The organism is Streptomyces sp. WAC05374 (assembly GCF_004353505.1).
Classification (GTDB): Bacteria; Actinomycetota; Actinomycetes; order Streptomycetales; family Streptomycetaceae; genus Streptomyces.
Genome location: NZ_SMNQ01000018.1, coordinates 56,148 through 113,818 on the forward strand (window position 1 = coordinate 56,148; position 57,671 = coordinate 113,818).

Annotated in this window: 26 protein-coding genes and 2 pseudogenes (2 of these 28 cut by a window edge); 17 read left to right on the top strand and 11 right to left on the bottom strand. The window is 74.4% G+C overall.

Annotation, left to right across the window (positions count from 1 at the left end; all coding sequences use genetic code 11):
- The 4 genes in view from E2B92_RS26685 to E2B92_RS26700 are tightly spaced (at most 49 nt apart) and all read left to right on the top strand, a layout consistent with a single transcriptional unit that may run on beyond the window.
- Positions 1-62, top strand: the 3' portion of a protein-coding gene (locus E2B92_RS26685) for a TauD/TfdA family dioxygenase (protein WP_126883857.1). 937 nt of this gene lie to the left of the window's left edge; 62 of the gene's 999 nt are visible here — the last part of the coding sequence; its start codon lies beyond the left edge, outside the window; its stop codon occupies positions 60-62.
- Entirely contained in the window at positions 59-1,054 is a 996-nt protein-coding gene (locus tag E2B92_RS26690) for a GNAT family N-acetyltransferase (protein ID WP_312846035.1), read from the top strand. Before E2B92_RS26685 ends, E2B92_RS26690 begins: the two co-directional genes overlap by 4 nt.
- Positions 1,055-1,103: 49 nt before the next feature.
- Entirely contained in the window at positions 1,104-2,129 is a 1,026-nt protein-coding gene (locus E2B92_RS26695; RefSeq protein ID WP_126883858.1) for a fatty acid desaturase, read from the top strand.
- 7 nt (positions 2,130-2,136) lie between these two features.
- A complete protein-coding gene (locus E2B92_RS26700; RefSeq protein ID WP_126883859.1) occupies positions 2,137-3,429 on the top strand; it encodes a diaminopimelate decarboxylase in 1,293 nt (430 codons plus the stop codon).
- Between the two features lie 71 nt (positions 3,430-3,500).
- Here E2B92_RS26700 and E2B92_RS26705 read toward each other — a convergent pair whose 3' ends face one another.
- Complete coding sequence (locus E2B92_RS26705; RefSeq protein WP_126883860.1) at positions 3,501-4,283, bottom strand: SDR family NAD(P)-dependent oxidoreductase; 783 nt, start codon at positions 4,281-4,283, stop codon at positions 3,501-3,503.
- A 142-nt stretch (positions 4,284-4,425) separates the two neighbouring features.
- On the opposite strand from E2B92_RS26705, the gene E2B92_RS26710 reads away from it, so the two are divergent.
- Positions 4,426-5,037, top strand: coding sequence for a TetR/AcrR family transcriptional regulator (locus tag E2B92_RS26710; protein WP_126883861.1), 612 nt, complete (start codon positions 4,426-4,428; stop codon positions 5,035-5,037).
- Here the strand turns inward: E2B92_RS26710 and E2B92_RS33875 are convergent.
- Genes E2B92_RS33875 through E2B92_RS26725 form a run of 3 tightly spaced genes read right to left on the bottom strand, consistent with a single transcriptional unit; the run spans position 5,006 to position 12,931 of the window.
- Positions 5,006-8,737: an MFS transporter gene (locus tag E2B92_RS33875; RefSeq protein WP_133087719.1), complete on the bottom strand. Its 3,732-nt coding sequence runs from the start codon at positions 8,735-8,737 to the stop codon at positions 5,006-5,008. The two genes, E2B92_RS26710 and E2B92_RS33875, sit on opposite strands and share 32 nt — an antisense overlap.
- 4 nt (positions 8,738-8,741) lie before the next feature.
- On the bottom strand, positions 8,742-12,173 hold the full coding sequence (locus E2B92_RS26720; protein ID WP_126883863.1) for a non-ribosomal peptide synthetase: 3,432 nt from the start codon (positions 12,171-12,173) through the stop codon (positions 8,742-8,744).
- Positions 12,173-12,931, bottom strand: a complete 759-nt coding sequence (locus E2B92_RS26725) for a 2OG-Fe dioxygenase family protein (protein WP_126883864.1) — start codon at positions 12,929-12,931, stop codon at positions 12,173-12,175. Before E2B92_RS26725 ends, E2B92_RS26720 begins: the two co-directional genes overlap by 1 nt.
- Positions 12,932-13,083: 152 nt before the next feature.
- On the opposite strand from E2B92_RS26725, the gene E2B92_RS26730 reads away from it, so the two are divergent.
- The 11 genes from E2B92_RS26730 (at position 13,084) to E2B92_RS26780 (ending at position 32,232) form a co-directional block, all read left to right on the top strand.
- Positions 13,084-14,820 carry a condensation domain-containing protein gene (locus E2B92_RS26730; RefSeq protein ID WP_133087720.1) on the top strand — a complete coding sequence of 579 codons (1,737 nt, stop codon included), beginning with the start codon at positions 13,084-13,086 and terminating at the stop codon, positions 14,818-14,820.
- Positions 14,821-14,854: 34 nt separating this feature from the next.
- The gene (locus E2B92_RS26735) at positions 14,855-15,565 is read left to right on the top strand and encodes a thioesterase II family protein (protein WP_126883866.1); all 711 of its coding nucleotides are present in this window, start codon (positions 14,855-14,857) and stop codon (positions 15,563-15,565) included.
- Entirely contained in the window at positions 15,562-16,392 is an 831-nt protein-coding gene (locus tag E2B92_RS26740; protein ID WP_126883867.1) for an SDR family oxidoreductase, read from the top strand. The genes E2B92_RS26735 and E2B92_RS26740 overlap by 4 nt, the downstream gene beginning before the upstream one ends.
- 22 nt (positions 16,393-16,414) lie before the next feature.
- Positions 16,415-19,246: a non-ribosomal peptide synthetase gene (locus tag E2B92_RS26745; protein WP_235023995.1), complete on the top strand. Its 2,832-nt coding sequence runs from the start codon at positions 16,415-16,417 to the stop codon at positions 19,244-19,246.
- A gap of 100 nt (positions 19,247-19,346) precedes the next feature.
- Positions 19,347-19,934, top strand: a complete 588-nt coding sequence (locus E2B92_RS26750) for a cysteine hydrolase family protein (protein WP_126883868.1) — start codon at positions 19,347-19,349, stop codon at positions 19,932-19,934.
- Positions 19,935-19,988: 54 nt separating this feature from the next.
- Positions 19,989-21,023, top strand: a complete 1,035-nt coding sequence (hypE, locus tag E2B92_RS26755) for a hydrogenase expression/formation protein HypE (RefSeq protein WP_185923518.1) — start codon at positions 19,989-19,991, stop codon at positions 21,021-21,023.
- 14 nt (positions 21,024-21,037) lie between these two features.
- A complete protein-coding gene (gene hypF, locus E2B92_RS26760) occupies positions 21,038-23,392 on the top strand; it encodes a carbamoyltransferase HypF (protein WP_126883869.1) in 2,355 nt (784 codons plus the stop codon).
- The gene (locus E2B92_RS26765; RefSeq protein ID WP_126883870.1) at positions 23,392-24,756 is read left to right on the top strand and encodes a hypothetical protein; all 1,365 of its coding nucleotides are present in this window, start codon (positions 23,392-23,394) and stop codon (positions 24,754-24,756) included. Before hypF ends, E2B92_RS26765 begins: the two co-directional genes overlap by 1 nt.
- Complete coding sequence (locus tag E2B92_RS26770; protein WP_126883871.1) at positions 24,753-25,478, top strand: gamma-glutamyl-gamma-aminobutyrate hydrolase family protein; 726 nt, start codon at positions 24,753-24,755, stop codon at positions 25,476-25,478. Before E2B92_RS26765 ends, E2B92_RS26770 begins: the two co-directional genes overlap by 4 nt.
- Before the next feature lie 48 nt (positions 25,479-25,526).
- The gene (locus tag E2B92_RS26775) at positions 25,527-30,806 is read left to right on the top strand and encodes a non-ribosomal peptide synthetase (RefSeq protein WP_126883872.1); all 5,280 of its coding nucleotides are present in this window, start codon (positions 25,527-25,529) and stop codon (positions 30,804-30,806) included.
- Between the two features lie 28 nt (positions 30,807-30,834).
- Positions 30,835-32,232: a condensation domain-containing protein gene (locus E2B92_RS26780; protein ID WP_126883873.1), complete on the top strand. Its 1,398-nt coding sequence runs from the start codon at positions 30,835-30,837 to the stop codon at positions 32,230-32,232.
- A 57-nt stretch (positions 32,233-32,289) separates the two neighbouring features.
- Here the strand turns inward: E2B92_RS26780 and E2B92_RS26785 are convergent, their stop codons facing one another.
- Positions 32,290-33,546 (bottom strand): serine hydrolase domain-containing protein, encoded by a 1,257-nt coding sequence (locus tag E2B92_RS26785; RefSeq protein ID WP_126883874.1) that lies wholly within the window; start codon positions 33,544-33,546, stop codon positions 32,290-32,292.
- A gap of 216 nt (positions 33,547-33,762) precedes the next feature.
- Between E2B92_RS26785 and E2B92_RS26790 the strand changes: the two are divergent.
- Positions 33,763-34,869, top strand: a pseudogene (locus E2B92_RS26790) (pectate lyase family protein); the annotation flags it as partial.
- 25 nt (positions 34,870-34,894) lie between these two features.
- On the opposite strand, the gene E2B92_RS26795 reads toward E2B92_RS26790, so the two are convergent.
- The 6 genes and pseudogenes from E2B92_RS26795 to E2B92_RS26820 all read right to left on the bottom strand — a co-directional run.
- The gene (locus tag E2B92_RS26795) at positions 34,895-35,731 is read right to left on the bottom strand and encodes a 4'-phosphopantetheinyl transferase family protein (protein ID WP_235023996.1); all 837 of its coding nucleotides are present in this window, start codon (positions 35,729-35,731) and stop codon (positions 34,895-34,897) included.
- A gap of 20 nt (positions 35,732-35,751) precedes the next feature.
- Positions 35,752-37,527, bottom strand: a complete 1,776-nt coding sequence (locus E2B92_RS26800) for an acyl-CoA dehydrogenase (protein ID WP_126883876.1) — start codon at positions 37,525-37,527, stop codon at positions 35,752-35,754.
- Between the two features lie 208 nt (positions 37,528-37,735).
- Positions 37,736-37,915 carry a DUF5302 domain-containing protein gene (locus E2B92_RS26805; RefSeq protein ID WP_126883877.1) on the bottom strand — a complete coding sequence of 60 codons (180 nt, stop codon included), beginning with the start codon at positions 37,913-37,915 and terminating at the stop codon, positions 37,736-37,738.
- 45 nt (positions 37,916-37,960) lie between these two features.
- Entirely contained in the window at positions 37,961-39,511 is a 1,551-nt protein-coding gene (locus tag E2B92_RS26810) for an MFS transporter (RefSeq protein ID WP_160159791.1), read from the bottom strand.
- A gap of 8 nt (positions 39,512-39,519) precedes the next feature.
- A pseudogene (locus tag E2B92_RS26815) lies at positions 39,520-51,339 on the bottom strand (SDR family NAD(P)-dependent oxidoreductase); the annotation flags it as partial.
- 101 nt (positions 51,340-51,440) lie between these two features.
- Positions 51,441-57,671, bottom strand: the 3' portion of a protein-coding gene (locus tag E2B92_RS26820) for a type I polyketide synthase (protein ID WP_160159792.1). It continues 4,623 nt past the right edge of the window; 6,231 of the gene's 10,854 nt are visible here — the last part of the coding sequence; its start codon lies off the right edge, out of view; its stop codon occupies positions 51,441-51,443.

Sequence of the window (57,671 nt, forward strand, 5' to 3'; positions counted from 1 at the left end):
GCGACCGCCGCATCCTCGTGGCCATGTCGGACCTGCACACCGACGGCGTGCCCGGCCGGTGACCGTTCCACCCTCCACCCCCCACCCCTACCGCACCACCGGAGAGCCCATGCTGCTGCGCCCCGCCCACGACGCCGACCTCGACCGGGTCGCGGCCGTCACCGTCGACGAGCCGGTGAGCTGGATTCCCGCCGACCGGTACCGGGCCGAGCTGGCCGAGGCCATGTACCGGCCGGAGTGGACGTGGATCGCCGAGCGGGACGGCCGTGTGGTGGCGCGCGCCCTGTGGTGGGGCCAGTCGGCGGGCGAGCACCCGCTGGCGCTGGACTGCCTGCACGTCGACGGCTCGGTCGCCGACCGCGCGGCGCTCGCCACCGACCTGCTGCGGGCCGGCCACACGGCGTTCCGCGAGCAGGGCGCGCCCCGCCCGCCGCTGTACAACGTGACGCTGCCCAACGGCTGGCGCGACGACCCGGCGGTGGCGGCCGCGATGGCGTGGCGGCGCGAGGCGGCGCTGGCCGCCGGGCTGACCGTCGAGGTGGAGCGGTTGCGCCTGGAGTGGACGCCGAAGGACGGGGTGCCGGAGCCGGCCGCGCCGAGGCTCACCTTCCACGAGGCGTCCGACGAGGAGTTCCTCGTCGTGTTCCGGCGGATCGCCCAGGGCAGCCTGGACGCCGAGACCCGCAAGAACCTGGCCGCCAAGGGGGCCGAGGCCACGGCCCGGCACGAGCTGGAGTACTACCGCGACTGCCCCGGCGAGCGCGCGTGGTGGCGGATCGCGCGGACGGCCGACGGCACCGTCGCCGGCCTCGCCATCCCCTCCGCGACCCCGTACAACCCCAACGTCGGCTACCTGGGCGTGGTCCCCGAGCTGCGCGGCCGGGGGTACGTGGACGAGCTGCTGGCCGAGATCACCCGCAGCCACGCCGGGCGCGGCGCGGAGCTGATCACGGCGACGACCGACACCGGCAACGCGCCGATGGCGGCGGCCTTCGCCCGTGCGGGCTACCGCAACACCGAGATCCGGATGATCTTCTCCGCCCCGACCGACTGACCGTCCTTCCGTGCCGGGCTCGTGCCGGCACGCCCTTCCTGGAGTCCGCATGACGCACACCCTCGCCGTCCCGGCGCCGCAGGACCGGGTGGTCCGGCCACCGGAGCGGCGCCCGTACGCACGGGGGTACCGGGCACCGGCCGCGCTGCGCGGTGTCCTGCGCGACGCCCACCGCACACGGCTCGGCGTCTCGGTGCTGATGGCGGGCTGGGACCACGTCAGCGTCCCGCTGGCCGCGCTGGCGGCCGCCTGGCCGGGCTGGTGGTCCGGCGGCGGCGGCCGCGCGGCGGCGGGGGTGCTGGTGGTGCTGGCCGCGGCCTTGCTGGTGGGGCGTCAGCTCCGGGCGCTGGAGTGCCTGGTGCACGAGGCGAGCCACTTCAACTGGTGCCGTCACCACCGCCGGGCCAACGACCTGTGCGCCGGGCTCCTGGCGGGGCTGCCCACCGGGATACGCATCGCCCGCTACCGCGCCGACCACCTGCTGCACCACAGCCGGCTGGGCACCGACGACGACCCGGACCTGCGGCGCTACGCCGAACTCGACCTGGCCGGGCTGGACCGGGGCAGCCGCCTCGCCTACACCCGCTCGATGCTGGTGCGGCTCGCCGCCCACCAGCGGAGCTGGTACCGGACCACCTCCACCGACCTGCCCGGACTGCTGCTGCCGCCGCTGTGGGCGCTGGCCGTGGTGGCCGTGCCGGGGTGGCTGCTGTGGGGGGCGGGCCCGGCCGCGACCGCCGGAGCCGTGTGGCTGGCGGGCCACGCGGCGGCCCTGCCGGTGCTGCGGTTCATCGGCGAGAGCAGCGAGCACAGCTACCACGACGCCGACACCGTCTTCGACTCCACCGTCACCAACCTGGGTGCGGTGCAGCGCTGGCTGATCCATCCGCACAGCGACGGCTACCACACCGTCCACCACCTGTGGCCGGGCACGCCCCACCACCGGCTGCGGCTGCTGCACGAGGAGCTCAGCGCGGCGGACCCGGACGGGTACCGCCGCAGGCTCCGGGCCCGCCACCGGGTCCTGGACGCCCCCACCCCCGTACACGTACGCACTACCGACACCGAGGAATGAGCCCGAAATGAGCGAGGTCGCAATGGAGCAGTTGAAGTTTCTGAGCCAGGACGACGTCCGTACGGTCGCCGAGCGGTTCGGCACGCCCGTCTTCGTCTACGACGAGGCCACCGTGCGGCGTTCCTCCGAGACGATGGCGACGCTGCCCAACGCCTTCGGCCTGACGGTGCGTTACTCCCTGAAGGCGTGCCCCAGCCAGGCGATCATCCGGCTCTTCGACCGGCAGGGCTTCTCCTTCGACGCCAGCTCGGTGTGGGAGGCCCGCCGTGCGGTGATCGCCGGGGCCGACCCGGCGAAGATCTCGATGACCGCCCAGGAGGCCGTCTTCGACGACAACCTGCGCGAGCTGATCGACGCGGGCCTCCAGTTCGACGCGGGCTCGCTGCACCAGCTCGACGAGTACGGCCGCAACTACCCCGGCGGCGAGGTCGCCATCCGCATCAACCCCGGTTTCGGTTCGGGCCTGGTGGGCCGGCTCAACAGCGGTGGCCCCCAGTCCAGCTTCGGCATCTGGCACGAGCAGCTCCCGGAGGTCAAGCGGATCGTCGACGAGCACGGCCTGAAGCTGGTCCGCCTCCAGTCGCACATCGGCTCGGGCCACCACTGGGACATCCTGATCGACGCCGTCCGCACCATGCTGTCGTTCGCCCGCGACTTCCAGGACGTCCACACCCTGGACCTGGGCGGCGGTTACCGCGTCAGCGCGCTGCACACCGACCCGGTCTACGACCACACCGAGTGGGCCCGTGTGGTCGCCGACGAGCTGACCGCCTTCGCCGAGGAGACCGGCCGGCGCCTGCACACCGAGGTCGAGCCGGGCACCTACCTCACCGCCCTGTCCGGCGCGCTGGTCACCAAGGTCATCGACAAGGCGGACACCGGCGAGGACGGCAACTCCTTCCTGAAGATCAACAGTGGTCTCACCGAGATCGCCCGTCCCTCCTACTACGGCGTCCAGCACCCCATCGTGTCGGTCCCCGCCACCGGCACGCGCGCCGCGGACGACGCCGAGGAGTACAACGTCGTCGGCCACTGCTGCATCGCCGGTGACGTCCTGACCGCCTCCTACAAGCCGGTCGAGCAGCTCGCGCCGGTCCCCCTCGGCCGCACCGAGATCGGCGACTTCATCGTCATCGAGCGGGCGGGCAGCTACTGCTCCAGCATGTCGATGAAGAACTTCAACTCCTACCCGGAGGCCGCCGAGGTGCTGCGCCGCGCGGACGGCAGCTTCGACCTCATCCGCGCCCGCCAGACCATCGAGCAGGTCGTGGTCAACGAGCGCATCCCCGAGGGCCTGTAACCCTCCGGCACACCCCGGCGCCCCGCTCCCTCTCGTGAGGGGCGGGGCGCCGGTGTGTCCCGGCCGCGCGGTCAGGCGGTCTTGACCGCCCCGCCGTCGATGAGGTGGTCGGCGCCGGTCGTCGCGGCGGCGAGGGGCGAGGCGAGGTACGCGACGAGCGCCGCGACCTCGTCCGGTTCGACCAGCCGGTCGATCAGCATGCCCGTCGCGGCCGGCACTCCGGCCAGCAGGTCGGCGTGCGGGACGCCCATCGACGCCGCCAGCTCCGCGCCGTAGCCGGTCGGGCTCTCCCACATCGCGGTGCGGACCGGGCCGGGCGAGACCGTGTTCACCCGCACGCCCCGCGGGCCGAACTCGTGCGCCAGCGCCTTGCCGAGCGCGGTGAGCGCGGCCTTGGCCGTCGTGTAGGCGACGGGCCCGCCGTGCGGGACGCGGGCGCCGATCGAGGACACGTTGACGATCGCGCCCCGGCGGGCGAGCAGGGCGGGCAGGGCGGCGCGGGTGACCCGGACGGTGGCGAAGAAGTTCAGGTCGGTCACCTCGGCCCACTGCGCGTCGGTCATCTCGAGGAACCCGCCGGTCAGACCGCCGTCACCACCGCCGACGTTGTTGACCAGGATGTCGATGCCGCCGAGGGCGGCCATGGCTTCGCCCACCAGCCGTTCGGCCCCGGCGGGGTCGGACAGGTCCACCGCCACGGTCACGGCGCCGGTCGCCTCGAGTTCGGGGGTGGGGGTACGGGCCGCCGCGACGACGCGGACGCCCTCGGCGGTCAGCGCCCGTACCACGGCGAGCCCGATGCCCCGGCTCGCTCCCGTGACCAGGGCGGTGCGGCCGTTCAGGTGCAGCTCCATGGTGATCCTCCACTCGCACAACACATCTCCGATGACGCGACTAACGTACGAGATGCGTCATGCGTGTTGCAACTAGGAAATGAATGGCCACAAGGATGTATCCTGACGGGATCGTTCACGGACAGGGAAGGAGCCGCACCCCATGGCGCTATCCGATTCGCCGAAGCCGCTGCGCGCCGATGCCGAGCGGACGGTTCGCGCCATCCTCGAGGCCGCCGAGCGGGTGCTGTCCGCGAACCCCGCGGCCACGGTGGAGCAGATCGCCGAGGCCGCCGGGGTCGCCCGCACCACCGTCCACCGGCGGTTCGCCTCACGCGAGGCGCTGATCACGGCGCTGGCCGCGTGGGCGACGCAGCGGTTCCGGGAAGCCGTGGAGGCCGCCTGCCCGGACACCGCGCCACCGGCCGTCGCCCTCTACCAGGTCACCGCCAACGTGCTGCGCGTCAAGACCGGCTGGGGCTTCGCGATGGGCGCCCTGCCCACCGACGCCCCCGAGGTCGCCCGTGTGCACGCGGGTGTACTGGCCCAGTGCGAGCGGCTGTTCGCCCGCGCGCGGGACGCCGGCCTGCTCCGGGCCGACACCGATGTGGACTGGGCCCGGCGCGTGTACTACCTCCTCATCCACGAGGCGGCGGCCGAGGCGCCGGACACCGACGCGGCCGTCGACGCCCTCGCCACGCGCGTCGTCGACACGCTGCTGCACGGCTTCGGCGGACCGGCACTCACCAGCGGTACGACCGGGACACCAGGCTGACGCCCGCGTCCTGGGCGGACCAGGTGACGTCGCGGGGGCGCGGGACGGTCAGGGAGCCGGCCGGGAGGCCCGGGGTGAGGGCGACGGCGCGCAGCAGGAGCGGGCGGTCGCCGCGGACGTCCAGGACGACCTCGGTGCCCGTGGCGGGCGGGGCGGTGAGCAGCAGGCCCCACGTCCAGCGGTCGGCGTCGCGATTGGCGCCGCCGGGGACGGTGTGACCGGCGGCCGTCGCCCGGACCACGGGGGCGCCCTGGGCGTCGGCGTACAGGGCGAGTTCGGCGGCACGGCCGTGGACGGTGGCCACGTGGAGGCGGACGCGCCGGACGTCGCCGTGCCGGGTGATGCCCTTCACCGTGAGCCGGGGCTCCGGGGACGGGACGGCCGGGGCCGGCCCGGTGCGCCAGGCGGCCGGTTCGTCGAGCGACGGGAAGCGGTCCTCCAGCGCGGTGGTGCCCGCCCCCACGTACCGCTCCAGCCAGGCCGAACGGCCGGTGCCGTTGGAGGCCCACAGGGCGCGGCCGGTGTCGGCGTCCCGGGTGTGGACCAGGCTGACCTGGGCCGGGTGCGCGGCGTCGGGACGGTTCAGCGGCAGGGCGGTGCCCGCGGCGGCCACCGCGGCCAGCGTGCCGAGCGCGGTGAGCGAGCGGGCGGTGCGGCGGGACACCGCCTTCGCCGCCGCCGGCAGTGCGGCCGCCAGGCACAGCACGACCAGCGGCAGCGGTACGGCGACGAGGGCGAGCGGGACGGTGTCGAAGAGCAGCACCACGATCGGCGCCATCAGCGCGGCCGCCGGGAGGACGGCCGCCGTCGTCGCGGCGGCGCGCCACGGCGAGGCCGCCGGGAGCCGTGCCGCCACGGCGAGTCCGCCCGCTCCCGCCAGCGCGGGCCACAGGAACAGGTACGACGCGCCGGGCAGCACCACGGCCGTCAGCACCGCGCACAGCGCCAGCCACACCGTGACGGCCGCGCTCACCTCCGGGCCGGTGGCCCGCCGGCGCACCCGTACCGCCCACACCCAGGTGACCACGGCCGCCGACAGCACGGCGGCGAGGGCCACCGGCCCGGGCCGGTAGGGACTGCCGAGGGCGAACCCGGTCCACTCCGGGCGCAGCCATGTCAGGGCGGGCCACAGCGCGCTGCCCGCCGCGGCGGCCACGAGCAGGGCGAGCGGCAGGGTGGCCGCCACGGCGGCGGTCGCCCGCAGCCGCAGGGCGCCCCGCCGCCGGGCGGCCACGAGCGCGGCCACCGCACCGGCGACGGCGAGCAGCGCGCCCGGCAGCACCAGGGACGCCGGGTAGCGCACCAGCAGGCCGGCGAGCGAGAAGTACGTACTGTCGCCGCCGTCCGCGACGCCGCCGAGGTCGGCGCGGGCGAGGTGCCGGGTCGCGGCCAGGGTGGTCTCCCCCATGTCCTGGAGGCTGTCGCGGCTGAGGGTGTCCAGACTGTCGCGCGGGGTGTGGTAGTTGGCGGAGCCCGCGATCACCGCGAAGTTCAGGCCGGTCGTCCCGGCGTCCCGCAGCACCGTGAAGTCGGTGTCGTTGGGGAGCATGCCGTAGATCTCGTCGGAGAGCGACGTGGCCACCGGGACCCGGTCGCCGAGCGCCGCCAGCAGCTCGCTGTCGCCGGAACCGGTCTGGAACATCACCGCCCGCCCCGAGGTGCCCCGGGCCTCCAGGTTGAGCACCACCGTGGACTCCGCCGCGCCCCGGTCGGCGGCGACGAAGGCGCGGGCGCCCAGCATGCCGGGTTCCTCCCCGTCGGTGAGGAGGAAGGTGATGTCGTTGCGGGGCGCGGGCCCCGCCGTGACGGCCCGCGCGATCTCCAGCGCGGTGGCGACGCCGAGCCCGTCGTCGGAGGCGCCGTGGCTGGTCTCGGCCGAGTCGTAGTGGGCGACGACCAGGACGCGCCCGGTCGGCGCGGTGCCGGGCACGGTGGCGGCGATGTTCCGCGTCCACCCGACCATGGCCGCGCCCGACTCCGTGTCGGCCCCGGTGCCGGGCAGCACCCGGGGGGTGAGCCCCAGCGCGGTGAAGCGGGCGACGAGTTCGTCGCGTACGGCGTCGTTGGCGGCCGTGCCGACGTGGTGCGGGCGGCCCGCGACGGCGGCGACGTGCTCGTGGGCGCGGTCCGCCGAGAAGGTGCCGGCCGGGGCGGAGGCGGGCAGCGGGTCGGGCGTGGTCACGGCGCCGAGCGCGGTGACGGTGGCGGCGACGGCGGCGAGCAGCGGCACCAGCAGCCGGGGCAGCGGCCCGGTCCGCCACCACCCGCGGGGTGCGGGAGGCGGCGGGGCGGCGGGGTCCGCCACGGCCGCGGCGGCGGCTGAGCCCCCGTCACCGGCGGTGGCAGGGGCGGCCGTGGACGGGTCTTCGGTACGGGCGGGGGCGGGGGGCCGCGTGGACGTTGTCGTGTCTCCCATGGGGCGGGGGCTCCTCGGTTCCTGGGGGGCGGCGGGGGCGTCGAAGGCTCCGGGCGGCAGCCGCAGCATCGCGACGGCGGCCACGGCGAGCACCGCCGCGGCCAGGAAGAACGGGGCACGCAGCCCCCACGCGGAGGCCGTCACCCCGCCGGCCAGGCTGCCCAGCGGGGACAGCCCGTTGACGACGAGCCGGTAGCCGCCGTTCACGCGGCCGAACAGCGCGGTGGGGACCAGCGACTGGCGCACCGAGACGGTCACCACGGTGACCAGGGACATGCTCGCGCCCACGACGGCCAGCGCCACGGCGGCCACCGGGCCGTCGGAGGTGCACCCGGCGACCACGAACGGCACCGGGCACAGGGCGAACGCCACCCGCAGCGCCCGCCCCCGGCCCAGTTGGGCGGTGACGCGCGGCGCGGCCAGCACCCCCGCGAGGCCGCCCGCCGCGACGACGACGAGCAGCACGCCGTACCCGCGCTCGCCGGTGCCCAGCACCTCCAGGGCGTACAGCACGGCGATGCCCATCACGGCCACCACGCTGAAGTTGAGCAGCCCGACCAGGAGGCAGACCGTGCGCAGCTCCCGCCGGTGCCACAGCCAGCGGACGCCCTCGGCGGTGTCGCGCAGGACGGACCTCGCGGTCAGGTCGCCGGCCCGGGGCGGGCCGCCCGGGTCCCGGGGGACGCGGACACCGCACACCAGCACCGCCGAGACGGCGAAGGTGAGCGTGTCGAGGGCGAACGGCAGGGGCCTGCCGAGGACGAACAGCGCGGTGCCGAGCGGCGCCCCGAGGAACTCGCTGAAGAGCAACTGCCCGCCCATCAGACGGCTGTTGGCCGTCTCGAGCGAGGTGGGCCCGGCCACGTCGGGCACGACGGCCTGCGAGAGGCTCTCGGCGAGCGTCGCGATCGACGTGAGCAGGAACGACACCACCGCCAGGACGGCGATGCCGACGTGCCCGGTCACGATGAGCACGACCAGGCACGCCATGACCACGGCGCGGGCCACGTCGCAGATCCACAGGGTCCGCCACCGGTCGACCCGGTCGGCCAGCGCGCCGGTGAACAGGCCGACGCAGGTCCAGGGCAGCTTGCCCGCCAGGGCGACCAGGGCGACGTGGAGCGGGTCTCCGGAGAGGGCGGCGGCGTACACGGCCATCGCCGCGATCCGGGTGCCGTCGCCCAGCCCGGAGGCCGTGGTGGCGGCCCACAGCCGCCAGAATCCGCCCGGGGCGGGGGCCTTGGCGCGCTCGGCGACCGGTGGGGCCGTGTCCGTGGACCGCACGGTGTCAGGTCCCGAGCTTCCGGGCGACCTCGTCCGGTGTCATGCGCTGGACCTGGCGGACGAGGGCGGCCACCCGGTCGACGTCCGTGCCCGCCTCCGCGCCCTCGGCGCGCATGAGCGTGGCCAGCGACGCGATGGTGGGGGCGTCGACGAAGAAGTGCAGCGGCAGTTCGAGCCGGAACAGCTCGCGGATGCGGGAGACCACGAGTGTCGCGAGGACGGAGTGGCCGCCCAGTTCGAAGAAGTCGTCGTCGATTCCGGGGTCGTCCACCGAGAGCGTCTCGCGCCAGATCCCGGCCAGGACCTCCTGGAGCGCGTCGGCGGGCGGTCTCCTCACCGCGGCGGCCACCGGCCCGGGCTCCGGCAGGGCCGCCCGGTCGATCTTGCCGTAGAGGGTGACCGGGAAGGCGTCGAGCACGACGAACAGGTCCGGCACCATGGGCGAGGGCAGCACGCCCCGCAGGTGGGCGCGGAGCGCGGCGGTGTCGGGCGCCGGCCGGCCCGGTGCCGGGGTGGCGTAGCCGACCAGGCGCGGGGCGCCCGAGGGGCCCTTCCTGGCGAGCACCACGGCGTCGGCGACGTCCGGGTGGGTGCGCAGGGCGCTCTCCACCTCGGCCGGTTCCACCCGGAAGCCGCGGATCTTGACCTGGTGGTCGGTGCGGCCGAGGAACTCCAGCAGCCCGTCGGGGCGCCAGCGCGCCCGGTCGCCGGTCCGGTACAGCCGGGCCCCGGGGACGAACGGGTGGGGGACGTAGACGTCGGCGGTCTGCCCGGGGCGGCCCAGGTAGCCGCGGGCCACCTGGGCGCCGCCCGCGTGGAGTTCGCCGGGTACGCCGACGGGCTGGACGCCGCCGTGCTCGCCGAGCACGTACAGCTCGGTGCCCGGGACGGGCCGGCCGATGGGTACGGGCTCGGAGGCGGGGGCGGTGACGGTGTGCTCGGCGATGTTGATGGTGGTCTCGGTGGGCCCGTAGGAGTTGACGAGCCGGATGTGCGGCGCCTGGGCCAGCAACTGGTCCGCCAGCCCGGCCGGGAGCTCCTCGCCGGCGGCGATGACCAGCCTGAGCGCGGGCGCCGCGGCGGCGAAGCCGCCCCGTTCCAGCGCGGGGCGCAGCACCGAGGGGACGAAGAAGCAGGTGGTGACGGTGTGCCGGGTGAGGACGCCGTACAGGTAGTCCGCGTCGGTGTGCCGGCCGGGTTCGGCGAGGACGACGGTTCCGCCGCAGTGCAGGGCGACGAGCAGCTCCCACATGCACGTGTCGGCGCTCAGCGGCGTCTTGTGCAGGACGGCCTCGTCGGCGCCGAGGGCGAACTGAGCGCACATGCCGGCGAGGCGCTCGGCCAGATTGCCCCGGGTGACCACGACGCCCTTGGGGCGGCCGGTGGAGCCCGAGGTGTACAGGACGTAGGCGCCGCCGTCGGGGTGGTGGGGGACGGCCGGCCGGGCGGCCGGGCAGTCGGCGGTCAGGGCGTCCAGGTCCTCGGCGTGGAGGGTGTCCACGCCGTCGGGCAGCCGGGCGGCGAGCGCCCCGCTGGTGAGGGCGAGCACCGGTGAGGCGTCGGTGACGATCCGCGCGAGGCGGTCGCTCGGGTGCTCGGACTCCAGGGGCAGCAGGACGGCGCCCGCCTTGAGCACCGCGAGGACGGCGGTGAGCAGGGGCAGGCCGCGCGGCAGCAGGACCGCCACCCGGTCCTCGGGCCGGACGCCCCGGCGCAGCAGCAGGTGGGCCAGCCGGTTGGCGCGCTCGTCGAGTTCGCGGTACGTGAGGGAGGCCGGGGCGGCCGTGTCGGCGACGGCGGCGACGGCACCGGGGGTGGCGGCGGCGCGGGCGTGGAAGGCGTCGAGCAGGTCCCCCTCGGCGGCGCCGGGGGTGCCCCGGCCCGACCACTCGGCGACCAGCCGGTGGCGTTCGCCGGCGGTCGTCAGCGGCAGGTCGCACACGGCGGCGGCGCCCTCGGTGGCCACCGCGGCGGCCAGCACCTCGTGCACGGCGGTGGCGATCCGCCGCGCGGTTTCGGGGTCGAACAGGTCGGCCGCGTACGACAGCCAGCCCGTCAGCCCGCCGTCCTGGCCGGCGGCGGGCGCGAACTCCAGGGAGAGGTCGAGGTCCGAGCCGCGCTTGGGCAGTTCGAGCGTCTCGGTGCGCACCCCGGGCAGCCGCAGCTCCCGCGCGGGGACGTTGCGCAGGGCGAGGAGCACCCGCAGCAGGGCGGACCTGCCGCTGCGGCGTTCCCCGCCCGCCTCGCGCACGATCGTCGGGTAGGGCACGTCCTGGTGGGCGAAGCCGTCCAGGGCGCTGTCCCGGGCGGTGCGCAGCAGGTCGCGGAACGAGCCGGTGGGGTCGACGGCCAGGCGCAGCGGGAGGGTGTTCACGAAGAAGCCGATGAGCGGCTCCCATTCGGGGCCGGACCGGCCGGCGACGGCGGTGCCGACGACGAGGTCGCGCTCGGCGGACCAGCGGTGCAGCACGGCGGCGTAGGCGGCGAGCAGCACCATGAAGGGGGTGGCGTTCTCGGAGCGGCCCAGCCGGCCGATGCCCTCGACGAGCGCGGGCTCCAGGTCGAGGCGCACGGCGGCGCCCTCGTAGGTGGGCTTCGCGGGGCGCGGGCGGTCGCCGGGCAGTTCGAGCGGCGGGGCGCCGTCGAGGCGCTCGCGCCAGTGGGCGAGCTGCCGTGCGGCGTCCGGGCCGGACAGCCACGTCTGCTGGCGGTCGGCGAACTCGGCGTACTGGACGGGCAGGTCGGGAAGGTCCGCCGGGCGCCCGTCGACGGCGGCGGCGTACGCCTCGGCGATCTCGTCGACCAGGACGCCGAGCGACCAGCCGTCGACGACGATGTGGTGGACGCACAGGACGAGCAGCCACGACCGCTCGCCGGGCACCGCCCCGCCGTGTTCCGCCCCGCCGGGGCGGGCCTCCTGGAGCTCCCACAGGGCGGCGCGCAGCAGCGGCGGCTCGGTGAGGTCGAAGGGGACGGTGGTGACGTCCTCGATGAGGCGCGGCACGTCGTCGGCGTGGGCGGTGCCGCGCACCAGCTCCACGGACACCTCGTGCGCGGCCCGTACGACCTGTGTGATCCCGCGCCCGGGGTCGGGCGCGAAGCCGGTGCGCAGCGACTCGTGGCGGGCCACGACGGAGGCGAGGGCGGCGGCGAGGGCGTCGGGGTCCAGGTCGCCGTGCAGTCGTACGGCGATCGGCAGCAGGTAGTTGAGCGCCCCGGGGTCGAGCTCGTACTGGTAGTGGAGCTGCTGCTGGCCCGGGGAGGGGACGAAGCGTTCGGTGCCGCCGCCGCGCGGCAGGGCGGGGACGGGCGGCGGGGCCGCGGCCGAGGGGGTACGGGCGGCCAGGCGCCGGGCGAGCAGGGCGCGGCGCTCGGGCGACAGCTCCTGGAGGGTGCGCAGGAGGTCGTCGGTGGTGCGGGAGGTGACGTCCGCCATCACAGCCCCCGTCCGGTCTCGTCCGCGACGTGGTCGAAGTCGATGATGAGGACGTCGCGGTACGCGGGGCGCGCGGGGTCGACGGGTGTCAGGGGCGTCACGTCGTGCAGCAGCCTCCGGTCGTCCGCGAGGAGCTGGTCGCCGGGGCGGACCAGCGTGGTGGTGAGCAGCCGGGTGCCGTCCTGCGCGTACAGGGAGCTCTCGCCGCCCGTGACGTTGGTGCGCCCCACCAGCAGCGAGGTGACGAAGGCGGTGCCGTCCCGGTGCACGCCCTGCGGGGCGGGCCTGCCCTGCTGGTCGGGCGTGGTGACGATGCGGAAGGGGTGCAGCTTGACGTCCCAGCGGTGCACGCCCTCCACCCGGGAGAAGACGTCGCCGAGGGTGAGGACGAGGGCCCGGGTGAGCGGGTCGTCGCGGAAGGCGTCGGTGAGCGGGGCGAAGTGCCGCCGTACACCGCCGTTGAGCGGGTTGACCATCCTGGGCTGGTAGTACGGCCCGTGCGGCTGGGCGGTGAGGTCACCGGTCGCGGCGTCCAGTACGTAGTGGCCGTAGCGGCGGTGGCGGTAGGTCCCCCCGTCCTGCATGTACTCGTCGAGGAGGAGGTCGTCCCAGTGGCGGGCGTAGGCGTCCCAGTCCGGCGCGGTCGCCCCCGTCAGGAGCGACACGTCGGCCGCGGACAGCAGGTGACCGCCCCACGCCGACAGGTCGTCGACGGCCGTGGAGATGGCCGGAGGGTGAGCCGTGGTGCTTGGCGACACGACGTCAGGTCCTTTCAGTGGGCCGCGAGGCGGACATCCCCGGATGATCGGCCGGGCGGGGGCCGGCCGGGCAGTCGGGACATTGCCTGACTGCCGCCCGGTGCGGGTGGGGGTGCACCATCCGGTGACGATCCTGACGAGGAGGGTGGACGGTGACGGCCGACGAATCGCTGAGCGTGGTGACGTCGTTCGCCCAGCAGAGCCTGTGGCTCCAGCACGAGCTGGACCCGGGCCTGTCGGCGTACAACATCACCGCGGCCGTGCGGCTGCGCGGGCCGCTGGACACGGCGGCTTTGGAGCGCGCCCTGAACACGGTGGTCGGGCGCCACGAGGCGCTGCGCACCGTCTTCGCCCTCGACGGTGACGTGCCCGTCCAGGTGATCGGCGGGACGGCGCCCCTGACGGTGCCGGTGACGCCGGCCCGGCCGGAGGAGGTCGGCCCGGTCGCCCGCGAGGTGCTCGCCGAGCCGTTCGACCTGGCGGTGGGCCCGCTGGTACGGCTGCGGCTGCTGCGGCTGGAACCCGAGCACCATGTCGCGCTGCTGGCCATGCACCACATCGTCACCGACGGGGTGTCCTCGGCGATCCTGCTCGAGGAGCTGTCGGTCGCCTACGCGGCCGCCCTGGCGGACGCCGAGCCGCCGCTGGAGGAACTTCCCATCCAGTACGCCGACTTCGCGGTCTGGCAGCGTGACACGCTCACCGGCGCGACCCTGGAGCGGCTGACGGAGCACTGGTCCCGGACGCTGGCCGGGGCGGCCCCGCTGCGGCTGCCCACGGCACGCGACGGCGCGGCCTCCGGTGCGGACGGGACCGGGGGCCGGGCCGGGGGCGGGACCGGGGGCGGGACCGGGGGCGGGACGCACCACTTCACGCTTCCGGCGCCGCTGGCCGCCCGGCTGGACGAGCTGGCCCGCGCGGAGGGCGCGACGCTCTTCATGGTGCTGCTGGCCGCCTTCGACGCGCTGCTGTCGCGGTACTGCGCCCAGGACGACATCACGGTCGTCTCCCCGATGGCCGGGCGCGACCGCCCCGAACTCGAAGGGCTCATCGGCTACTTCGTCAACCCGCTGCTGCTGCGCACCGACCTGTCCGGCGACCCGTCGTTCACCGGGCTGCTGGAGCGCGTGCGCACCGGCTGCCTGGACGCCTTCGACCACCAGGAGCTGCCGTTCGAGCAGGCCGTCGAGGTGCTGCGCCGGCGGGGCCTGCCGGGTGCCGAGGCGCTGCGCTCGCAGGTGATGCTGGTGCTCCAGAGCGCCCGGCCCTCGACGTGGCGGAGCGCGGGCATCGCGTTCGAGCTGCTGCCCGTGGACGTCGACAGCGCGAAGGCCGGCCTGGTCCTCGACGTGCGCCCCGAGCCGGGCGGAACCCTGCTCGCGGCCCTGGAGTACGCCGACGACGTGTTCGACGCGGCCGGTGCGCGGCGCCTGGCCGAGCAGCTCGCCGCGTTCCTGCGAGCGGCCGCCGAACGGCCCGGGGAGCGCCTGTCGCGACTGCTGGACGAGACGGTGCCGGCGGACTCGGTGCCCGCCGCCCGCGAGGCGGCCGGGGCGGCCGGCGGGCCGGGCACGGCCGGGGTGGCCGGGGCGGCGGACGAGCCCGGCGTACCCGGGCGCGCCGTCGCGTACACCGCGCCGCGTACTCCGCTGGAGGAGGAGGTCGCCGCCATCTGGTCGTCGCTGCTGGGACGCGAGGACATCGGCGTCCACGACAACTTCTTCGACCTGGGCGGCCAGTCGCTGGTCGCCGTGCGGCTCGCGGCCCGGCTGCGGGACGCGTTCGGCGTGCGGCTGACGGTGCGCGACCTCTACGCCGACTTCACCGTCGCGGCGACCGCCTGGACGGTGCTGGAGCGTATGGCGGCCGAGGAGCCGGAGACCGCCTGACCGGGTCGAGGGACCCACGGACCTTTGGAGAGACATGATGAGTGCGGCGGTGCTGTGCTTCCCGCCCGCGGGCGCGGGGGCGAGCTTCTTCCACCCGTGGATCGGCCGGCGTGACGGGCTGACCGTGATCCCGGTGGAGCTGCCGGGCCGCGAGAAGCGGTTCGCCGAGCCGGAGTGCGAGGACCTGGACACCCTGGTCGCCACGATCCTGCCGGAACTGCGGGCGGCCGTCGCCGGGTTCGGCCACGTCGCCGTGTTCGGCCACAGCTTCGGCGCGCTCCTCGCCTACGAGGCGGCCCGCGCGCTGGCCGGCGACCCGGGGCTCCCCGGCATGACGCTGGTGGTCAGTGGGGCGACGTGGCCCGGCCGGCCGCGGCCCGGGCGTGTGACGGGGCTGCCCGACGAGGAGTTCATCGCCCGCGTCGAGGCGATCGCCGGGTACAAGCACCCCGCCCTGGACGAGCCGGAGCTGCGCGAGCTGGTGCTGCCCCCGCTGCGTGCGGACGCGGCCATGCACGAGAGCTACCGCTTCACCCCGCGCGAGCCGCTGGACGTGCCCGTCGTGGCCGTGCGCGGCACGGCGGACACGCTGGTGTCCGCCGAGGACACCGCCGAGTGGGCGGGTGTCACCCGTGGCGGGCTGACCCTCGCCGAGATCGGCGGCGGCCACATGTACCTGGTCGACGCGTGGCCGGACGTGCTGGACCTCATCGCCCGGAGCGTCGGCGCCGGGACGCCGTCGTGACCGGACGCCTCGCCGGGAAGACCGCCGTGGTCACCGGTGCCGGGCGCGGCATCGGGCGCGCCTGTGCCGTCGCGCTGGCCGCCGAGGGCGCCGACCTGGTGCTCGTCGACGTCGCGGCCGATCTGCCGGGCGTCCCCTATCCGATGGCCACCCGCAGCCAGCTCGACTGCACGGCGGAGCTGTGCCGCGAGCGGGGCGCCGCCGTGCTGACGGCCCCGGCCGACGTACGGGACCCCGAGGCGTGCGCGCGTGTGGTGGCCGACGCCGTCGACCGTTTCGGCGGTGTCGACGTGCTGGTGAACAACGCGGGCATCGCCGGGCCTTCGGGGCGGGTCGTGCACGAGGTCACCGAGGACGAGTGGGCCGTGATGATCGACGTCAACCTCAACGGCGCCTGGCGGATGCTGAAGGCCGCGGGCGCGGTGATGGCGGCGGCCCGGTCCGGCAGCGTCGTCAACATCGCCTCGACGGCCGGACTGGTCGGGTACCGCAGCTTCGCCGGGTACGTGGCCTCCAAGCACGGCCTGGTCGGGCTGACCAAGGCGGCGGCCCTGGACTACGCGCCCTACCGGGTGCGGGTCAACGCGGTGTGCCCCGGCTCGGTCCGCGACAGCGCGGAGCACGAGGGCCGGATGCTGGTGGAGATCGGCCGCAGCATCGGTATCGCGCCCGACGACCACGAGGCGGAGTTCGTCACCCAGCAGCCCATGAACGCGCTGGTGGAGGCCGGGGACGTGGCGGCGGCCGTGCTGTGGCTGGCCACCGACGAGTCCCGGCACGCCACCGGTGGCGTGATCACCGTCGACGGCGGTTACAGCGCCCGTTGACCCGACCGGTCTGGAGAGGCCCGTGTCGCACACCCAGTGGACCCACGACCCGGCCGCCCGGCGGGCGGCCGTCTACCGGCTCCCCGCCGGCACGAGCGCCGCCGACTGCCGCGCCGCCCTGCGCGCCGTTCCCGCCCCGCCGGACGTCTCGGCACCCACCCCCACCGCCCCGGCGCCGACCGGCGCCCCCGCGCCCGCCGGCGGGCCCGTGGTGCGGTTCTGGGCCGAGGCCGTACCGGGTGCGGCCGGGAGCGCGGTGGCGTCGCGGCGCCGGGAGCGGGAGCTGCGCGCGCCCCTGGGAGTGGCCGGGACGGTGCGGCTGGTACTGCTGGAGTACGCCGACGGGGTGCGCGACCTGGTCGCGGTCACCGACGTGGAGGACGGCGTCCTGGACCGGCTCGCCGAGGCCCTCGGCGCGGTGGACGCCCCCGACGACGCCCCCGACGACGGCACCGGCGCCGCCGGCCTGGGCCTGGACGTGCCCGGCATCGGCGCCGGGCCGGACGTGGCGGCGGACGTGGCCGCCGTGCTCCTGCCGGCCCTGGCACGGGCGCGGCGCGAGGAGCAGCCGGTGCTGGACGTGGTGGAGCACACGGCCGGCGGGGTGCGCACCGGGTGCGTGCGCGCGGCCGGGCTGGACGAGGACCTGCCGGTCGCCGCGTACCGGGCGTGGGTCGCGGAGCAGGCCGCCCGGCCGGGCGGCGAGGGCGGCGAGGGCGGCGAGGGCGGCGAGGACACCGGCGACGGGCCGCGCGTCGCGCTCCACGTGGACCTGCGCCCGCGCGCCGTCCGCGCCCTGCGCCGCATGCCCGCGCTGGAGGGGCGCCATGCGCTGACCGTGCATGTGACGTCCGGCGCCGACGGCTCCCCGCGGGTGCGCTGCTGGTACCGGGCCGAGGAGTTCCCCGTACCGGAGGCCGAGGCACTGCGTCACCGGGTGGAGCGGCTGGCGCGGCAGGTGCTGACGGGCGACCAGGCGCTGCCGGTCGCCGCGCTGGCCGCGCACGACGCCGCCGAGGAGCGGCGCATCGTGGACCTGGGCCGTACCGCGCGGGTGGCGGACAGCGGCCCGCGCCTCATCCACGAGCTGGTCCGGGCGAGCGCGGACGCCTCGCCGGACGCGACGGCCCTGACCGACCCGGGCGACGGCACCGCACTGACGTACCGTCAACTCGTCGAGCGGGGCGACCGGCTGGCCGGGGCGCTGCACGCGCTCGGTGTGCGGCCCGGTGACCGGGTCGGGGTGTGCCTGGACCGGTCGGCGCGGCTGATCGAGGTGCTGCTGGGCGTCCTGACGGCGGGTGCGGCGTACGTGCCGCTCGACCCGGCTTATCCGGCCGACCGGCTGGCGTTCGTGGAGGAGGACGCACGGCTCGGCGTGGTGATCGTGGAGGACGGCCGGGGTGGCGCGTTCGCCCCCGGGGCGGCGGTGGAGCTGTCCGCGCTCACCGGCCTCGCCGCGACCGCGCCGCCGCTGCCGCCGGGCACCGGTGCCTCCCCCGACGACGCCGCGTACGTCATCTACACCTCGGGCTCCACGGGACGTCCCAAGGGCGTGGTCGTGCCGCACCGCGCGGTGGGCAGGCTGCTGGACGCCACGGCGGACGACTTCGGCCTGGGGCCGGGGGACTGCTGGACGTGGTTCCACTCGGTGGCGTTCGACTTCTCCGTGTGGGAGATCTGGGGCTGCCTGGGCACCGGCGGGCGGCTCGTCGTCGTCCCGTACTGGACGTGCCGGTCCCCGGAGGACTTCCGGGAGCTGCTGCTGCGGGAGCGGGTGACGGTGCTGAACCAGACGCCGTCGGCGTTCGCCCGGCTGACGGAGCTGGAGCACGCCCGGCCCGCGCCCCTGGCACTGCGGCTGGTGGTCTTCGGCGGCGAACCGCTGGACGCCCGCTCCCTGGTGCCCTGGTTCGACGTCCACCCGGAGCGCGAGTGCCGGATGGTCAACATGTTCGGCATCACCGAGACCACGGTCCATGTCACGGCCCGTACCGTCACCCGCGCCGACGCCCTGGCCGGCTCCCGGTCGGTGGGCGCGGCGATCCCGGGGTGGAGCGTGCGCGTGCTGGACGAGCGGGGCAGGCTGCTGCCGCCGGGGTGCGCGGGCGAGATAGCGGTGGGCGGCGACGGGCTGGCCCTGGAGTACCTGGGCCGTCCGGAGCTGACGGAACGGCGCTTCGTGGCCGACCCGCTCGACCCCCGAGGCCGCCTGTACCTGAGCGGCGACAAGGGGCGGATGCTGCCGGACGGGCAACTGGAGCACCTGGGGCGGCTGGACAACCAGATCAAGCTGCGCGGCCACCGCATCGAGCTGGACGAGATCCGCTCGGTGCTGCTGGCCCACCCGTCGGTCCGCGCGGCGGTCGTCGTGCTGAACGCGCCGCCGGGCCGCCCGGACGACGCCACGCTCGACGCGTACGCGGTGCTCGACGGGGCCGACGCGCGCGAGGTGCGCCGGCACGCCGCCCGGATGCTGCCGGAGTACATGGTGCCGAGCACGGTGACGGCGCTGGCGCGGCTGCCGCTGACGGTCAACGGCAAGGTGGACACCGCGCAGTTGCCGGTGCCACGGCCCGCCCCGGTGCGCCGGCCGCCCCGGCGGGCGGAGGGCGGTACGGGGCCGCTGGAGGCGGTCCTGGAGGCGTGGCGGACGGCGTTCGGCGAGGAGGTGTCGCCGGACGACGACTTCTTCGACCTGGGCGGCAACTCGCTGCGGGCGCTGCGGGTGGTGCACGCCCTGCGGGACGCGGGCGTACGGGTCGACGTGCGGGACGTGTACCGGCTGCGGACGCCGTCCGCCCTGGCCGGGGCCGCCACCGTGGTGGAGCCCGGCGCGGCCGTGGTGGCCTGATTCCGCGCGGGCCCCGGGGTGTAGGGGGTTTGCCCGACTGTCGGGCGACCCCCTGCCGACGGGATCGTCGAAGCCTCACGACGACCCCGGAGGAGTGTTCATGAGCAAGGTCGCTGTCCTCACCAATGACCTTCAGTACGACCTGGTCAACAAGAACCAGGAGCGCATCGACGCGGTCGCCGAGGCCACCCCGAGTTTCTCCGCCTTCCTCAACGACATGCGCGAGCGCGGCCACCACGTGGTGCACCTCCAGCTCATCAACAAGCCGGACGACCCGGTCGCCGAGCGTTACGAGGGTGGCCGGCTGCCCGCCCAGAAGGGCACCAAGGGCGCGGAGATCCTGCCCGTCTTCCTCGGCGAGACCGACATCCTGGTCGAGAAGAACAAGGACAGCGGCTTCTACGAGACCGACCTGCACGAGCGCCTCCAGGCCCTCGGCGTGGACACGGTCATCGTGACCGGCATGCAGGGCCAGATCTGCGTCCAGACCACCGCCGCCGACGCCTTCTTCCGCGGCTACAACGTCTGGGTCCCCAGCGACTGCGTCGTCTCGGCCCGCGACCACGACAAGGTGCGCGCCCTGGACTGGCTGGACGGCTACTGCGCCACCGTCGCCCCGTCCTCGGAGATCGTGAAGACCCTCGACAACGACGGCGAGCTGCCCCGCAAGGTCTTCCGCACCCCGTGACGACCACCCCCCTCGCCCCGTCCCCTGCTGTGAACCGCGAATGAACCGGGAGTCATGTTGCTGACGGCCACGACGTCCTTCCTGGACCAGAAGATCGTCCTCGACCACGGCACCGGGGCCCGGCTCAGCCGGGAGCTGGTCGAATTCGTCGTGGAGGTGCTCGGCGACGTCTACACCGGTGAGATGGAGGACAGCGCGGTGCTGCCGGCGCTCGACGGCGCCATCGCGATGACCACCGACTCCTTCGTCGTCGACCCGCCGTTCTTCGGCAACGGCGACATCGGGAAGATCGCCGTGTGCGGCACGGTCAACGACCTGGCGGTCGCGGGTGCCGAACCGCGTTACCTGACGCTGGCGATGATCCTGGAGGCGGGGCTCCCGGTGGCGCAGCTCCACCGGGCGCTGACGTCGGTCCGGGAGACCGCCCTGGAGGCCGGCGTGAAGATCGTCGCCGGCGACACCAAGATCGTCGGTGAGGGCGAGGCCGACGGCATCTTCCTCAACACCACCGGCGTGGGCGTCTTCACCCGCCCGCCCAAGCGCATGAGCGCGGTCTCGGCGGGCGACAAGATCGTCCTCAGCGGGCCGATCGGCAACCACACGGTCCACCTGCTGTCGGTGCGCGAGGGCCTCGGCTTCGAGACCAACGTGCTCAGCGACTGCGCCCCGCTCAACGGGATGATCGACGCGCTGCGCGACGCGGTCCCCGAGGACGCCGTGCGCTCCATGCGCGACGTGACGCGCGGCGGCCTCAACGCCGTGCTGCACGAGTACGCCTCCGCCGTCGGCCGCACGCTGCGGATCGAGGAGGAGGCGCTGCCGGTCACCTTCGAGACCCGCATGGCGGCCGACATGCTCGGGATCAACCCGATCAACTGCGCCAACGAGGGCTGCCTGGCGCTGTTCGTCGACCCCCGGTACGCCGACGCCGTCCTCGAGACGCTGCGCGCCCACCCCTACGGGCAGGGCGCCGTGATCGTCGGCGAGGTCACCGACCGCGAGGCGGTGGCCGTGGAGATGACCGGGCGCGACGGCCGGGTCGCCGAGATCGAGGAACTGCAGGGCGCCGAACTCCCCCGGCTCTGCTGAGCGGGGGCGGGGTCATGGCCGAGTACGAGCAGTGGCGGATCAGGGTCGGCGGCGTGGTGCAGGGGGTGGGCTACCGCCCGTTCGTCCACACCCTCGCCACGTCCGCGGGCCTTTCGGGCTGGGTGCTCAACGACACGCTGGGTGTCCAGACGGAGGTACGGGGCACGGCGGCCGCGCTGGCCGGTTTCACGGCGGCGCTGCGCGACCGGGCACCGGTGCTGGCCCGGGTGGACGAGGTACGGGTGGAGAGCCGTGAGCCCTGGCACGGCGACCTCGGCGGGCCGTTCGAGATCCGCGAGAGCGTGCGGACCGGGCGCGCCCGCACCCTGGTCGCCCCGGACTCGCACGTGTGCGACGACTGCCTGCGCGAGGTGCTCGACCCGGCCGACCGCCGCCACCGCTACCCGTTCGCCAACTGCACGCACTGCGGGCCGCGTTACTCGCTGATCAAGGGCCTGCCCTACGACCGGGCGCAGACCACCATGGCGGACTTCGCGATGTGCGGGGCGTGCCGCCGCGAGTACACCGACCCGGCCGACCGGCGCTACCACGCCCAGCCCACCGCCTGCCCCGACTGCGGCCCCCAGGTCACCCTGTCCGGGCCCGACGGGGTGCGGGCCCGGGCCGGCGAGGCGCTGGGCGCCGCCACCGAGGCCCTCGCGGCCGGGCGGATCGTCGCCGTGAAGAGCCTCGGCGGCTTCCACCTGGCGGCCGACGCCCGCGACGCCCGCGCGGTGGCCCGGCTGCGCGCCCGCAAGAAGCGGGACTCCAAGCCGTTCGCCGTGATGGCGCCGGACCTGCGGACCGTGGAGGGCATCGCGCGGTGCACGGCGGCGGAGCGGGAGCTGCTGCGCTCCCCCGCCCGGCCGATCGTGCTGCTGCGCAAGATCCCCGCGGCGGTGCCCGAGGAGGTCGCCCCGCGCAACCCGAACCTCGGCGTGATGCTGCCCTCCGCGCCGCTGCACCACCTGCTGCTGGACCGGCCGGGGCTGGACCTGCTGGTGATGACCAGCGGCAACATCTCCGGCCACCCCATCGCGTACCGCAACGAGGAGGCGCTGGAGCAGCTCTTCGAGGTGGCCGACCTGATCCTGCACCACGACCGCGACATCCACGTGCGGGTGGACGACTCCGTGGTGCGCAGCTCGGTCCACCCGGGGCTGGACGAGCCGATGATCACCTTCCTGCGCCGCTCGCGCGGATACGCCCCGTACCCGGTGAAGGTGGCGGGCGTCGCACAGCCGGTGATCGCCTACGGCGCCGAGCTGAAGACCACGGTCGCCCTGGGCGACGGCAACGAGGTCTACGTCAGCCAGCACATCGGCGACCTGAAGAACGACGAGACGTACGCCTCCCACCGGGAGGCGGCGGCCCATCTGACGGAGCTGTACGAGCTCAAGCCCCGGTTCATCGCCTGTGACATGCACCCGGCCTTCCGGGCCCGGGTCCTGGCGGCGACCGACCGGCCCGAGGACGTCGTGGAGGTGCAGCACCACCACGCGCACATGGCCGCCTGCATGGCGGAGAACCAGCTCTCCGGCACCACCGTCGGCGTCGTCTTCGACGGGGCCGGCTACGGCGAGGACGGCACCATCTGGGGCGGCGAGTTCCTCCTCGGCGACTTCCGCGAGGTGCGCCGTGCCGCGCACCTGCGGCCGGTCCCGCTGCTGGGCGGCGACCGGGCGGTGGCCGAACCGATCCGTACCGGCTACGCCCTGGCCCTCCAGGCGCTGGGCGGGCCGGACGCGGCGCTCGGCGCGTTCCCCGCCCTCGGCACGCTGGACGAGCGGCAGCGCGCGGTGTTCGCCACCATGGCGGAGCGCGGCATCCAGTCCCCGCCGGTGACCAGCATGGGCCGGCTGTTCGACGGCGTCGCGGCGCTGCTGGGCGTGTGCGGGTACGCCGAGTACGAGGCGCAGGGGCCGATCGAGCTGGAGGGGCTGCTGGGCCGGGACCTGACGATGACCCAGCCGTACGTGTTCGGCGTCGAACCGGGTGACGGGGGCGCCGAGGTGGTGGACCCGCGGCCGGTGATCCGGGCCGTCGCCGCCGACCTCGCCCGCGGCACACCGCTGGAGGCCGTCAGCCGGCGCTTCCACTCCGCGGTGGTCTCCATGGTGGTCAAGCGGTGCGCCGCGCTGCGCGAGCGCCACGGCGTGACGCAGGTGGTCCTCTCCGGCGGTGTGTTCCTCAATGAGTTCCTCCAGGTCAACGCCCTCGTCGAGCTGCGGAGGGCCGGTTTCGCCGCCTTCGCGCACCGGCTGGTCCCGCCCAACGACGGCGGCCTCGCCCTCGGCCAGGTGATGGTGGCCGACGCCCGCACGCAAGCCCTGTCCCCACCCGGCCCGAACCACGGAGGCGCGTCCTGATGCGCAGCACGGATCTGACCCTGGACACCGTCGTCCGCCTGCTCAGCGAGAACGAGGCGAGCGCGCGACGCACCCTCAGCATGGTCCCCTCGGAGACCTCCATGTCGGGCCTGGCGAAGCTGCCGATGCTGCTGGACCCGTACCACCGCTACTTCTTCAACGAGAGCGACGACCCCGACCGCTGGCACTTCCGGGGCGCCCAGCGCCTGCGCGACCTGGAGATGGAGCTGACGGTGCCGCTCCTGAAGGAGCTGGGGAAGGCGTCGTACGCGTCGGTGCGCCCGCTGAGCGGGCTGAACGGCATGACCCTGGTGCTCGGCGCGCTGGGCGGCGAGCCCGGCTCGACCGTGGTGACCGTCGCCCCCGAGAACGGCGGCCACTTCGCCACGCCGAGCGTCGCCGCGCGGCTGGGACTGCGGGTGGAGTACCTGCGCGGCGCCGACCCGCACTCCCTGGACCTGCGGCACGCCGCCCAGATGCTGGGCCGGGTGCGGCCGTCGCTGGTGTACGTGGACCAGTCCCACTGCCTGTTCCCGCTGGACGTGAAGGCCCTGGTGGACACCGTGCGGGCGGTCTCGCCCGAGACGCTGGTGCACGTGGACGCCAGCCACTGGCTGGGCCTGGTGCTGGGCGGCGCGTTCGCCAACCCGCTGGACCTGGGCGCCGACAGCTTCGGCGGCTCCACCCACAAGACGTTCCCCGGCCCGCAGAAGGCGGTCGTCCTCACGCGTGACGCGGAGGTGGAGCGCCGCGTCCGGGACGCCCAGGACTTCCTGATCAGCAACCACCACTTCGCCGCGACCATCGCCCTGGGCGTCGCCCTGCTGGAGTTCCGGGACTTCGGCCCCCGCTACACCCGGGACGTGCTGGCGCACACCCGCCGCTTCGGCGAGCTGCTCACCGGCCACGGCATCACGGTGGCGGCCGCCGACCGGGGCTATTCGGCCGGGCACCAGCTCTGGCTGGACACCGAGGCCGACGGCATCGCCCCCAAGGACGCCGCCGCCCGCCTGTCCGCCGCCGGGATCAAGGTGAACTTCATGGCCGGCCTGCCGGGCTTCACCGGCCAGGGCGTGCGCATCGGCCTCAACGAGGCCACCTACCAGGGGCTCGCCGGCACCGACATCGACGAGCTGGCCGACGTCTTCGCGAGCGCCGTGCACGGCACCGCGCCGGCCGGCACGCTCGCCGAGCGGACCGCCGCCCTGCGCCGCCGCACCCCGCTGGGGGCGTCGGCCGCCACGGGCACGCCCCTGCTGCGCGCCGCGCTCGACCTGTGCGAGGGCGCCCTCAACCCGGCCTCCCCGGTGCCCGCGGCCGACCCGATCGCCTCCGCGCACGCGGTGTCGGGGGCCGGACGATGAGCCGGCCCGTCATCGGCATCGCCGGTTACCGCGACCGGGCCCGCTGGAACATCTGGGACACCGACGCGACGGTCGTCCAGCAGGGGTACGTGGCCGGGGTGACCCGGGCCGGCGGCCGGGCCGTCGTCCTGCCGCCCGACACCGTGGACGGCGACGTGATGGACCGCCTGGACGGGCTGCTGCTGTCCGGCGGCGCCGACCTGGACCCCGCGCTGTACGGGCAGGACCGCCACCCGTCCGGGGACACCCCGAGGGCCGACCGGGACGCCGGAGAACTGCTGCTGCTGCGCGCCGCGCTCGACCGCGGCCTGCCGGTGCTCGGCGTCTGCCGGGGGCTCCAGCTCCTGGCCGTCGTCCACGGCGGCTCACTGGTCCAGCACCTGCCGGAGGCCGTCGGCCACACCGGGCACTGCCCCCAGGAGGGCGTGTTCGGCCGCCACCCGGTGCGCCTTGCGCCCGGCAGCCTGGCCGCCGCCGTGTACGGCACGGAGACGGACGTCAACTCCCACCACCACCAGGCGGTGGCCGACCCGGGCCGGCTGCGCGTCACCGGCCGCGCCGACGACGGGGTCGTCGAGGCCGCGGAGGACCCGGACAGGCCCTTCGTGCTCGGCGTGCAGTGGCACCCGGAGGTCTCCTGCGACGACGCCCTGTTCGAGGCGTTCGTGGCGGCCTGCGCCCGCTCGGCCGCCGGGGCGCTGCTGGGCAGCGCCGGAGCGTAGAGCACCCCCGTACACCCGCACAGCAGGAACTTTGCCAGGAGGGCAACCGTGCAGACCCATGCGCGTCCCCGCGGGGGGACGCTCGTCGACATCCTCCGTGACCGGGCGGAGCGTACCCCCGAGCGGCTCGCGCTCGAATTCCTCGGTGACGACGGCGTCGAGCGTCCGATCGGCTACGCGGCGCTGGACCGCCGGGTGCGGGCGGTGGCGGCGGCGCTCACCGAGCGCGGCATGCGGGGCGAGCGCGTCCTGCTGCTCTACCCGCCCGGCGAGAGCTATGTGACGGCCTTCCTGGGCTGCCTGTACGCCGGTGCCGTCGCCGTGCCCGTCTACGTGCCGACCGGGCGGCGCGGCCTGTCGGCGGTGCTCGCCACCGGCGCGGACGCCGGGGCGGTCCTCGCCATGAGCAGCCGCGAGGTGATGGACGCCATCACCGCCGGCTTCCCCGAGCTGGCCGCCATCGGCTCCGTCGAGTGGCTGGTCACCGACGACATCCCCGACGCGGCCGCCGGCGACTGGACCGGCGCCGGGCCCCGCCCCGGCGACCTGGCGTTCCTCCAGTACACCTCCGGCTCCACCGGAACGCCCAAGGGCGTGATGGTCCGGCACGACAACCTGGTGCACAACTCCGCCTCCATCAGCACCGCGCTGGACGTCAACGAGGACAGCCGGGGCGTGAGCTGGCTGCCCCCGTACCACGACATGGGCCTGATCGGCGGCATCCTCCAGCCGCTGTACGCCGGTTTCCCCTGCACCCTGATCTCCCCCATGGCGTTCGTGCGCAGCCCCTACCGCTGGCTGGAGTCCATCAGCCGTCACCGGGCGACGGTGTCGGCGGCGCCGGACTTCGCGTACGGCGAGTGCGTGCGCCGGATCGGTGAGGACAAGCGGGCGGGGCTGGACCTGAGCAGTTGGCGCCACGCCATGGTGGGCGCGGAGCCGGTGCGCCCCGGCACGCTGGACGCGTTCGCGCGGGCCTTCGCCGGCAGCGGGTTCTCCCGGTCGGCGTTCCATCCCTGCTACGGGCTGGCCGAGGCCACCCTGTTCGTCACCGGCGGGGCGCCCGAGCGGGGCGAGCCGAAGGTGCTGCGGCTGGACCGCCGCGAACTGGAGCTGGGCCAGGCGGTGGCCCTCGGCGCGGACGACGCGTCGGCCGCCCCGCTCACCGGCTGCGGCCGCCCCCGCAGCGAGGACCTGGTGGTCGTGGTCGACCCGGCGACCGGGCGCGAGTGCCTGCCCGGCGAGACCGGCGAGGTGTGGATCAGCGGCCCGACCGTCACCGACGGCTACTGGGGCAGGCCCGAGCTGACCGAGGAGGTCTTCCACGCCACGTCGAAGGACCACCCGGACCGGGTCTTCCTGCGCACCGGCGACCTGGGCTTCGCCTCAGGCGGCGAGCTGTTCGTCACCGGCCGGGCCAAGGACCTGCTGGTGGTGCGGGGCCGCAACCACTACCCGCAGGACATCGAGCAGACCGCCGAGCGCGCCCACCCGCTGCTCCAGCCGACGCGCGCCGCCGTGTTCTCGTACGACGACGGGACCGAGGAGCGCGCCGTGCTGGTGCACGAGGTGGTGCGCGGCTTCGACACCGCCCAGGCGCCCGCCGTCCTCGCCGCCGTGCGCGAGGCGGTGGCGCTCGAGCACGGTCTGGCGCTGCACGAGGTGGTCCTGGTGCGCCCCGGTGCCATCCCGCGCACGACGAGCGGCAAGATCCGCCGCCGCGCGACCCGGGAGCGGTGGCTGGGCGGCGAGCTGGAGGCGCTGGCCGGCGGAGGCCGGGACGCGGCGCCCGAGGACACCGGCCGGCCGGCCGAGGGGCCCGTGCACCGGGCGGTCGCCGAGACCGTCGCCGCCGAACTCGACCTGCCGGCCGGGGAGATCCCGCCCCGCGTGCCGCTCGTCGGCCTGGACCTGGACTCGCTGCGCGCCGTCCGGCTGACCTCCGCGCTGCGCACCCGGTTCGGCGTGGAGGTGCCGCTGGCCGACCTCCTGGACGGCATGACCCTCGCCGCCCTGGCGGACCGTGTGGCGGCCGGCTCCACCGGCACGGTGGACGTGGACGCGGTGGAGTCCGTGGCGGCCGGCGCGCCGGACGCCGGTCAGGCCCTGCCGGCGAGCCGGGCGCAGGAGTCGATGTGGCTGCTGGACGCGATGGGCGCCGGCGGGGCGTACCACGTCGTCGGCGGCATCGAGCTGCGCGGGCCGGTCGACCCGGAGGTGCTGCGCGCCTGTCTGGAGGACCTGGTGGCCCGCCACCCCGCCCTGCACCGCGGGTTCGCGCCCGACGGGGACGGCACCCTGCTGCGGGTGCCGCTGCCGGCCCGGTCGTTCGGCCTGCCGGTGGTGGACCTGCCCGCCGGCGGCGACCCCGAGGAGCGGCGGCGCCGGGCCCGGGAGGTGGTGACCGGGCTGGGGCAGGAGCCGTTCGACCTGGCCGCCGGGCCGCTGCTGCGCGCCGTGCTGGTCGGTTCGGGCCCCGGGGAGTGGACGCTGGGCGTGGCGGCCCATCACATCGCCGTCGACGGCTGGTCCCTGGGCCTGCTGCTGCGCGAGCTGGGCGTGACCTACCGGGAGCGGCTGGCGGGGCGCACCCCCGAGGCCGTACCGCTGCCCGCCGCGCCCGCGCGGGACGACAGCGGCGACGAGGCGGCGGCCGCCTTCTGGCGGCAGACGCTCGCCGGGGCGGAGGCGGTACGGCTGCCGCTGGACGCGCCGCCCGCGCAGCCCGCCTCGTTCCGTGGGGAGACGCTGCCGTTCACGCTGCCGCCGGAGCTGGTGGCGCGGCTGAAGGCGTACGGGTCGGTGCGCCGCGCGACGCTGTTCATGGTGCTGGTCTCGGGGCTGTCCGCGGTGCTCACCCGCTGGACGGGCCGGCGCGACCTGGTCATCGGGGCGGCCGCCGCCGGGCGGCACCGCCCGGGCACCGCCGAGCAGGTGGGCCTGCTGGTCAACACGGTGCCGCTGCGGGTGGACGCCTCCGGCGACCCGGCGTTCGGCGAACTGCTGTCGCGGGTGCGCCGGACGTGCCTGGCGGCCTACGAGCACCAGGACTTCCCCTTCGAGGAGATCGTCCGCCTGACCGGGGCGGACCGCTCGGACGGCCGGGCACCGCTGGTGCGGGTCGCGGTCGCGCTCCAGAACCTGCCGCTGGCCCCCTGGCAGGCCGGTGACGTGCGGGCGGAGCCCTTCGAACTGCCGGCCCCGGGCGCGCAGTTCGAGCTGTCGCTGCACCTGAGGGAGGAGAGCGACGGCAGCATCGGCGGGCACGCCGTGTACGCGGCCGACCTGTTCACGCGGGACACCGTGCGGCGGCTGCTGGACGGGCTCGCGCTCGCCCTGGCGGCCGTACCGGGACCGCCGGGCAGCGCCGCCACCGACCTGCCCATGCTGACGGCGCCGGTCCACGACCAGGTGGTGCGGCGCTTCAGCGGATCGGACACGCCGCTCGCCGGCGGGCTGCTGCACTCCGCCTTCGAGCGGCAGGCCGGGCTCACCCCCGGGGCGACGGCCGTCGTCTGGGACGGCGGCAGCCTGTCGTACGAGGAGCTCGAGGCCCGCGCCAACCGACTGGCCCGGCGGCTGCGCGACCTGGGCGCCGGGCCCGACCGGCCGGTCGCGGTGTACCTGCCGCGCTCGCCGGAGCTGGTCACCGCCCTGCTGGCGGTGCTCAAGGCGGGCGGTGCCTACCTGCCGCTCGACCCGGACCACCCGGCCGCCCGCCTGGCGCTCCAGCTCGACGACGTACGGCCCGCGCTGCTGCTGACCACCACGGCGCTCGCCGGGGGACCGCTGCGCACGGCGGCCGGGGCGGACGGTCCGCTGTGGGTGACGGTCGACGGCGAGCCGGACGGCGCCCACGCGGACCACCGGCTGCCCGCCACCGCGCACCCGGACGGCCTCGCCTACGTCATCCACACCTCCGGCACCACCGGCCGGCCCAAGGGCGTGATGAACCAGCACGCCGGGGTCGTCAACCGGATGGCGTGGATGCAGGACGCGTACCCGCTGGCCGCCGGGGAGCGGGTACTGCACAAGACACCCGTCGGCTTCGACGTCTCGGGCTGGGAGTTCTTCTGGCCGCTGAGCGTCGGTGCCGCCATCGCGCTGGCCCGGCCCGGCGGCCACCAGGACCCCGCGTACCTGGCCCGGGCCATCACCGCACACGGGGTGACGACCTGTCACTTCGTCCCGTCCATGCTGCGCGCGTTCCTCGACGAGCCGTCCGCCGCCTCCGTGGCGGGCACGCTGCGGCGGGTGTTCTGCAGCGGCGAGGCGCTGCCGCCGGACCTGGCCGCCCGCTTCCACGCCCTGCTGCCGGGCGTGGAGCTGCACAACCTGTACGGCCCGACCGAGGCGGCCATCGACGTCACGGCCGAGCACATCGTGCCCGGCGCGACGGGCGGGCCGCGCCTGCCGATCGGGCGGCCCGTGCCCGGCGTGAAGCTGTACGTGCTCGACGAGCGCGGCAACCCGCTGCCGCCCGGCGTCCCGGGCGAGCTGCACATCGGCGGCGTCCAGGTGGCCCGGGGCTACTACGGGCGGCCCGGTCTCACCGCCGCCGCCTTCGTGCCCGACCCGTTCGGCGACGGCGGGCGGCTGTACCGCACGGGTGACCGGGCCCGCTGGACGCCCGAGGGCACGCTGGACTACCTGGGCCGGCTCGACGAGCAGGTCAAGATCCGGGGCCAGCGCGTCGAGCCCGCCGAGGCCGAGGCCGCTCTGGCGGCCCACCCGGCCGTCGGTGACGCCGTGGTGGTCTGCCGCCACCGGGACGGCGAGGCGTACCTGGCCGCCTACCTGGTGCCGGCCGCCGGTGACCGGCCCGGTGCCGCGGAGCTGCGGTCGCACCTGGCGGCGCACCTGCCGCCGGCGATGATCCCGTCCGCGTACGTGTGGCTGGACGCACTGCCGGCCGGTGCCCACGGCAAGCTGGACCGGGCCGCCCTGCCCGAACCGGCCGCGGAGCCCACCACGGGTGCCGGGCGCACCGCGCCGCGCGACGACATGGAGCGGCGGGTGGCGGAGATCTGGTGCGCGGTACTGGGTCTGCCCGGGCCGTCCGCGCTGTCCGTGACGGACGACTTCTTCGCCCTCGGCGGGCACTCGCTCCAGGCGACGCGGATCACGCTGCGCCTGCGGGAGGTGTTCGGCGTGGAGCTGGGCGTGGCCGACGTGCTGTCCCGGGCGTCGACCGTGGAGACGATGAGCCGGCTGGTGGTGGAACGGCAGGTGCTCCAGGGCGACGCCGGGGAGCTGGCCCGTCTGCTGGCCGAGGTGTCCGAGCTGTCCGACGACGAGGTGGCGAGCCTGCTCGAGGAAGACCGCTGACGCCGCCGCACCCGAGAGGAAACCCCCGATGACGTCGGTACTCCGCGACGACTTCACCGCACGCGCCCGACTGGAGGAGCGGCTGCTCGCCCGGCGCCGCCGCGGCACGGCCCTGCCCGTGCTGCCCCGGCGGCCGGGCGCGGAGAACCGCTTCGCGGCCTCGCTCGGCCAGGAGGGCATGTGGCCGTCCCTGGCCGGCAGCCCGCGCCCGCCGCTGATCGTGGGCGGCCTGCGGCTGACCGGCCCGCTGGACGTGGGCGCGCTGCGGGCCGCGTGGGAGCGGGTGGCCGCCCGCCACGAGACGCTGCGCAGCGGCTACCGCGCCGAGGGCGGCGCCCTGGTCCAGGTGGTGGCGCCGCACGCCGCGCCGCACGTGGAGGAACGGCCGGCGGGCCCGGCGACGGCCGCGACGCTGGCCGACGACGAACTGGCGTACCCCTTCGACCTGGGCGCCGGGCCGCTCGCCCGGCTCGCCGTCCTGCGGCACTCGGCGGACGAGCATCTTGTCGTGGTGACCCTGCACCACCTCATCGGCGACGCCCGCGCCCTGGAGTGCCTCACCGACGAGGTGTCGGCCGGCTACGCGGCGGCCGTCACCGGCACCGGCCCGGAGCTGCCCGGCCTCCCCGTCCAGTACGCGGACTTCGCCGCCTGGCACCGCGAGCGGGTGGCGGGGGAGCACGGCGAGCGGACCATCCGCTACTGGGTGGACCGGCTGGCGGGGGCCGAGCCGGCCGTCCTGCCGGCCGACCGCGCGGACGCGGAGGCGGGCATCGCGGGGCGGACGCTGTCCTTCCCGCTGTCCCCCGAGGTGTTCGAGCAGGTGCGCGCGGTGGCCGCCCGGCACCGCACCACCTGGTACGTGGTCGGACTGGCGGCGTTCCAGGCGCTGCTGGCGCGCTGGTCGGGCCAGGACGACATCTGCGTCCGCGCACCGGTCTCCTACCGGGACCGCACGGAGGTCCACGACCTGGTCGCCGACTTCTCCAACGACGTGACCGTGCGCGCCGACCTGTCCGGGAACCCCACGCTCGCCGAGCTGGTCGACCAGGTGCGTACCACCACGACGGGCGACTTCGCCCACCACGACGTGCCGCCGCACCTGGTGGCCGCCCGCATGGCCGACCCGGGCCTGATCGACCGTCTGCACCACGTGCAGTTCACGGCGGAGCGGGAGCACGAGATCAGCGGGGCACAGCGCCTGGGCGAGGTCAGGGCGGAGCGCTTCTCCCCCACGGCCCGCACGGTCGCCCGCCCGCTCAGCGTCCGCCTGCGCCACGACGACCACTCCGCCCGCTGCATCGTCGCCTACCGCTCGGGCCTCTTCTCCGCCGAGCGGATCGCCCGCCTCCAGGAGGCGTACGCGGCCCTGTTCACCGAGCTGGCGGAGCACCCGGACCACCGGGTGCTCCGGCCGCGCGGGTGAGCGCCGGATGACACGACGGGGCCCGTCCACCACGCGGTGGACGGGCCCCGTCCCGTCTCAGCGGCGCTCGCGCAGATCGGCCTCGGCCGGCAGCACCGGCACGGTGCGCGCCGTGCGGGACGACGCCGCCGCGGCGGGCTTCTTCCCGCAGAACGCGGCCTCCAGCGATCCGCCGAGCGCGGTGTTGGCCGCCCCGCGGTTGGAGGTGTTCGCCATCGCCGAGAGGCTGCGACGGCCGTCGCGGGTCGCGAAGGCGTAGGTGTAGTAGCCCTGGACGGTGCCGGTGTGGCCGAACACCTGGGCGCCGCAGGACAGGTCGTAGCGGCGCAGGCCGAGCCCGTAGAAGCGGGTGTTCGCCGCGTCCGTCGGGGTGACCGTGGTCATGGCCTCCAGTGTCCGCGGCGACAGCAGCCTGCCGCGCATCAGGGCGGTCATGAAGGTGTTCAGGTCCGCCGGGCTCGAGACGACCGCCCCGGCCGACTGCGCCCAGGAGACCGTCTGCTCCGTGGAGTCGACGAGCGCCGCGCCGGCCTCGTCGGGGTGCAGGTAGCCGCGCGCGTGCAGGCCCTTGATGCGGGTGTCGGGGTGGACGTAGGAGGTGTTGCGCAGCCCCAGCGGCTTGATGATGCGCCGCTGGTACTCCTGGCCGACCGGCTTGCCGGTGATCTTCTCGATGAGCATGCCGACGACCACGAAGTTGGCGTTGGAGTACTTGTACGCCACGCCGGGCTCGGTGGTGCGGGGCTCGGCCAGCGAGAGGTCGACCAGCTCCTGGTAGGTGAAGACCCGGTTGCGCACGGACTCGAAGCCCGGCACGGTCTGGGCGAACATCTTGTCGGTGTAGTCCGCCAGTCCGCTGCGGTGGGTCAGCAGGTGTCTGACCGTGATCCGGTCGTCCGGCAGCAGCCCGGGCAGGTAGCGGTTGACGGGGGCGTCGAGCTCGACTCTGCCCTCGTCCACGAGCTGGAGCAGCACCACGGACGAGAACGTCTTGCTGACGCTGCCGACGCGGAAGCGCGCCCGGGTGTCCATGGCGGCGCCCGAGACGCGGTCCCTCACTCCGACCGCCCTGGTCTGGACGCCGTCGGGGCCGGTGAACCGGGCCATCGCGCCGGGCGCGCCATTGGCCATGGCGGCGTTCAGGGCCGAGGTCACGCCCTCCATGTCGGGGGCGGGAGGCGCCGGGGTCGTGGCGGCGGAAGCGGCGGGCGCGGCGGGCGCGGCATGGGCGGTGGTCGCGGGGACGACGCCCCCCGCGATGGCGGCGAGCAGGACGGCCCCTGCGGCCAGGCGTCGGTGCGGTGACACGATCACGTCAGGTCCTCAATTCTCGGGAGAGCGGGGGAGCTTCGGCGCCCTTGTGCGCAGGCTCCGTGACCCATGGAGCAGGAGTGTCAACGCGCCCCGGTGGTTCCCGACACGGGCAGCGCTTTCCACGGCCACCGGGCAGGGCGGCAACCTCGGCGGCCACGGGGGCGACTACGGCACGGAACGGCAGCGTTCCGCTTCCCAGGACGACGAGGAGCGAGGATGAGACGACCTTTCGCACGGCGGCTCGCCGCGGCGGTGGCCACGGCGGCCCTCGCGGCCGTGACCGGGGTGGCCCCGACGCCGCCCGAGGCGTCGGCCGCGACCGGTGGCGTCACCGGTTACGCGGCCGTCAACGGCGGGACCACCGGGGGCGCGGGCGGGCAGACGGTACGGGCCACCACGGGTACCGCGATCCACGCGGCCCTGTGCGGCCGGGCCACCAGCGCCACCCCGATCACCATCCAGGTCGAGGGCACCGTCAACCACGGCAACACCAGGAAGGTGTCGGGCGCGAGCTGCGACACCGCCGACGGGGTGATCGAGCTCAAGCGGATCAGCAACGTGACGATCGTCGGGGTCGGCAGCGGTGCCGTCTTCGACCAGCTCGGCATCCACATCCGGGAGTCCCGCAACATCATCATCCAGAACGTGACCGTCCGGAACGTCAAGAAGTCGGGCTCGCCCACCTCCAACGGCGGCGACGCCATCGGCATGGAGAGCGGCGTCCGCAACGTCTGGGTCGACCACGTCACCCTGGAGGCGTCGGGCGGGGAGTCGGAGGGGTACGACGGCCTGTTCGACGTGAAGAACAACACCCAGTACGTGACGCTGTCCTACAGCGTGCTGCGCAACTCCGGCCGCGGCGGCCTGGTCGGGTCCAGCGAGAGCGACCTGTCGAACGGCTTCCTCACCTACCACCACAACCTGTACGAGAACATCGACTCGCGGGCGCCCCTGCTGCGCGGCGGCACGGCCCACATGTACAACAACCACTACCGGCGTCTGAACGACTCCGGCATCAACTCCCGTGCCGGGGCCCGCGCCAAGGTGGACCACAACTACTTCGAGGACTCCAAGGACGTCCTGGGCACCTTCTACACCGACGCGGCCGGGTACTGGCAGGTCAGCGGCAACGTCTTCGACAACGTGACCTGGTCCGCCCCGGGTGACGGCAACCAGCCGGCGGGCCCCGACCCGCGGTCCACCACCACGGTCACCGTCCCCTACCCGTACACGCTCGACGCGGCGGGCTGCGTCCCCGGCATCGTCGGCCGCACGGCCGGCGCCGGCACGGGCCTGCTGGTCTCGGACGGCACCTGCTCGCCGTAGCCGCCGGCGCCGTGCCGGGCCCTCATCCCTCGACGGGGTCGAGCAGTCCGGCGACGGCGCCCATGAAGCCCTCGTCGAGCATGGTGCGGGCCGCGGTGTCGCGGGAGGTGTCCAGGCCCGCGTCGTGGCAGGCCACGCTGATGAGGTAGCGGCCGAGGACGCGGCGGGTGGCGAAGGCCCATTCGCCGCGGGCCGCCGGGGTGCCGTCGGGGGCGAGCAGGCCGCCCGTGTCGACGCCGAAGCCGAACTCGGTGAAGCCCAGGCGCAGTCCCTGGCCGAGCGCCTTGGTGTAGGCCTCCTTCAGGGTCCACAGCCGCAGCAGTTCGGCGGTCTGCTCGGCCTCCGGCAGCGTTTCGAGGGCGGCGCGCTCGGCGGGGGTGCACACATGGCTCTGGAGCAGGTCGAACGACATGTGCCGGTCAGCGGGTTCGGCGTCGACGCCGATCCTGCCGTTGCGGCTGATGCCGACGGCGATCAGGTCGTCGGTGTGGGTGAGGCTCACGTCGATCTGGTCCAGTCCCCGCAGGTACGGCCGTCCGCCGATCTTGTACGCGAGGTCGAGTTCGGCGGGCCGGACGCCCAGCGCGGCGGCGGCCGTGAACTTGGTGGCCAGCCGGGAGGCGACGAACCGGTAGCGGATCACGGGGTCGGGGGTGCGGCGGTAGCGCTGCCAGTCCCGGCCGAGCAGCGGGCGCAGCGCGGGGTCGGCGACGGCGCCGGTGAGCCACTCGCCCCAGGTGGTGTGCACCACGGCGTTGCCCAGTCGGTCCATTCCCTCGCGCACCCGGTCCCACGGCCCGTCGGGGCCGCTGACGTGGATCGGTTCGGTGATGCGCCGGGTCGCTTCCGGAAGGGTCAAGGGCTCGCTCCTCTCCTGTGTCACTGCGCGAGGGGGATGGCGTCCAGGTCGCAGCTCCGGCCCGTCCGGTAGCGGCGGACCAGTTCGTCCAGGACCTGCTGGAGGCAGTTGTCGGGCAGGTCGGGCACCGGGATGCCGAGCCGTTCGCCGAGCCGGGACAGGGCGAGCACGGCCCAGGCCGCGTCGGCGAGGAACGGGTCGCCGCCGTCCTGGCCCTCCCACACGCCGAGCACGGCGGCGGCGGCGACGATCAGGCTGTAGCGGTCGCTGAGGACGCACACGGCGGGGTCGGCGAGCGCCGTGGTGCCGTACGCGGGCAGCCGGCGGCACTGTTCGCGCAGGGCGCGCAGTTCGGTGACGAACCCCTCGGCCAGTTCGGCGAGCGCGGCGATCTGGCCGCCGACGCCCCGGGACCCGGCGAGCCGGGCGGCGGAGCCGACCAGGGAGGCGGCCATGAAGTCGCCGCCCCCGGCGATGCCGAGGGCGCCGTAGTCCAGGGCGGGCAGGGCGGCGCCCTGCCGGAACAGCTCGGGCGGGGGTTCCTCCTCGGCGAACCAGGCGCGTTCGGCCAGGCGCCGGAGCTGCGGGACGATCACGGCCTGGCAGGACGCGGTCCCGGCGTGGCCGAGCCCGGCGACCGGCAGGTCGCGCACGAGCTTGTCGAGGGCTCCGTACTCGGGGCTGTCGTGCTCGTAGCCGCGCGCGCCGAGGACGGTGGCGAGTTCCTCGAGGTTCTCGCGCAGCAGGTCGGGCACCACGTACTTGACGGCGGCGGCGAACACATGGGCCCGGTCGGGCAGCAGGCTCAGGGCGCGCAGGACGACGGTGGCCATGCTGTCGCAGGCCAGCAGGTCGGCGAAGACGCCGGTCAGCGGCTTGTGCCAGCGGCGGGCGACGGGCCCGCTGCGGCCGGCGGTCGCGGCCCGTACGGCGGAGTGCAGGACGGTGTCGGCCGCCGCCGTGACGACACCGCAGATCAGGCTGCGGTTGACCTGGTAGGTCCGCAGGGCGAGGGCCACGCCGTCCCCGGTCCCGCCGACGAGGGCGTCGCCGGGGACGGCGTAGTCGTCGAACTCCAGGCCGGAGAAGAGCGCCCCGCGCATGCCGGGGGTGGTGACGCGCGGCAGGTGGCGCACGGCGGGGGCGTGCTGCCCGGCGGGGTCGAGGAGGAGCACCGAGTGGCTGCGGGGGCCGCGCGCCGGGTCGGTGCGGGCGTAGACGACCTGGGCGTCCGCGCGTGCGGCGTTGATGATGACGTCCTTGCGGCCGTGCAGTCGGTAACCGCCGGGTGCGGTACGGGCGGTGAACTCGTGGCGCAGGATGGCGTTGGAGTGGGCGAGTTCGTGGTGGAGGATCGCGGCCCGTCCGCCGCCGAGCAGCAGGTCGGCGACGCCGCGCCGCTGTGCGGGGCTGCCGGCCGCCCAGACGGCGCCGGTGGCGAACAGCGAGGTGATGCCGTAGCCGAACCCGAGGGCGACGTCACGGCGGAAGACGGGGCGCAGGACGCGGGCGAGCAGGTCGGCCCGGGTGAGCCTGCCGCCGTACGCGAGGGGGACGAACTCGGCGCCCAGGCCCTCGTCGGCGAGGAGCTGCTCGGTCGCGGCGGGCGGTACGCGCCGGTCGTCGGCGGCGAACAGGGCGCGCAGCCCGTGCGGGTTGGCCGGGTCGCAGGGGTCGCCGAGCAGCGTCTCGAGCCGGGCGGCGCGGGCCCGGGCGTCGGCCTCCCACGTCAGGCCGCGCGCGGTGACCGGGGCGACGGTGGCCGGGGCGACGGTGGTCTCGACGGTGGTGGTCATGGCGGCGTGGGTCAGCTCCTTCGTCGCGGGACGTGCCTGTCTCGCGCCCGTACGCACGACCCTGACGGCGGCGGCTCGAAGACCGCTGGAGCGGCGCTCGACGTTTCCTCCAGGTGCGGCAAAGGCCCGGTCGGGTTCCCCGCACCGGGAAAGGGGCTGCCGCGGCTCCCTGTCGGAAGTCGCGGCAGCCCGGGCGCCCGGCGCGGGGTCATCCGGTCTTGCGCAGAAAATTCCGCTTCCGCACGGCCGGAACACTGGTGACCTTCACCGAATTCCGCCCCTTCTCGTGCGCCCTGCGCGCGGTGCCGAAATTCTTACGCTCCAGAGCTTCCTGGAACTTGAGCTTGGCCTGCTCATTCACGCTGTTCTGGCCTGACGTTTCCGCCATTCGTACCTCCTTGTGAAATTACCGGTACAACAGGATTGTTGCAGCTCATTCCGGAACGGAAGAGACGTTTTTCGGAATTTCTTTTTCCGTGTTCTTCGGAAGCAGGGAGCTCAGTGCGGCGGTCAGCACGAAGACGCCGACGTTGCACCACAGGACCGAGGACGTCGCGGAGCTGAAGTGTTCCGCCGAGGCCCGCACGCCCGCCCCGAGCTCCACCGACCCGAAGTAGAGAGCACCGAGGAGAGCGACACCGGCGGCGGAGCTGAACTGGATGGTGGCGTTGAGCACGCCCGAACCGGCTCCCGCGTCCTGCGGCGGGATGTCGCCGAGGACCACAGCGGTCAGCACCGGCGTGGTCAGCCCCATGCCGCAGCCCATCACCAGCTCCGCGCCGGCCAGTTGTGCCCAGGACAGGTCCCCGCCGCCGGCCGACCAGACGGTGAGCAGCGTCAGCAGCGCACCGCCCGCCATCAGCGAGGATCCGGCCCCCACGCACAGGCGGCCGCGGCCGGAGCCGTGGCGCCAGGCGATCTGGAACGTGGCGGTGATGCCCACCGGCCAGGCGGCCGTGACCAGCGCCGTCTTCATCACCGACCAGCCCAGACCGGTTTGCAGGTGATAGGTGAGGACGAGGAAGAACGAGGCCACACCGCTGAAGACCAGCAGCGTCACCGTCAGTCCCACCACGGCGGAACGGTGACGGAACAGCGTGGGCGGGATGAGCGCCGACCCGTCCCGCCGGTGACGCAGGCGCTGCTGCCGGACGAACACCGCGAACAGCACGACCGCGCAGCCCATCAGTCCGAACATCCAGCCCGGCCAGCCCTCCTCACGCCCCTGCACCAGCGGGTACAGGAGGCCCAGCGAGGCGGCCGTCAGCAGCACCACGCCGACGACGTCCAGGCGCAGGGGTTCGTCCGAGCGGGACTCGGGCATGCTGCGCGCGCACAGCACCAGGGCGATCGCCCCGAGCGGCACGTTGATCAGGAAGATCGCCCGCCAGCCGAGGCCCAGCAGATCCAGCTCGGTGAGCAGGCCACCGAGCAGCGGCCCGCCCACGCTCCCCACGCTCAGCGCGGCGCCCAGCACCGCGAACGCCCGTGCCCACTCGTCCTTGCGGAACATCGTGACGATCACGGACACGGCCTGGGGCACCATCAGCGCGGCCATGAACCCCTGCGCGAACCGCCCCGCCACCAGCACTTCCGGCACGGGCGCCGCGCCGCACACGGCCGAGGCCAGCACGAAGCCCGCCACCCCGGACATGAACAGCCGCTTGCGCCCGTGGATGTCGCCCAGCCGTCCGCCGGTGATCAGGAACAGGGCGTAGGCCAGGGCGTACCCGGCCAGCGTCCACTGGGCCGTGGTGAAACCGGCGCCGAGGTCCCGCTGGATGTCCGGCAGGACGACGGTGACGGCGTTCGCGTCCAGGTTGTCGAGGAACGACGCCAGGGTCACCACCGCCAGCGCGACCCAGCGGTGGCGCGAGGCGGCAGGGTCGCCGGGGTCCCCGTCCGGGCCCACGGGGCTGTCGGGCCCGGCCGCGTTCCCCGAAACCTCCGGCGGCCGCGCTTCAGGAGCGTTGAGTTTCGGCACAGGCTTCCTCACATCACATTTCCGAGAACGGCATCGAGTGCCCGGTCCATGTCGTCGTCCGACAGTTCCTCCGCCGCACGCAGCGCGTCGGCGGCGGTACGCACCTCACCGGACGGATCGTCCTGCGGCTGGGCGAGATCGAGCAGTTGCGCCAGCAGTCCGCTCTGCCTGAGCTGCTCCGGGGTCACCCGGCCGAGCGCCCACTCCACGGCCCTCGCCGGGTCCTGCGGCGGGCCGGAGTCCGCCGCCGAAGCGCCCAGCTCCAGCCGTACGTGCAGGAACTCGGCGATCGCACGGGGAGTGGGATAGTCGAAGGCCAGCGTGCTCGGCAGGGCCACTTCCGCGTAGGCCGTCAGGCGGTTGCGCAGCTCCACGGCCATCAGCGAGTCCCAGCCGAACTCCCTCAGCTCCTTGTCCGCCGGCACCGTGTCCGCGCCCTGGAGCCCCAGGACCCCGGACACCTCCTGCCGCACCGAACGCAGCAGCGAGGCGACCTGCTCCTCGGCCGGCAGACCGACCAGCCGCTCGCGGAACGACTCCACCGGGGCGGAGGCCTCCCTGACCCGCCGCAGCCGCGGCTTCACCAGGGCCGCGAAGAGCGGGGCGAGTCGCTCGCCCGCGTCGTCGGCCAGACCCGCGAGATCGAGCTTGATCGGTACCAGGTGGGTCTCGGGACGTCCGAGCGCGACGTCCAGCAGACGCATCCCCTCCTCGGCGGAGAGGGCCTGCGAACCCCGCTTGCGCAGCCGCGACAGCTCCGCCTCGCCGAGGCGGGAGGTCATGCCGACACCGGCCTGCTCCCACAGACCCCACGACAGGCTCACCGCCGGCAGGCCCTGCTTGCGCCGGTGCGCCGCGAGCGTGTCGAGGAACACGTTGGCCGCCGCGTAGTTGCTCTGCCCGGGTGCGCCGAGCGTGCCGGCCGCCGAGGAGAAGAGCACGAACGCGGACAGGTCCAGCCCGGCGGTGAGCTCGTGCAGGTGCAGCGCCCCCGAGACCTTGGGAGCCAGGACCCGCGCGAAGCGCTCCGCGTCCTGATTGCGGACGACACCGTCGTCCAGCACCGCCGCCAGGTGGAACACCCCGGTCAGCGGATGTGCCGCGTCGATGCCGTCGAGGACGCGTGCCACGTCGTCCCGGTCCGCCACGTCGCAGGCGAGTACGCGCACGGTCTCGGCGCCCGCCTCGGTGAGCTCCGCGACGAGCTCCTCGGTGCCCGGGGCGTCCGCGCCGCGGCGTGAGGTCAGCACCAGATGACGCACACCATGCTCCACGACGAGGCGCCGGGCCACGAGCCGGCCGAGCTCGCCGGTCCCACCGGTCAGCAGGGCGGTGCCGGCACTGTCCGGTACGCGCGGGACGGTCAGGATCAGTTTGCCCGTCGTACGGCCCTGCGCCATGACCCGGAACGCGCTCGGAGCCTCCCGCACGTCGAACGCCGCGTACGGGAGCGGCGTGATCGCGCCCTGCTCCAGCAGTGCCACGAGCTCCCGCAGCATCTCCTGGATGCGGTCGGCGCCGCTGTCGACGAGGTCGAACGCCTGGTACCGGACTCCCGGGTGCGCCGCGGCGACGGCCTCGGCGTCCCGCACGTCCGTCTTGCCCATCTCGAGGAACTGGCCGCCGCGCGGCAGCAGCTCCAGCGACGCGTCGACGAACTCCCCGGTGAGGGCGTTGAGCACCACGTCCATGCCCGCGCCGCCCGTGGCCGACAGCCACTGCCGCGCGAAGTCGGTGGTACGCGACGACGCGATGTGCGTGTCGGCGAGCCCCAGTTGGCGCAGCGTCCGCCACTTGCCCGGGCTGGCCGTTCCGTACACCTCGCACCCGGCGTGGCGGGCGAGCTGCATGGCCGCCTGGCCCACGCCGCCGGCGGCGGCGTGGATGAGGACCTTGCTCCCCGGATCGAGCGTCGCCAGATCCGTGAAGGCGTAGTGCGCGGTGAGGTAGGCGAGCGGAACGGTGGCCGCCTCGACGAACGTCAGCGAGTCCGGGATGCGCACCATCCAGCGGGCGTCGACGCGGACCTCGGAACCGAAGGTACCCACCGCGAGGCCCATCACCCGGTCACCCACCCGCAGGTCGGTCACACCGGGCCCGGTCTCCAGCACGACACCCGCGCACTCCAGCCCCAGCTTCGGCGCATGGACCATGTCGAGGGCGTTGAGCACGTCCCGGAAGTTCATGCCGGCCGCGCGCACGGCCACCCGGACGTCGCCCTCACCGAGCGGTTCGCTCCGGTCGACGGGCCGGAAGACGAACGTGTCCAGCCGACCCTTCTCCTCGATGTCCAGGTGCCACGGCTGGTCCCGCACGTCGGGCACCAGCGCGTCCGGCGAGCCGTTCCTGTGGGCCGCCGTCAGACGCGGTGCCAGCACGCTGTCGCCACGCACCACCAGCTCCGGCTCGGTGCCCGTGACGAGGACCCGGCGCAGCAGCTCCGCCCCGGGGTCCTCCGCGCCGATGTCGACCAGGCGGAGGGCACGCTCCGGGTGCTCGGCACGGGCCACCCTGATCAGACCCCACAGCGGCGCGTGCGCCAGGGACCCGACGGTGTCGACCGGGGATGCGGCCACCGCTCCACGGGTCACCCAGACGATGTCCGCGCCCTCGGAACGAGGGTCGTCGAGGACGGTCTGGAGCCAGCCGAGCGTCTCCGTCACCTCGCGGCCGGCACGGCGATCGAGGGCGTCCGCCTCCTCACCCGCCACGCCGGGCGCGGTCAGGTCGACGATCACCGTACGCGGGCCGTCGTCACCCCACTCGGGCACGGCGCCCGCGGCGACGGCCGGGACGTCCAGGGTCGTGGCGACGATCCCGTCCCGCCCGATCACGAGGAGGTCGCCCGCAGACTCCGGCGCGCTGCCGGTCGCCTCCGCGAGCGTCTGAACCTGGTACTCGACTCGGTAGAGGTGCCCGGTGTCGTGGGCGTCGGCGCCACGGAGCTGTGCGGCGCTCGCCCGCTTCAGCTCCAGTCCCGCCGCGCTCACCACGGGCTCGCCCGCGGCATCGGCGAACAGGATCGCCGCGGTCGCGTCGTCCGTGACCTCGATGCGGACCCGCAGGTCCCTGCCCCCCGTGGCGGAGAGCCGGACCCCGGACCACATGAACGGCAGCAGAACCGCGTCGGCCTGCTCGTCCCCGGCACCCAGGCCCGTCGCCGCGAATGCGTGCAGGGCGGCGTCGAGGAGGGCGGGGTGAACGCCGAACTCGTCGGCCGTGAGGCCGTCGGGGAGGCGGACGAGGCCGTACGCGGTGGTGCCCTTGCGCCACAGCTCGGTCAGCCCCTGGAAGGCCGGCCCGTACTCCAGGCCCTTGCCGTGCAGCCCGTCGTAGAAGCCGTCGAGGCTCACCCGCTCGGCCCCGGCCACCGGCCAGGTCCGCAGTTCGGCCGCCGCCTCCACGGCCCCTTCGGACACGGCGTCCGTCAGCACACCGGTCGCGTGCAGCGACCAGGGCACCGAGTCCGGCGCACCGGCCGGCCGGCTGTGGATCTCCACGGTCCGGTCGTCCGTGCCCGAGGCCGGACCCACCCGCACCTGAAGCCGCAGCGGAACGTCCTCGCTCAGCACCAACGGCTCCAGCAAGGTCAGCTCACCGACCCCACCCGCACCCACATGATGAGCAGCGCTCAACGCCAGCTCCAGCAGACCCGTCCCCGGAACCAACACCGTCCCGAACACCGCGTGATCCCTCAACCACGCCTGACCCGCCAACGACAGAGCCCCGGTGAACACATACCCCTCACCACCGGCCAGCTCCGTCACCGCACCGATCCACGGATGCGCCGACGCCTCGAGCCCCAACGAACCCGCGTCACCCGACGCCTTGGCCGCCTCCAACCAGAAACGCTCACGCTGGAAGGCGTACGTCGGCAAGTTCACGAGGGTGCCGGTGCCCGCGCCCAGCACCCGGTCCCAGTCCAGGGTGTGTCCCTGAACGTGGAGCAGGCCGAGGTTGCGGAGCAGTTGGGCGGGGGTGCCGTGGTCGCGGGCGAGGGAGCCGACGACGATGCCGCCGTGCTCGGCGCTGCCGTCGGTCAGCGGCATCGACAGGACCGGGTGCGCGGAGATCTCGACGAAGACGGTGTGACCGTCTTCCAGAAGGCGGTTCAGGGCGCGGTCGAAGCGGACCGGCTCGCGCAGGTTGCGGCACCAGTAGCCGCCGTCCAGCTCCGAACCCTCGGCGACCTGACCGGTCACCGTCGAGTAGAACGCGATGTCCGCACCGCGCGGCTGGAGACCCTCGAAACCGGCCGCCAGACCGGGCAGCAGGGGGTCCATCTGCGCGTTGTGGGAGGCGTAGTCCACGTTGATCTTCCGCGCGTACACATCGCGCTCTTGCAGCTCCTCCACGATCTTGGCGATCGCCTCGGCCTCGCCGGAGATGATCGTCGACCCGGCGGTGTTCACCGCAGCGACCGACAGCGCGTCCCCATACGGGGCGAGGAACTCCTCCACCACCGCGACCGGCCGCTCGATCAGCGCCATACCACCCTGACCCGCACACGCCAGCACGGCCTGCGAACGCTGAGCGACGATCTGCGCACCCTGCTCCAGAGTCAGAGCCCCGCTCACCACAGCGGCCACGACCTCGCCCTGCGAGTGCCCCACCACGGCGGCCGGCTCGACGCCGAGTGAACGCCAGACGGCCGAAAGGCCCACGCCCATGGCGAACAGGGCGGGCTGCACCACGTCGACGCGGTCGAACGGCGGGTGATCCCCCTCCTCACCGGCCAGGACCTCACGCACCGACCAGCCCGTGAACGGCCGCAGAGCCGCGTCACACGCGTCAATCGTCTGCGCGAACACCTCACTGGTCGCGAGCAGTTCACGGCCCATGCCGACCCACTGCGAACCCTGACCCGGGTAGACGAAGACGACCTTCCCGCGCCGCTCGGCGCTCCCGGTCACGACAGCGTCATGCGACCGGCCCTCGGCCAGCGCGGTCAGCGCCTCCACCAGCTCGGCGGAGCCGGCAGCCACCACGCTCGCCCGTGACGCGAAGTGCGTACGGTGCCGGGCGGCCGTCACCGCCACATCCGCCACGCGGACGTCACCACGGTCCGACAGCCAGGACGCCCAGCGCCCCGCCTGCTCCCGCAGCGCCGCCTCGTCACGGCCCGACACCACCACCGGCAGCGGACCGTCCGTGTCATGGGCCGGTGCCGCTTCGGGAGTGGGAGGCTCTTCGATGATGACGTGCGCGTTGGTGCCGCTCAGACCGAACGACGACACACCCGCCCGGCGCGGACGCGCCTCGTCCCGCTCCCACGCACGGGCCTCCTGCAACAGGGCCAGCCCACTGCCGTCCCAGTCGATCAGCTCACTGGGCTGCTCGGCGTGCAGGGTCGGGGGCAGCGTCTCGTGCTGGAGCGCCAGCACCATCTTGATCACACCGACCACACCGGCAGCAGCCTGCGCGTGGCCGATGTTCGACTTGGACGAGCCCAGCCACACCGGACGGTCGTCCGACCGGCCGGGCCCGAACACCTCGGCCAGCGCGCCCGCCTCGATCGGATCGCCCAGCGACGTACCCGTGCCGTGCGCCTCGATCGCGTCGATGTCCGCGGGCGCCAGACGTGCCGCCTCCAGGGCGTCCAGGATCACCCGCTGCTGCGAGGGACCATTCGGAGCCGTCAGCCCCTGACTGCGACCGTCCTGATTGACGGCCGATCCACGCAGCACCGCCAGCACCCGGTCACCGTCGCGCTGCGCGTCCGACAACCGCTTCAGCACCACCACACCGGCACCCTCGGCCCAGCCCGTGCCGTCCGAGGCCGCCGAGAACGGCTTGCACCGGCCATCGGGCGCGAGCCCGTTCAGTCGTGAGAACTCCACGAACGGCGTGGGGGTCGACATGACCGTCACACCACCCGCCAGGGCGATCTCGCACTCACCCTGGCGCAGCGCGCCTGCCGCCAGGTGCAGCGCCACCAGCGACGACGAACACGCGGTGTCCACCGTGATCGCCGGGCCCTGAAGACCCAGCGTGTAAGCCACGCGGCCCGAGACGACGCTCGACGCGTTGCCGGTGCCGACGTACCCGTCGAGGGTGTCCAGGCCACGGCCCTGCTGGTTGCTGTAGTCGGAGCCCATGGTGCCCAGGTAGACACCGGTCCGGCTCTCGCCCAGCGAGTCGGGCCGGATGCCCGCCCGCTCCAGGGCCTCCCAGGACGCCTCCAGCACCAGCCGCTGCTGCGGGTCCATCGACACCGCCTCACGCGGCGAAATACCGAAGAACGACGCGTCGAAGCCGTCGACGCCCTCGATGAACCCGCCTTCGCGGATGTAGCTCTTGCCCACCGCGTCGGGGTCCGGGTCGTAGACGTCCAGGGCGTCCCAGCGGGCGGGGAAGGGCCCGATGGCGTCCCGTCCGCCCGCCAGCAGGTCCCAGAAGCCCTCGGGTGTGTCCACGCCGCCCGGCAGCCGGCACGCCATCGACACGATCGCGATCGGCTCGTCGTCCGTCCTGCCGGTGTCCGTCGCACGGCGGGCCGCGGAGGCCGCCGCGGGGGCGAGTGACAGCCGGTCCAGGAGCAGCCCGGCCACCGCCAGCGGGGTGGGGTAGTCGAAGGCCAGGGTGGGCGGCAACGGAAGCCCCGTGGCGGTGGACAGGCGGCGTCGGAGCTCCACGGCCGTCATGGAGTCCATGCCCAGCTTCTGGAACACCTCCTGTTCGCCGACGCTCTCGGGCCGTGCGCTTCCCAGCACGACGGCCGCCTCCTGCCTGACGAGCGTCACGAGCTCGGTGAGTCGTTCCTCCGTCGGCAGCGCGGCCAGCCGGTCGCGCAGTTCGGAACGGGACTGCGGCTCCGCGTCCCGGTGACGGCGGCGCGAGCGCACCAGGCCCCGCAGCAGCGGGTGGACGTCGCCGCCCCGGTCCGCCTCGCGCTGGACGGCGGCGAGTTCGAGGCGCACGGGCACCAGGTGCGCACGGCTCCCGGTCAGGGCGTGGTCGAGCGCCCTCATGCCCTGCTGTTCGGTCAGCGCGCCGATGCCCTGCCGGCGCATGCGGGCGATGTCGGCCTGCCCGAGCAGGGCCGTCATGCCGTCGCCGTTCTGTTCCCACATGCCCCACGACAGGGCGGCGGCCGGCCGGCCCTCGCGCCGGAGGCGTGCGGCCAGGGCGTCGAGCCAGGCGTTCGCGGCGGCGTAGTTGCTCTGGCCGGGGCCGCCCAGGACTCCCGACACGGAGGAGAAGAGCACGAAGGCGGACAGGTCCAGGTCCTTGGTGAGCTCCGCCAGGTGTGCGGCTCCCGCCACCTTGGGGGCCATGACCCGGTGCAGGCGCTGCTCGTCCTGATCGGCCAGCAGGGCGTCGTCGGTGGCACCGGCCAGGTGGAACACGCCGGTCCACGGGTGTGCCGGGTCGACGGCCGCCAGGGCGGCGGCCGCCTGGGCGTGGTCGGAGACGTCGCAGGCGAGGACGCGGACGGACTCGGCGCCGGCCTCCGTCAGCTCGCGCACCAGGTCGTCCGCTCCGGGGGCCTCCGGCCCACGCCGCGAGGTCAGCACCAGGTGGCGCAGCCCGTGCGCGCGGACCAGGTGGCGGGCGACCCGGCGTCCGAGGTCTCCGGTGCCTCCGGTGACGAGCACCGTGCCCTGCGGGTCGAGCGGCCTGGGGGCGTCCGCCGGGGCTTCGGCCTCCTGGGTGAGGCGCGGGGTGAGCACCTCGCCCTCGCGCACGGCGATCTCCGGCTCGTCGGCCGTGTCCAGGGCGCGCGCCAGCAGCGGGGCGTCCGCGTGGTCCGCGCCGAGGTCGACGAGGCGTACCGTCCGGTCCGGGTGCTCGGCGCGTACGGCGCGGACCAGGCCCCACACGGTGGCGTTCGCGAGCCCGTCCAGTGCGTCGGCGGGCGTGGCGGCGACGCTGTCGCTGGTGACCCAGACGAATTCGGTGGCCGTCAGCCGCTCGTCGCCGAGGAGACGCCGGGCGAGGCGGAGGGTCTTCTCCGCCGAATCCCGGGCGTCGAGGTGGGCCTGCGCGTGACGTCCGTACGTGGTCGCGTCGATGACGATCCGGTCGGGGGCGGCGCCGTCGGCGTCGAGGCGGGCCGCCAGGGCGGCCGCGTCGGCGCAGTGCGCCACCTCCGTACCGGTGCGGGAGTACGCGTCGTCGAGGGAGGCGGCGAGCGCGCCCTCCTGGTCCAGCACCCACAGGCGGTGAGCCTCGGCCGGCTCGTGCCCGTGCCGTGGCGCCGGCCGGAAGGTCAGTCCGTAGACGTGCCGCACCGGTTCGGCGGTGGTGATGTCCTCGGCCGTCGCCTCACGCAGGCGCAGTGCGCCGACCTTCAGTACGGGGCGTCCCTCGGCGTCCGCCGCCCGGAGCGAGGCCGTGGCGTTCGTACGGTCGAGATCCACCCGTACGCGTAGCAGGGGGCTCTGCGCGGACCAGCATTCCACTCCGCTCCAGGCGAAGGGCAGCAGGACTCCGGTGTCGCCGTCCTGGTCCTCCGTCCGTGCGGCTTCCTCGTGCGCATCGGGCCCGCGCAGCGCGGCGAGGCCGTGCAGCGCCGCGTCCAGCAGGGCGGGGTGCACGCCGTAGTCGCCGGGCCGCAGGTCGCCGGGCAGCCGGACCAGCGCGTAGGCGGTGTCGCCCTTGCGCCACAGTTCGGTCAGGCCCTGGAAGGCAGGGCCGTAGTGCAGGCCCAGGTCCTGGAAGGTCTCGTAGTAGCCGTCGAGCGGGACGCTCTCCGCCCCGGGCACGGGCCACTGCCGCAGCTCCTGGCTGGTGTCGTCCGCCTGCCGGGTTGCGTCCTCCAGCAGTTCGCCCGTGGCGTGCCGGCGCCACTGGCCGTCGACGGAGTCGTCGGGGCGGCTGTAGATCTCCACCGTGCGGCCGGTGCCGTCCTGGGCCGTACCGATGACGACCTGGAGGCGGACGGTCTCGTTGAGGACGAGAGGTTCGAGGAGCGTCAGGTCCCCGACGCCGGCCGCGCCCGTCCGGTGCGCCGCGGCGAGGGCGAGGTCCAGCAGGCCGGTACCCGGGACGATCACGGTGCCGTGGACGACGTGGTCGTCCAGCCAGGAGTGCTGGGCCGGCGAGAGCTTGCCGGTGAAGAGGTGGCCCTCGCCGTTGGCCAGGACGGTCATGGCCCCGAGCCACGGGTGCTCCGGGCGCTCCAGTCCCACCGAGGCGAGGTCGCCGGAGTACGACGCCTCCAGCCAGAACCGCTCGCGCTGGAAGGCGTACGTGGGCAGCGGCAGCGTTGCCGCGGGTGAGCCCGGCAGGACCCGCTCCCAGGCGATGTCCTGTCCGGAGACGTGAAGGGTGCCGAGTGCCTGGACGAGCGTGCGCGGTTCGTCGAGCGGCTCGCCGTTCTTCGAGGGCGTCCGCTGCGAGGCCACGAACGTGCTGTCGCGTTCCGAGCAGGCCGCGCCCATCGCGGAGAGCACCGACGCCGGGCCGCACTCCAGGAACCGTGTGACGCCGTCCTGTTCCACGGCGCGTACGACGTCCAGGAACCGCACGGCGTCCCGGGCCTGCCGGACCCAGTAGCGGGCGGACCGGACGCCGTCGCCGGGCGCCAGGCTCTCGTCGTACCACTCACCGGTCACGGAGGAGACCAGGGGGACGTCCGGGGCGTCGAACCGGCAGCCGGCGGCCACCTTCTCGTACTCCGTGAGCATCGCGTCCATGTGGGGCGAGTGGAAGGCGTGCGACACCTCCAGGCGGCGGGTGCGCCGGCCCAGCTCGCCGAAGTGGCGCTCCACCTCCGACACCGCGGCCTCGTCACCGCTGACCACCGTCTGGGCGGGGCCGTTCAGACCGGCGACGGAGATCCGGCCCGCGATCCCTGTGAGGACCTCGGTGACCTCTGCCTCGGAGGCCTCCACCGACGCCATGGCGCCACCGCGCTCACACGCCTGCATCAGTCGGCCGCGTGCCGCCACAAGCCGTGCGGCGTCGGGCAGGTCGAGCACGCCGGCCACGTGGGCGGCGGCCAGTTCGCCGATCGAGTGACCGGCCACGACGGCCGGCTGGACGCCCCAGGTCTCCCACTGCCGGAAGAGGGCCACCTCGTACGCGAACAGGGCGGGCTGGGTGAACTCCGTCTCGTGCACGAGCGCCGCGTCGTCGCTGCCCTCGGGGGCGAAGAGGACGTCGGCGAGCGGGCGTGTCAGGTGCGGGTCGAGCGCGGCGCAGACCTCGTCGAACGCCGCGCGGAAGACGGGGAGGGCCGCGTGGAGGGCCCTGCCCATTCCGGCCCGCTGGCTGCCCTGCCCGGTGAAGAGGACCGCCGGGGCACCGGCTTGGGCCGTGCCCTCGGTGAGTGCCGTGTGCGGGGTGCCGTCAGCGAGGGCGCGGAGTGCCTCGACGGTCCGGTCGAGGGTGTCGGCGGTGATGGCGGCGCGGGTGGCGAAGTGGGTGCGGTGCACGGCGGCGGTGCGTGCCAGGTCGGCCAGGGCGACGTCGTCGCGGCCCGAGAGCCACTCGGCCCAGCGTCCGGCCTGCTCGCGCATGGCCGCCTCGTCGCGGCCGGAGACCACCACCGGCAGCGGGCCTTCGACCGCCACCGGCTCCACCGGTTCGAACGCCGGCGGTTCTTCGATGATGACGTGCGCGTTGGTGCCGCTCAGACCGAACGACGACACGCCCGCCCGGCGCGGACGCGCCTCGTCCCGCTCCCACGACCGGGGCTCCTGCAACAGGGCCAGCCCGCTGCCGTCCCAGTCGATCAGCTCACTGGGCTGCTCGGCGTGCAGGGTCGGGGGCAGCGTCTCGTTCTGGAGCGCCAGCACCATCTTGATCACGCCGACGACGCCGGCGGCGGCCTGGGCGTGACCGATGTTCGACTTGGACGAACCCAGCCACACCGGACGGTCGTCCGACCGGCTGGGCCCGAACACCTGGGCAAGGGCGCCGGCCTCGATGGGGTCGCCCAGAGAGGTGCCCGTGCCGTGGGCCTCGATGGCGTCGATGTCGGCGGGAGTCAGGCGCGACGCCTCCAGCGCCGCCTGCACGACCCGCTGCTGGGAGGGGCCGTTGGGGGCGGTCAGGCCCTGGCTGCGGCCGTCCTGGTTGACGGCCGATCCACGGATCACCGCGAGGACCCGGTCGCCGTCGCGCTGCGCGGCCGACAACCGCTTCAGCACCACCACACCGGCGCCCTCGGCCCACCCGGCACCATCGGCCTGAGCGGAGAAGGACTTGCAACGCCCGTCCGCCGCCATGGCCTTGAGCCGGGAGAACTCGACGAACAGCGACGGCGCGCTCATCACCGTCACACCACCCGCCAGGGCCAGATCGCACTCGCCCTGGCGCAGGGCGGAGGCGGCCAGGTGCAGCGCCACCAGCGACGACGAACACGCGGTGTCCACCGTGATCGCCGGGCCCTGAAGACCCAGGGTGTACGACAGCCGGCCCGACAGGATGCTCGACGCCTTGCCCGTACCCACATACCCGTCCAGGGCCTGCAGATCATGCGCCCGATGATCACCGTAATCCGAGTTCATCGTGCCCAGATACACACCCGTCCGGCTGCCGCTCAACGCATCAGGACGAATACCCGCCCGCTCCAGCGCCTCCCACGACGCCTCCAGCACCAACCGCTGCTGCGGGTCCATCGACACCGCCTCACGCGGCGAAATACCGAAGAACCCCGCGTCGAAACCCTCCACATGCTCATCCGCGAGGAAACCACCCTCACACCCGTACGACTTGCCCTCCACCTCAGGATCCGGATCGAACAGATCCAGCCCCTGCCAACGACCCGGGAACCCACCCACAGCGTCCCCACCGGAAACCAGCAACTCCCAAAAACCCTCAGGAGTGTCGATCCCACCCGGCAGCCGGCACGCCATCGACACCACCGCGATCGGCTCGGCACGGGCGGCCCGCTCCGAGTCGAGGTCCTTCTCGGCCTTGAGCAGAGCTGTGGTGGCGCGCCGCAGGTAGGACTCGAGCTTCTCGACGTCGGACGCGCTCATGAACTGACTCCAAACTTGTCGTCAAGGAACTGCAGAAGGTCTTCGGTGGTGCTACCGGTGTCGAGCCCGGTCTCCGTGCTCTCCGTGTGCTGCGTGCTCTCCGGGCCGGCGGTCCTCGTGAGACCGGTCCTGAGCAGGTGGAAGGCCGATGTCAAACCTTCGGTCTCCAGTCGCTCGGGCGTCACCGAACGCAACAGCTCCACCAGCGAGTCGATCTGGCACGGCGTCAGGGCGCCGTCCGCCGCCCCGGGAGCGGGGGCATCCGCGGCCGGCGGGGCGAGCTGCTCCAGAAGGAAGGCCGTGATGGCGTCGGGTGTCGGGTGGTCGAAGGCGAGCGTGGCCGGCAGGGACATGCCCGTCGCGGCGCTCAGCCGCCTCCGCAGCTCCACGGCCATCAGCGAGTCCAGCCCGACTTCCTTGAACACCTGGTGGGCATCCACACCCGAGGCGTCGGGCAGGCCGAGCACGACCGACGCCTCGCGCCGCACCGTCTCGAGGACGGTCCGCCTGCGTTCCTTGGCCGAGAGCCGGGCCAGCCGGTCCCGGAACGCGGTCGGCGCCGTCCCGGTGTCCTGGGCCCGGCGCAGGCGGCTGCGCAGCAGGCCCCGCAGCAGGACGGGAACGTCCTCGCCCTTGTCCGCGCCGCGCTGCAGAGCGCCGAGGTCCAGCTTGACGGGTACGAGGTGCGGCTCCGGGCGACCGAGGGCGGCGTCGAGGAGGCGCAGCGCCTGCTCCGCGCTGAGGGCGCCGATGCCCTGGCGCCGCATCCGGCCCAGGTCGGCCCTGCTCAGGCCGTCGGTCAGGCCCACGCCGTCCGGTTCCCACAGCCCCCAGGCGAGGCTCGTGGCCGGCAGTCCTTCGGCGCGCCGGCGGACGGCCAGCGCGTCCAGGAACGTGTTGGCGGCGGCGTACGTGGACTGGCCCGCGCCGCCCAGGACCCCGGCCACCGACGAGAACAGGACGAACAGCGACAGGTCCAGGTTCCGGGTCAGTTCATGCAGGTGCAGTGCACCGGCCACCTTGGGCTCCATCACCGCCCACAGGCGGCCCGGGTCCTGGGCCGCGAGCAGACCGTCGTCCAGCGTGGCGGCCAGGTGCACCACACCGGTCCACGGGTGGTCCTCCGGCGCGGTGGACAGCAGTCGTGCGAGCTGCTCCCGGTCCGTGACGTCGCATGCCTCGATCCGCACGGTCTCGGCACCGGCCGCCTTCAGGTGGTCCACGACGCCGGACGCGCCCGGTGCCTGCGGACCGCTGCGCGAGGTCAGGACCAGATGGCGCACCCCGTACTCGCGCACCAGGTGGTGGGCGACACGGCGGCCGAGTTCGCCCGTGCCGCCGGTGATCAGGACGGTGCCCTGTGCGTCCGGTCGTGTGGTGCGGTCGGCGTCGGTGGTGCCGGCGGGCCGGAGCAGGCGGGCGGCGAGGATCTCCTCGCCCCGTACCGCCAGCTCCGGCTCGCCCTCGGCCGACAGTGCCCGGGCCAGCGCCGGCGAGCACGTGTCGGTGTCGACCAGACGGATCGTCCGCTCGGCGTTCTCCGTACGGGCCGATCGCAGCAGTCCCCACAGGCCGGCGCGCGCGAGGTCGCGCACACCGTCCCCGGCGTCCACCGCACCACTGGTGACCCACACCAGCTCGGCCCGGTCCAGCCGGGCGTCGGCCAGCAGCGTCCGCGCCAGCAGGAGCGCGTCGGCCGTCAGTTCCCGGACAGCGGCGACACCTCCTTCGCCGGAGGCGTCCGGCGCGACAGGTACGCCCTCGGCGTCCGGCGCGGCCGTCGCATCGACAACCAGTCGAACGGGCGGCTCCCGCCCGTCGTCGAGACCGGCAACGAGAGCATCCACATCAGCCACATAATCGGCTCCCAACACATTCGACAGCACACCGTCACCCCCCAGCACCCACGTGCGTCCGGCTCCCACGGGGGCCGTCGTACGCACCGGCTGGAAGCCCACTCGGTACAGGTGCTCCACGGACCGGCCGGCCCGGATCTGCTCCGCACTGGCCTCGCGCAGCCGCAGTGCGCGCGCACCGGCCACCGGAGCACCCTGTGCGTCCGCCACCCACAGCCGTGCGCTGGACCGTTCGGTGTCCAGGTCGATGCGGACGCGGAGGGTGGAGCTGCCGGCGGCGTGGAGTTCCACGCCCTCCCACTCGAAGGGCAGGAGCACCCTGTGGTCCGTCTCGTCGAGGTCCCGGACCGCCTGGAGGGTGTGGAGCGCGGCGTCCAGCAGGGCCGGGTGGACCCCGTAGTCGTTGCCGTGCACACCGTCGGGGAGGCGGACCAGGCCGTAGGCGGTGTCGCCCTTGCGCCACAGCTCGGTCAGGCCGCGGAACACCGGCCCGTACCCGACGCCCTGGGCGTCGAGCCGCTCGTAGAAGCCGTCCAGGGACACCGGTTCGGCGCCGGCCACGGGCCAGGCCCGCAGCTCGTCGAAGCCCTCGTCGGCACCGGGGTCACCGGGCTCCCCGCCGTCGGTGAGCCTGCCGGTGGCGTGGCACGTCCAGTTCTCCTGCTCGTTCTCCCGGCGGCCGTAGACGGCGACCGGGCGCTCACCGCTCAGCTCGGCCGCACCGACGACCACCTGGAGGTGCACGGCGGCGTCGTCGTCCAGGATCAGCGGCTCGGACAGGGTCAGTTCCCCGACCCGGTTCGCACCGGTCTCCCGTGCGGCAACCAGGGCCAGCTCCAGCAGTCCCGTGCCGGGGGCCAGGACCGTGCCGAAGGCGGCGTGGTCCTTCAGCCACGGGTGCCGGGCGGTCGACAGCCGACCGGTGAGCAGGTGCCCTTCGCCGTTGGCCATGGCGGTCACGGCGGACAGCCACGGGTGCTCGGCGGGTGCGAAGCCCATCGCCTGGGCGTCGGCGGCGGGCGGCGCCGTCTCCACCCAGTACCGCTCCCGCTGGAAGGCGTACGTGGGGAGGGGGACGACGTGCCCGGAACCGGTGCCCAGCGCGCGGTCCCAGTCGATCTCATGGCCCTGGACGTGCAGCAGCGCCAGTGTTCCCAGCAGTTCGCCCAGGTCGCCCCGGCCGCGCTGGAGGCTCGGCACGACGAGGTGGCCCGTCCCGGTGCACCCGTTCGTCAGCGGCATCACGAGGACGGGGCTGGGGCTCACCTCGACGAACACGCCGTGCCCGTCCTCGATCAGCTTCGCCTGGGCGAGGTCGAGGCGTACCGGCTCCCGCAGGTTGCGGCACCAGTAGTCGGCGTCCAGCTCGCGTCCGTCGACCGGTCCGCCGGTCACCGTGGAGTAGAACGGCACGGTGGCCGGACGGGGCCGCAGTACGGCGAACTCCTCCCGCAGGCCGGGCAGGAGCCGGTCCATGTGGGCGCTGTGCGAGGCGCACGCGGCGTTGAGCTTCCCGCAGGAGACGTCCTCGTCGTCGAGTTCGATCAGGATGTCCTCGATGGCGTCGACGTCACCGGAGATCACGGTCCACCGGTCGGTGTTGACCGCCGCGATCGACAGGGCTTCCCCGTACGGCGCGATGCGCCGGCGCACCTCGGCGACGGGCAGCTCGACGACGGCCATCTCTCCGTCGCCGCCCTCCGCCTGGAGGACCCGGCTGCGCAGGGCGACGATACGGGCGCCCTCCTCGACGGTGAGCGCTCCGGCGACCACGGCCGCGGCCACTTCGCCCTGGCTGTGACCGACGACGGCCGCGGGCTCGAGCCCCAGCGACCTCCAGGCGGCGGCCAGACCGACGTACATGGCGAACAGCGTCGGCTGGACGACGTCCAGCCGGTCGAACGGAAGGCTGTCCCGGTGCTCGCCGCACAGGCGCTCCGTGACGGACCAGCCGGTGAAGGACCGCAGGGCGTCGTCGCACACGGCGACCGCCTCGCGGAACGCGGGGCTCTGCTTCAACAGGGCCGCGCCCATGCCCTCCCAGTCGGTGCCCTGTCCGGGGAAGACGAACACGGTCTTGGCCCGCTGGACGGCCGTTCCCTGTACCGAGGCGGCGTGCGGGGTGCCGTCGGCGAGGGCGCGGAGTGCCTCGACGGTCCGGTCGAGGGTGTCGGCGGTGATGGCGGCGCGGGTGGCGAAGTGGGTGCGGTGCACGGCGGCGGTGCGTGCCAGGTCGGCCAGGGCGACGTCGTCGCGGCCCGAGAGCCACTCGGCCCAGCGTCCGGCCTGCTCGCGCATGGCCGCCTCGTCCCGGCCGGAGACCACCACCGGCAGCGGGCCTTCGACCGCCACCGGCTCCACCGGTTCGAACGCCGGCGGTTCTTCGATGATGACGTGCGCGTTGGTGCCGCTCAGACCGAACGACGACACACCCGCACGACGCGGACGCGCCTCGTCCCGCTCCCACGACCGGGCCTCCTGCAACAGGGCGAGGCCACTGCCGTCCCACTCGATCAGCTCACTGGGCTGCTCGGCGTGCAGTGTCTTGGGCAGCGTCTCGTGCTGGAGCGCCAGCACCATCTTGATCACACCGACCACACCGGCAGCAGCCTGCGCGTGACCGATGTTCGACTTCGACGAGCCCAGCCACACCGGACGGTCGTCCGACCGGCTGGGCCCGAACACCTCGGCCAGCGCGCCCGCCTCGATCGGGTCACCCAGCGACGTCCCCGTGCCGTGCGCCTCGATCGCGTCGATGTCCGCGGGCGCCAGACGTGCCGCCTCCAGGGCGTCCAGGATCACCCGCTGCTGCGAGGGACCATTCGGAGCCGTCAGCCCCTGACTGCGACCGTCCTGGTTGACCGCACTGCCTCGCAGCACCGCCAGCACCCGGTCACCGTCACGCTGCGCGTCCGACAACCGCTTCAGCACCACCACACCGGCACCCTCGGCCCAGCCCGCGCCATCGGCCTGCGCCGAGAACGACTTGCACCGGCCATCGGGGGCCATGGCCTTCAGCCGGGAGAACTCCACGAAGGTGCTCGGGCTGGACATGACGGTGACGCCACCGACCAGAGCCGCCTCGCATTCGCCCTGGCGCAGGGCGGAGGCGGCCAGGTGCAGCGCCACCAGCGACGACGAACACGCGGTGTCCACCGTGATCGCCGGGCCCTGAAGACCCAGGGTGTACGACAGCCGGCCCGACAGGATGCTCGACGCCTTGCCCGTACCCACATACCCGTCCAGGGCCTGCAGATCATGCGCCCGATGATCACCGTAATCCGAGTTCATCGTGCCCAGATACACACCCGTCCGGCTGCCGCTCAACGCATCAGGACGAATACCCGCCCGCTCCAGCGCCTCCCACGACGCCTCCAGCACCAACCGCTGCTGCGGGTCCATCGACACCGCCTCACGCGGCGAAATACCGAAGAACCCCGCGTCGAAACCCTCCACATGCTCATCCGCGAGGAAACCACCCTCACACCCGTACGACTTGCCCTCCACCTCAGGATCCGGATCGAACAGATCCAGCCCCTGCCAACGACCCGGGAACCCACCCACAGCGTCCCCACCGGAAACCAGCAACTCCCAAAAACCCTCAGGAGTGTCGATCCCACCCGGCAGCCGGCACGCCATCGACACCACCGCGATCGGCTCGGCGAGGTCACCGCCACCGCCGTCGCGTCCGGCGACCACCGGGCGGGTCTCCGCCGCGGGTGCCGGAGTCGCGTCGAGCGTCAGCTTCTTCAGCAGCAGGCTCGCGATCGCCGTCGGGGTGGGGTGGTCGAACGCGAGCGTCGACGGCAGGGAGACGGCCGTCTCGGCGGAGAGCCGGCGGCGCAGCTCGACCGCCATGAGCGAGTCGAGACCGAGGTCCTTGAAGACCTGCTCCTTGGCGATCGCCTCGGGGCCGGGCATGCCGAGGATCACGGCCGCCTCGGTGCGCACCAGGTCCGTGAGCGCGGCCAGCCGGTCGTCGGGCGACAGGGCCAGCAGTCGGCCGCGCAGGTCGCCGGTGGCCGCCCCGTCCCGGCCGGCACGCCGGCGCGGGGTACGGAGCAGGGCGCGCAGCACCGCGGGTACGGCGGTCTCGCCCGACCTGTCCAGGGTGCGCTGGAGGGCGGCGAGTTCCAGTTTGACGGGGACGAGGTGCGGGTGCGCGGACGCGAGTGCGGTGTCGAGGGCGGCGAGCCCCTGGGCGGGCGTGAGGGCCCCGACGCCCTGGCGGCGCAGCCGGGACAGTTCCGCCTCACCCAGGTGCGCGGTCAGGCCGATGCCCGCCTGCTGCCACAGGCCCCAGGAGACGCTGGTTGCGGGCAGTCCCCGGGAGCGGCGGTGGGCGGCGAGCGCGTCGAGGTAGGCGTTGGC

Excerpts from the sequence above, each read along its gene's own strand:
- E2B92_RS26695 (WP_126883858.1), top strand. The coding sequence starts at position 1,104 with ATGACGCACACCCTCGCCGTCCCGGCGCCGCAGGACCGGGTGGTCCGG.
- E2B92_RS26700 (WP_126883859.1), top strand. The coding sequence starts at position 2,137 with ATGAGCGAGGTCGCAATGGAGCAGTTGAAGTTTCTGAGCCAGGACGAC.
- E2B92_RS26705 (WP_126883860.1), bottom strand. The coding sequence starts at position 4,283 with ATGGAGCTGCACCTGAACGGCCGCACCGCCCTGGTCACGGGAGCGAGC.
- E2B92_RS26710 (WP_126883861.1), top strand. The coding sequence starts at position 4,426 with ATGGCGCTATCCGATTCGCCGAAGCCGCTGCGCGCCGATGCCGAGCGG.
- E2B92_RS26720 (WP_126883863.1), bottom strand. The coding sequence starts at position 12,173 with ATGGCGGACGTCACCTCCCGCACCACCGACGACCTCCTGCGCACCCTC.
- E2B92_RS26735 (WP_126883866.1), top strand. The coding sequence starts at position 14,855 with ATGATGAGTGCGGCGGTGCTGTGCTTCCCGCCCGCGGGCGCGGGGGCG.
- E2B92_RS26750 (WP_126883868.1), top strand. The coding sequence starts at position 19,347 with ATGAGCAAGGTCGCTGTCCTCACCAATGACCTTCAGTACGACCTGGTC.
- hypE (WP_185923518.1), top strand. The coding sequence starts at position 19,989 with ATGTTGCTGACGGCCACGACGTCCTTCCTGGACCAGAAGATCGTCCTC.
- hypF (WP_126883869.1), top strand. The coding sequence starts at position 21,038 with ATGGCCGAGTACGAGCAGTGGCGGATCAGGGTCGGCGGCGTGGTGCAG.
- E2B92_RS26765 (WP_126883870.1), top strand. The coding sequence starts at position 23,392 with ATGCGCAGCACGGATCTGACCCTGGACACCGTCGTCCGCCTGCTCAGC.
- E2B92_RS26770 (WP_126883871.1), top strand. The coding sequence starts at position 24,753 with ATGAGCCGGCCCGTCATCGGCATCGCCGGTTACCGCGACCGGGCCCGC.
- E2B92_RS26780 (WP_126883873.1), top strand. The coding sequence starts at position 30,835 with ATGACGTCGGTACTCCGCGACGACTTCACCGCACGCGCCCGACTGGAG.
- E2B92_RS26800 (WP_126883876.1), bottom strand. The coding sequence starts at position 37,527 with ATGACCACCACCGTCGAGACCACCGTCGCCCCGGCCACCGTCGCCCCG.
- E2B92_RS26805 (WP_126883877.1), bottom strand. The coding sequence starts at position 37,915 with ATGGCGGAAACGTCAGGCCAGAACAGCGTGAATGAGCAGGCCAAGCTC.